We start from the raw sequence: 54,444 nt of genomic DNA, 5'->3' as shown, positions 1-54,444 counted from the left end.
TATTTATTTTGTATAATCGTAAAATCCTTTGCCGCTTTTCCTGCCAAGATAACCGGCCCTGACCATTTTCCTTAGCAAGGGAGCAGGGCGGTATTTATCCTCCCCCAGCTCTTTGTGGAATCCCTCCATGACAAAAAGAATGGTGTCCAGGCCCACCATGTCTGCCAATGCAAGGGGACCTATGGGATGGTTGGCCCCAAGGGTCATCCCGTCATCGATATCTTTGGCATCAGCAATGCCTTCGGAAAGAACAAAAATAGCCTCGTTGAGCATGGGGCAGAGAATACGGTTTACTGCAAACCCAGGGGCTTCTTTTACTTCAATGGAGCTTTTTTTTATTTTTTCAACAAATGCTTTGGCAATGCCCATGGTTTCCTCTGTGGTGGAAAATCCCTTAATCAATTCAACCAGCTTCATGACAGGAACCGGGTTGAAAAAATGCATACCGATAACTTGTCCGGGCCTTTGTGTAACACTTGCAATTTCCGTGATGGAAAGACCCGAAGTGTTGGATGCAAAGATCGTTTCTTTTTTGCAGATGGTATCAAGATCTTTATATACCTGCTTTTTGATTTCCATGACTTCAATAATGGCTTCAATTAGCATATCTGCATCCTGGGCGGCTTCTTTTAAGTCAATGGTACCTTTAATACGGCCCATGATTTTATCTGCTTCATTTTTTTCCATTTTTCCTTTCGAAACCGCACGGGCCAGATTGCTTTTGACGGAAGCCATTCCATTTTCCACAAGATGAGCTTCCATGTCCCGAATACTAACATTAAAGCCAGCCACAGCTGCTGTTTGAGCAATCCCGGCACCCATAATTCCTGCGCCTAAAACACATATCTTTTTAATTTCCATTGATATTTTCTCCTCAATAGGTTTTTATCTTTTCTGTTAGATAGAGAGCACAAATCATACCATTGCGGAAATTCCTTTAAAAACAGGTATTTATACGGCGATTAAAATATTTCTGTCCTATAGCAAAGAAAACCCTGTCCTATTTTCCTGTTTTATAATAAACTGGAAGATAGGGTAGAAAATGATTTTTGACCCATATTAAAATATTATTTAGGGAAATTATGTCATTTGATGAAAAAGATTTTTTCAGGGAAGCCACACTGAAAATCTGCGGGAGCCTTGATATTGAAAGAGCGCTACAACAGTGCCTTTTATATGTTTGCGAATTTATTCCGGTCGGTCATATGGGATTTCATGTATATCACCGTGATACCGGTGTGGTTGAAACCGTTGCCCTTGCGACTCCTGAACATAGTGAGGCCACTTCAATGAAAACCCAATTATCTGCGAAAGGGCGCAAACAAGTTCAAGAGCAACGGTCGCGCCGGGTTCGGATAGTTGATCGACTCGGGGATGATCCGGTGACCAGCTCTTTTGCTCAAAAACTTAATGCATCTGATTTGTCTGCTGTTGTTATGGACTTGGTTCTAGAAAAAAAAATGCTGGGTGTTTTCAGTATTTTTAATAATGGGGAACAAAATTTTACGTCTGATCATGTCCGTCTTTTAAGCCTTTTGACTAAACCTTGTGCCATCGCTCTGACCAACAGCGTCAGATACCGGGAACTCAAGAATCTAAAGGATTTGCTTACCGACGACAACAGGTATTTTCAGGATGAACTATGCAGAATTACAGGAGAAGACGTGATTGGTGCTGATCTGGGATTAAAGAGTGTGATGGAAATGGTCCGCCAGGTCGCTCCCTTGGAGAGTCCTGTACTGCTTCTTGGTGAAACAGGCACCGGCAAAGAGGTGATCGCCAATGCCATTCATAATTTATCCCTGCGCAGAGACGGTCCTTTTATCCGGGTGAACTGCGGGGCAATCCCTACCACACTTCTGGACAGTGAATTGTTTGGATATGAAAAAGGTGCGTTTACAGGGGCTGTTTCACAAAAACGGGGGCGCATCGAACGTGCCCATGGGGGAACCCTTTTTCTGGATGAAATAGGAGAACTTACACCTGAAGCCCAGATAAGACTTTTGCGCGTTCTTCAAGAAAAAGAGATTGACCGGGTCGGTGGAACCCAGACCATCCGGGTCAATATCAGGGTCATTGCAGCCACACACAGAAACCTTGAAAAAATGATGGAAACAAATAGATTCCGGGCTGACCTCTTTTTCAGACTCAGAGTTTTTCCTGTTACCATCCCGCCTTTACGTGAACATACAGTGGATATCCCTGCTCTCGTACACCATTTTATTAAAAAAAAATCAAAAGAAATGAAACGCCTAATTGTTCCTGCCCCTACCCCGTCTGCCATTGATCGGCTTATGGCGTATCATTGGCCGGGTAATATACGGGAACTTGAGAATGCAGTGGAACGTTCCCTTATCCTTGATCAGGGCGATCTTCTTGAATTCAAGGAAATTGGAATGCATCAACCTGTAGAAACAAAAACTGATAATATCTCGGCTGATGAACTCCCAGTTGAATCACTTGAACTCAATGCGGCGATGTCCCGCCATATAAGATGTGTTCTCGATCTCTGCAATGGCCGTGTAGAAGGTGAAAAAGGAGCAGCAAAAGTACTCAATATTCATCCTTCCACCCTCCGAAAACGAATGAAAAAGCTTAAAATTCCTTTTGGGAAGACCGCTTAGGAGGCTTCATCCTTCGAAGGCTTTAACCGATTGCCAAAAGACCCACTCTCATCTTTAATATACAAATTTACATCAGGCAAAAAGCTCGCTTATAATATTGCCGGTATCTATTTCAAAAAGGGAAAAAAATACTTATTCCAGCAGCTACAAATGATAATTGGATTGATTGTGACAATGCTGGACAAGAAATTAAGAAGTTGATAAATTTATTTACAAGTGAGAACTATTAAAACGCTCTTCTATTAAAACCCGCTTTTTATCAAATCCGAGATTAGCCCTTTGTTACTCCTTTTCTTTATTTTGTAATCCATTGACCCTTGCAACGAATCAGCAAAGTGGGTCCATTCACTATTTTTTTCTTCATTTTTCGATTTCAACTCGTGCTGTCACGCCTTGCTGATAATAATGTTTAATTTTCTTCATTTCTGTAACCAGATCTGCTTTTTCAGTCGCTTCCCGCCCAGTGATGATCAACTCAACATTCTGGGGTTGATTTAGAGCTTAACACATTGTTCGTTTTTTGGGGACCACCGTACACAGGTTCTTTAGCACGAAAACCTGTAACTCATTTATTTATTTAAGATGCGCTCAATGAGTTCTGTAAAATCCAAGCTTCCATCTTTTCTTCTGGCCTTTCGGACACAACGACCCTTTCCAGTTCCGTTGTGAACGGATCATGGTCAGGGTTCATTCATCAGAAAACAAATCGAATTATTCAACGATCAGAAGAACATCGTCCTCTTCAACGTCGTCACCCTCGTTTACATTAATCCTGACAACGCTACCATCACAGGGGATATAGATAGGTGTTTTCATTTTCATGGCTTCAATGACCATAGCCTCGTCATCTTCCTTCACACTGCCACCAACCTTTACGTTAACCTGAACAATTTTTCCGGCCATGGGGGCCAACAACTCTTCACTCATGGAATTCTCCTTTAATTAATAACTCAAATATGGGATGGTGGCATCCATGTCAGCATCCACCCGGTTTGTCTAATGATAATCAAGGCACTCTCTCCAGTCCATTCTACATCTTTTTTCTTAGTATGGTTTTGCTTCCTCTACCTTGCTTCTCACCAGAAATCTATAAATTTTTTCCGGTACTGGTCGAGCGACATCTACTGCAACAGTGTTAAAAAGATACCGGCAGCAATGACAGTACCAATGACACCTGCCACATTGGGGCCCATGGCATACATGAGAAGGTAATTCTTTTTGTCGGCTTCCTGTCCCACCTTGTGAACCACACGAGCAGCCATGGGAACCGCAGAAACGCCGGCAGCGCCAAGCAGAGGGTTAATCTTGTTTTTTCTGAACAGGTTCATCACCTTAGCAATGCACACCCCCACAGCTGTGCTTAGAATAAAGGCACACAGCCCCAGCACAAAGACAAAAATCACCTTCCATTGAAGGAAATTCTCCGCATTCATGGTGGCACCGACAGGCAGCCCCAGGAAAATAGTGGCAATATTAAGCAGTTCCTCCTGGGATGTTTTTGTCAACCGCTCCACCACATTAGACTCCCGGAACAGGTTACCGACCATGAACATGGAAATCAGTGGTGCAGAGGCTGGAACAATGAGGACTATAACAAAGGTGGCAATAATGGGGAAAAGTAATTTTTCCAATCTTTTGACTTTGCGCCCTTTTTTCATGCGGATTCTTCTTTCTTTTTCACTGGTGAGTGCCTTCATCACCGGAGGCTGAATAATGGGAACCAGAGCCATGTAGGAGTAAGCGGCCACTGCACAGATACCCAGCATATGGGGAGCAAGTTTGGATGCCAGAAAAATGGTAGTGGGTCCGTCAGCCCCGCCAATAATACCAATGGTGGCCGATTCCATTAAATCAAACCCAAGGAGGCTGTTGGCAATAAAAAAGGTCAGGTACACTCCGCCTTGGGCGGCAGCACCAAGAAAAATCAGGGATGGCATGGCGAGCAGGGGCCCAAAATCGGTGAGAGCCCCCAGCCCTAGAAAAATCAGAGGAGGTATCACCTCCCACTGAATGCCGTATTCATAAAATTTCCATAAAAGCCCCTCTCCGGGTTCCATGAGCCCTGCCAGGGGAAGATTGGCAAGGATAATACCAAAACCGATGGGCAGCAGAAGCAGGGGTTCATACTGTTTGGAAATGGCCAGGTAGATCAGCACCAGACCAACGGCCCACATAAATACCATCCCGGGAGTCAGATTCCAGAAACCGGTGGTCGCAGAAAGAGACTGTATTGCGTCAAACATGTCAATAATCCTTTAACATAAATAATGTATAGTTATACATTTGGTTTAATATTTCATCTAAAATCTGCATTGCGCTTAATATCCATCGTTTTGCCCTTCAGGCGATATGACATTTTCAGTTTTCAGGTTCTATTTTTTATCGGAACCCGATGCTTCCAGTTTGTCTACAATCAGAGAGGTGATCTTCAAGGATAAATAGAGCAGGGTCATTCCGGCCATAACTCCTGCGATACCTGAAATAAAAATCGTCGATGCATTTGTCATAAATTGCTCTCCATCTTTTTTGACAGCTGAAAATCCATTGTCTGCTCCTGTTTAATTTTATCAATTTATTATTAAAGTGCGTTGAAAAATAATCGCTGTTTTATGACCAAATAAATTCAAACCTGTATTAGCGGAACAACCATTTCTTCTACAATGGAATAAGGGTCAATTTCCTGAGCCAATATCTTTTTGAGGGCATTATCTAATTTCCCATTTTTTACCCAATTTCGGTGCAGTACCCGGGAAACTTCCCTTTCCATAAGTCCCAGAATTTCTTCTCTGATACGCTCTTTCTGCCTTATCGGATCAGCTTTTTGGAATTTAATGGATTTCAAAAGAGTTTCTATTAACGCTTGTACCCCTTCACCCGTAACCGCAGTTGTCTTCATTACTGGAATTGTCGGAGAATCATTAAACGAACTGAGAGCCAGCATCCCCTGAATATCACCCACTGCTCTGTCAACTCCTTCCTTATCTGCTTTGTTGACAACAAAGATATCCGCAATCTCCATAATTCCGGCTTTAATTGCCTGAATGCCATCCCCCATACCAGGTACGCAGACTACCATTACCAAATCAGCCGCTCTAACAATCTCCACCTCAGCCTGCCCGACTCCCACTGTTTCCACCAGAATAATGTCTTTGCCAGAGGCATCCATAATTTTGATTACATCTCGGGCAGCAAGACTCAACCCACCAAGAGCACCTCTGGTTGCCATTGACCGGACAAAAACCCCTTCAAGAAGACTGGTTTTTTTCATTCGGAGCCGGTCTCCAAGCAATGCTCCACCTGAAAAAGGACTGGAAGGATCCACTGCAATAACTCCAACACTTAACCCTTTATCAACCAGATCAGCGATCATACGGTCAGTCAAGGTACTCTTGCCAGCCCCTGGAGAACCGGTAATCCCCACCACCCGGGCTTTACCCGTCAGCGGATAAATCTTTCTCATTACATCCATCCACCCATCTCTCCGATTTTCAACCAGAGAGATCAGCCTTGCCAAGGCACGAACAGACCCACTTTCCATTTCTCCAATCAATTTTGTCAACTCTTTGGTCATAGGATTTTTCCCTGTCATAGATTAAATTGTTGAGGGTTCGGCCTCTCCTAAAACATCCCTGAAAACATCACAGATCTCTTGAAGAGTAGCATAAGTTTTTACGCATTTAATTACAACAGGCATAAGATTATCTTCTGATTTTTTTGCTGCTGCCGTCAATTCTTTAAGGGCTTCAGAGACAGCTTTGTTGTCCCGTTCATTTTTTAACTTTGATAGACTTTCTTTCTGGCGATTTTCAGCGGTGTTCATCAATTCCGAAGAATAGACATCAGGAACGCTTCGTTCGGTCATCACATTAATCTCGTTGGCACCATTAAAGCAATTTACGCCAACGACAAATTGTTCCTGAGTTTCAATTTTTTTCTGCCTGGCATAAGCACTTTTGGCTATTTCCCGTTGTATATAGCCGTTTTCAATTGCGGCAACCGCACCACCCATTTTTTCAATTTTTTCAAATTCCTCCATAGCGGAGGCCTCAATTCTGTCCGTAAGAGACTCCATAAAATAAGATCCCGCCCAGGGATCGGTGACCTCTCCAAGCCTGGCTTCGTAAATTAAAATACGTGTTGCATCATGGCCCAACTGCTGAGCCTCCAGGCTGTGTCCTAAACCCAGTGGTTCATCATACGGAGGCATAGCAGCAAAGGGGACACCACCGGACATTCCTCCTGCGACACCTCCGACAATTGTTCTGCACAAATTATTCAAAGGGCGTTGAAGCGTTGTGCTGGAACATCCAATATGAGCTGTCATAATTTGACGGATCATCATACTCTTTGAATTTTTTGCTCCAAAGCGTTCTTTTAACATTGTGGCCCACATCCTCCTGGCAGCTCGCTGGAATGCGATCTCCTCATACATTTCCATACTTCCGCCAAAAGCATTAAAGGTAAATTTCGGGGCAAACTCGTCAATATCCAATCCGGCATCAATACCAGACTGCAGATAAGCTGCTCCAATTGCCATGCTAAAAGCGAGATCCTGCTCCCTGCTGGCGCCTGCCTCACGCATATGATAACCGCCGATACTGGTAACATTCATTTTAGGAATATGTTTTGTGCAAAAAGCCAGCGTATCCCGAAACAGTCTGAGAGAAGGACGAGGAGGGAAAATATATGTCCCCCTGCTTACATACTCCTTAAGAATATCATTCTGGGGGGTGCCCCGCAGTTTATCCAAGGAAACACCTCTTTTTTCAGCAAGAGCTGCAAACATGGCAATAATTACAATCGCCGGAGCATTAATGGTAAAATTTGAAGCAACCTTATCCATCTCCAGCTCCCCGGTATAGGCTTCATACACGGTTTCAAAATCCTGAAAGCTGTCTATGGCAACCCCGACCCTGCCAACTTCACCTATAGCTCTGGGGTTATCAGAATCATAACCACATTGTGTGGGCAGATCAAAGGCGAAATTAGGACCTCCCCTGCGTCCCAGTTCATGCATTCTGAGAAGGTAGTCCCGGTAATCCTCAGACGTTCCAAACCCCGCATATTTTCCGGCACCGCTTGAAGATGCTCCACCCCATTCAAAATTAAAACTGGCCTTTGCCTCGGATTCGGCCAGAGCCTGCCATCTTGGAACAGGATCATTCCCTGCTGTATAGGGGTATTGCCCGGGAAACCCGATTTTTTCCAAAAAATCGAATTCTTTTACATCCAATGGAGTATAAAATTTTGTTGGGCACTTATTTAAGTTATATTTCTTAAGCCGTGCTTCGACAGTTTCTTTCTGCCATTCATCTTTTGCCCTACCAATTTTGTTCAAATCTTTCTTCATATTTAAATTACCCTTTACCTTTCCCGTAATACATTTTTTTTGTTCTATAGAAATTTTTATGGCCTGGTCCTAATTTCAGGCATTCAGACGAACGCCATATTTTTTTTTCAAATCCGCCTTTTTGACTTTTCCACTTGCTGTCATGGGGAGCTGATCGACAAATTCCAGATAGCGCGGGTATTTGTACTTGGCCACCTTTCCCTTTAAAAATTCAGTGGCCTCCTCCCTTGTGAGTGTTTCACCTGCTCTGAGTACAATAAAGGCCTTGCCTGTTTCGCCCCACCTCTCATCAGGAACCCCAATGATAGCAATATTGAGGATCTTGGGGTAATTGAGAAGCACTTTTTCAACCTCGGCGGGATAAATATTTTCTCCGCCGCTCCTGTACATATCCTTTGCCCTGTCTACAATGTAAAAAAAACCGTCCTCATCCATATAGCCAAGGTCGCCCGTGTGGAGTACTCCGTCCACAATTGTTTTGGCCGTCATATCTGGCATATTCCAATAACCACTCATCACAGGGAGACCTCTTGCTACTATTTCACCTATTTCACCCGGTGCGGCCTTTTTGCCATCCTTGTGTGCTATCCATACGTCGGTAAAAAAACCCGGTTTTCCAATAGAACCTTTCTTCTTTTCAACATATTCTTTGGGCATAATCATCATTACAGAATTTTCAGTCTGGCCGTAGCCCATCTGCATATGAAGCCCTCTCGAGCTCAGCTCATCGAAAAGACTCAGAGGAGTCTTCTCTCCGCCTCCGACAACAACCCTTACACCCGTCGTATCCACGCTGTCCAGCCGTTTGGTTTCCAATATCATTTTCCACATGGCAGTCATGCAAAAGATTATCGTGGGTTTATATTTTCCAATGTCAATAGTAAATTGTTCAGGTTCAAAACTTTGCCTTACGATCATTGTTGCCCCGCAACAGAGAACCGGTGTTGCCAAGAAAAAAAGCCCTGCCGAATGAAACAGCGGCGATTGTGCAAGAAATCTGTCATCAACACTCATGTCAGTGTAAAGGATGATTTGAAAATTTTTGAAATAAGTTTGTTGATGGGAGAGAACAGCACCCTTGGGCGCTCCAGTTACCCCGGATGTATACATGATACACAGGGGATCATCAAAATATATCGGTTCCCGGGGTATCGGTTCTGCCATGGAGCAGCTTTCCACAATTTTTTTGTAATCAGTCGCCCATTCAGGACACCCGGCACAGTTAGGAAGGCCACTTTTCAGGTATAAAAACTTATCCTCATCCACCTTGGTATTTGAGCGCACAGATTCAATATTTTCAATAAGTGTATCATGAAACACCAACAGGCGCGATTCACAATTGTTGAGCTGGTATTCCAATTCCGGCCCGATCAAACGAAAATTAAGAGGAACGAAAATAATACCTAATTTAGCTGCGGCAAAATAAACCTCAAGGAATTCCGGGCAGTTAAAAAGCAAAACCGAAATCCGGTCACCCTTTTTTAAACCCTTTTCCTGGAGATAATGGGCAACGCGGTTTGCTCCATCGTTGAGCGCTTTGTAAGTTATTGTTCTACCTTCATAGATAATTGCCGTCTTATCCGGTGAAAGCATTGCTCTTTTTTTTGTTATGCTACCAATATTCCATTGTCGAGCAGACATCTATTTTCCCCTATATTTAACATTGTAAGCCATTTAAAGATGTTGATTTTATGAGCAAAAGACTATTCATCAAACCTCAAACGTATTGCAGGATCTTCTGTTATCCCATCATTCTGGGTAGCCACAGGGCAAGGTCTTTAAAAATTATAAATAGTGCCAGGCAAAGCATCTCAACAATGACAAAAGGCAAAGATCCTCGAATAATATCTTTCATTGCTATATCATTGGCAATGCTCTTGATTGCATAAAGGTTTAACCCCACAGGAGGCGTGATTACGGCCATCTCAAGATTCAATATCAGGATTACTCCCCACCACAACGGATCATAACCTGCTGAGATTATTGTTGGCAGTACAATAGGGGTGGTGACTATAACTGCTGTTCCACCGTCCACAAACATACCAAGAATCAGAAGCATACAACACAACATAATAATAATCCCCCATCCAGGCAATCCGCTTGCAATGGCAAATTCAGACAGCTTGTCCGGGAGTCTCAGCATGGTTAGGAGCACGCTGAATAAGACCCCGCAAGAAAAGATAAGCATTATCGACGCTGTTGTTCGAGTCGTAAAATTAAAAATAAGCCGAAATTTTTCCCACGTGAGACTACGATAAATAAAAACGGATATAAAAATGGCGCCCATCGAACCAATGGCTCCGGCCTCTGTAGGAGTGCAAACACCAAGATAAATGGTTCCCAGCACTAAAAATATGAGAATCAATGCAGGCCATAACCTCTTTAGGGAAGAAAACTTATCTTTCCAGGTTACGTTTTCTTTTATCATAGGGGCCATGAGCGGATTCCTTTTTACTGCTATCCATTCATAACCGCACATCATTAAAGCCAGAATAATGCCGGGCACTATACCACCGATAAACAGTTTGCCGACCGATACATCAGCTATGGCACCGTATAGGATAAACAACAGACTCGGCGGAATGAGCATGGCTAAGGCACCCGCAGCGGCGACTGTGCCTGCAGCGAATCCGGGATCGTAATTCATTTTTTTCATTTCCGGGATAGCGAATGATCCGATAGCCGCGGCAGCAGCCAGGCTTACACCACACATGGCACCAAAAACAGCGCAAGAAATCGTGCTTGCCATTGCCAGCCCCCCCCTGACTCCCGAAAACCATTTGTTTCCGGATTTATATAGATCCGCACCTATCCCTGAAAAAAAGAGAACTTGACCCATCAGCAGGAAAAGCGGCACAGAAAGCAGAATAAAGTTGTCAAGATGTGAGAAAATTATTGAAGGCAAACGGTAGACTGCACTCAGCCCCCCTAACAGGAAAATGCCAAGAATGCTTGCTGTTCCCAGAGCTACAAAGATAGGGCTACCTGCGAGCAATAGACCAAACAAAATCACTATGCATATTATGAGAACTAAGTTAGGCTCCATGATTCATATTCTCCTTTTGTTTATTCTTCTGGCCTGACAGAAAAGAGAAATATCCCGCAATTTTGACCAGGAACTGCAGGCTGATTATAATTCCCCCCACAGGTATGGTCATATAGGGTATCCACAACGGCATGGATAACAATGTGGAAGACTCAAGGTTGAATTGATATTGAAAAAATGTATACCTGGTAGCATACCAGGCAAGAACAACACAAAACAAAAGACCTACAAAAGAGGTCACGATTTTAAGCCAGATCTGCGTATTCGGAGAAATATATTCAAATACCAAATCAAAAGTAATATGGCGATCTTCTTTCAGTACACCACCCACTGAAATCCAGATTATGAAGATAAAAAGGTAACAGCCTATTTCCTCTGTCCATATGGGTGGATTATTAAAAAAATATCTCATGACCACAGTATAGGAAACCATAAGTAACAATATCAATACGGCGATTTCTCCCAGCAGATGCCCGAATTGGCAAACCTGGTTAATTGCCTTGCCCATGTTTCGTCCGATACTTACAACAGCCTTCATTGATACCTCCTTACAAGCCAACGGCATTACCTTAATGTTATTATGCAAAGCGAATAAGGCCTTTTTTGCATATCCTTTTTTTGATGGACTGTAGACGTCTCCATTAAATTTCCCGATCCCGTGATAGCGGGATCGGGAAATTTGTGAAAACCGCTTACTCAGGAAGGATTAAATCGAGCTTTCCCCAGCTCGGTATTCCCACGTCTTGACTGTCACGCACAGCCCTTAAGGCCTTTTGGGCCGTCTCCTTGCCAACTTTTTTGGTCCACCATTCTACTACCGGTTCCATTGCTTTTTTAAATCGTTTGTACTCATTCTCTGAGTAATATATCTGATTAATGCCATTCTTTTTTTCAAGGCTGGATCTCAACCCCATAAAACCTCCAAGGACTTCAGACGTACTCATGTCATGTCCACATATTTCGGCCGCATTCATTACAACTTTTTGCTGGTCCTTGGATAGACTGTCAAACTTCTTTTTGTTCATGAAAATTGTCCATTCCATATCAAAACAGCTAAAATTTATCTGGTGCTTGGTAACTTCATAGAGCTTACGAGCTTTAAAGGTTATATCAAGTCCCTGGGCAGCATCCACAACGCCTCTTTGAAGTGAAGTATAAACCTCACCCGAGGGCATGGAAATAGGGACTGCACCGATTGTCTGCATGGCTTTAGAATACACCGCCCCGGATACCCTGACCTTCAGGCCTTTCCAGTCTTCCAGTTTTAATAGGGGCTTAGAGCTGATAAATTCCTGAGGCCCCACAGGAGACTGGGAAAGAAGCACAAGTCCACGTTGAGCATATTCATCAGCCAGGAAATTAAAATATGGACTTCCTCTTCTGGTGCCATCTCTATGGACGTAAAAACTCTCCCAGGCAAAGGGCAAAGACGAAACACCGAGGGCAGGTATGCTGCCTTCGACATAGGGTGCTACCAAGCCTCCGATATCGAGCGAACCCGTCATACAACTGGGCAAAAGTTCCTTGGCTTTATAGACAGTACCGGAATGAAAAAATTCAGCGCTTAGGTTACACTTTTTACCATGAAGATTGATATAATCTACCATCCTTTTATTCGCATAGAATCCATCTTTATAAGATGGAGTTAAATAGGTTGACATCTTTAAGATTACCGGCTTGTTCTCGGATGCGGCTGCCACATCCGTTAACTTCAAACCGATAAATGCAAAGGTCACAATCGTTATTAGCAAGCACAAAAACATTGTTTTTTTGTTAATGAAATTCTCCATTTTGTTTCTCTCCTTTTTTTAGTAAAAAATTCTATCCTATATGGTCAAGTTTTAGAGTACTACCCCTACTGGCAACCAAAAGCAATCTTTGTGCCGGTTCTCCCGATTATATTTAATTGCATATAACCATTTGTATTTACAGTGTTTAATAGAAGATCAATAATACAAAAAAAGATAAAATTTAAAAAACATGATACATCATTATTATGTGTATCTCGTAAAGGGTTTATATCATTGAGAACTTAAATGTACATTAATTTTACATGTAATATTAATGTACATTTAAAATTTGGCTTTAAAGGTCTTCAATAAAGGGCTTTAAATTATCAATTTTCTCTAAAGTGAACACCTTCTCCAATATTTCTTCAGTTTTTTTATCTCCAAGAACAGGCTTGCTCAAATCAATGAATTTATCTTTTATTTTCGATCTCTTTACCCCAAGGTCAGGTATATCTTTTATAATATCCGTAATCATGGAATAAATTTCCCCCAAATCTGTCTCGATTTCGACCCTGGCCCCCAGAGCAGCCATGTCTTTGTCTAACTTAATTGATATTTTTTCCATGAATGTCCGGACTGCCGGATCCATCACCACTTCATCTGTAAATGCCTGCATACCTGTATTTTCTTTTAAAAGAGCGTTGGCTACACAATAAATAACACTGAATTTTCCTTCCAGGCCGGTTTTGGGTTCTGCATTGCCCACTATGCCCAGAGACAGCTCTGAGGTGTGGATTCTAATGGATTTTATTTTATCAATTGATATTCTCTCCCGCCGGACAAGGCTTCTTGCTGCTTCAATGGCGGAATGAGTGGCATGACACGATGCATGATATTTTTGAGCCAGATTTTTAATATTCCATGTTTCCCCCAAGTTTTTAACAATATCTTCTTTTACCTCTCCATTAAGAACATGGAAAAACCCCTTGGGGCCTTCCAGAATGTTATGGGCAGAAGTAAAACCGTCAGCAGCCAGCAGGGCTGCCATAAGCCCGGCCTGGGATGCCCGGCCGGCATGGAAGGGTTTGCACATGGTGCCAAAGGATATTTTAAGGCCGCATGCCTGGGTTCCGGCGATGCCAAAAGCGTAAAACGTCTGATCTCCAGTTAACCCCAGCAACCGGGAGCAGACAGCAGCAGAAGCGAAATGTCCTATGGTGGATGTGGCGTGCCATCCATGCATGTAATGATCCATGCCGGCACAAGTACCAATGACAGAAGCTGCTTCCATACCGATAATATATGCTGTCAGAAAATCAATACCGCTTTTTTCTTTCCATTCTGATAGAGCCAGCAATGACGGAATCATGGTGACCGTTGGATGACCGACATAAGTCATCAATGTGTCGTCGTAATCCAGAGCATGGGATGCAGCCCCGTTTATCAAAGCCGCCTGACTGAGGCTTTTTTTTATTCTCCGACCAATAAGAGTCCCATGCTTATTTCCTCCCATTAAATCGGCATATCTGATCAGTTTTTCTACCAGAGGATCGTCCTTGCCTGCAAGCGTGACCCCCAGCCAGTCTAGAAAAGCGATTTTAGCATGTTCATAAATTTCAGGGGGAATATCTTTAGTGTTTGTTTCTGTAATAAATCGTATTATTCTACGGCTGAAATCCATTTGTTCTTGTTTCATAATTTTAATCTCCTGTAACATTGTTGACTGCTTCATTAATTGGCAACAAAAAGCAGAGAATTAAAGAAAAAATACAAAAAAACGCCATTGCTCTCCAGGCATAAAAATATCCAAAGTGATCTATTATACTTCCAAAGGCAATAGGCCCGGACGCAAGACCAAACCATGCAATAGTAGAGGCCAGGCCCACTGAAGTGCCTGTTCTTGATTCTGTACTGATCTCGGTTACCAGCACCAACGCAACGCTGTTCCATCCGGCGGTTGAAAGCCCTAACCCCATGAGCACGGGTATCAACAGCCATTTGGGCCATGTAACGTCCCACACGGCCAATGCGGTTATAGTAAGGACAGCCAGTGTGGATATAATAATTAGAACCGGTTTGCGACGGGCGCCATACAGGCGGTCACTAATAAAACCCCATAGTATCCGACCCACAGCACCGCTGATCATTACAAGGGTCAAAAGGGAGCCGGCTTCCAAAAGTGAATATCCCAATTTTTCAGTAGCATAAAGGATGAGAAAACTGATAACCACACCCTGAGCCAGGCCAAGCAATGCCATGATAAGAGACAGATAGAAAAAGGGCTTATTGGCAAAAAGCTCACCAAATTCGGAAAGAAATTTTCCCCTTTTAAGAGCAGTTGTATTATTGGAAATATTTTCAGGGTGAATTGGATCATGATAATAAATTAATGATAAAATGGTCATTACGGAAATAGCCAGACCAATGATGCCAAGAGCATTAAAGGGACCCACTTTATCGGCAAGATAAACCAGAAGTATGCCGGAGACCGCTGCGCCAACTGTCACGGCAGATTGCTTTATTCCAAATACAAGCCCCCTTATATTCTGGTCAAACCATAAGAACAATCCCTTGGAACAGACAGGGTTGCCAATGCCATAGCCCAATCCACTTATTGCCGCCAATATAATAAAAATTGGGAAAATGGGTTTAAAAATACTAAGAAGCAGTAGGGGAACACTTGTAATCCCCAGCCACCCGATAAGGCCTTTTTTTACTCCGTAAAGATCAACCAACATACCTGAAGGTAACGCTGACAAAGCTGCAGCAAAATAAAAAATGGAGCCGATGCTGCCTATCTGGGTACTATTCAATGACATAAGTTTTTTTAAAAAAGGAGCAAGGGCTCCCCAGCCATATCCTGCGATGGAAAGAACGAGCTGAGATGAAACAAATATCAGAAGAACAATCCAGCGATAGTGAATTTTATTTTTCAATTTTATTTTTATTCCTTGAATGGCCTCTGAGTTCAAGAAGTCACAGAATGAATGAACTCAGCGATTGACTGGATGGAACTTCCCGAAGTGAAAACCTCAGAGACACCCATCTCTTTCAATTTTGGAATATCATCATCTGAAACAACTCCGCCAACCATAACAATAATATCTTCTCCACCCTGAGCCTTGAGATTCTCGATGACAGCTCTGCTTAAACTAAGATGGGCACCGGAAAGGATGGAGAGCCCTACCACATTGACATCCTCCTGTATAGCTGCAGTTGCAACCTCCATAGGTGTCTGCCGTAATCCGGTGTAGACAACCTCAAAACCGGCATCTCTCAGCCCATAAGCAACAACCCATGCACCACGTTCATGCCCGTCAAGCCCGGGTTTGGCAACCAGTACTCTGATTTTTCCTTCTTCGTTCATTAAAATTCTCCATGTATTTAAATAAATTTTTTTCCATAGCTAACACCCTTGTAGTCGCCTCTCTATCCATTATCTGACTGAAAATTCCTTATTCACGGGGTTATAATTTGTCCTCCCATCTGAAACACAAACCATCACAGGGGAATGTTTCCATGGTGTTTAGTGTGCCTGACCGGCCTTTTTTTGGAAGAAAGAAAATTTAATCCTTTAATTAAAATCTTTCTGGTTTCTTTAGGTTCGATAACATCATCAATCCCCCAGTTTGCTGACACTTCACGCATGGGATTTGAATATTTCTCGGTGAATTCAGATAGCTTTTTTGTTCTAACCGCTTCAGGATTATTTGATTCTCGGATTTCCTTGCCAAAGTAAAGCTCTACCGAGGCGTTCGGTCCCAATACACCCACTTCAACAGTTGGCCAGTAATAAACAAGATCTGTCCCCATACCGGAGACGACTCCCATACCCAGATTCCCGCCACCATAAGATTTTCTCAGAACAACGGCTATCCGCGGAACGTTTGCTTCACAAAGAGCATACAGAACTTTGGCGCCGTGTCTGATGATTCCAAAGCGTTCCTGAGGTGCACCAGGCATATATGCAGGTGTATCAACAAGCAGAATTATAGGGATATTGAAACAATCACAAAATCTCATAAATCTTGCCTGTTTATCCGAGCTGTTGCTTGTCAGGCTCCCGGCAAGCACCATGGGCTGGTTGGCAACAATTCCAATTGTTTCATTATTAAGACGGGCAAATCCAACAATTATTTCTGTAGCAAATTCAGGTTTTATTTCAAAAAAGCTGCCTCCATCAATAATTTTGTTAATAATCTTGTGCATGTCATAGGGCCTGTTGGATTGTGGGGGAATGGTATCCAGTATATCATCCATTAATCTTTCAGAATCATCCGTCATGGCTTTTTGGGGCGGTTTTTCATTCATATTAGGAGGAAGATAGCTCAAAAGTTCTTTTATGCCGTCCAGACATTCTTTTTCATTTTTAAATCTTTTATCTGCTACGCCGCTGATTTTGCAATGAATTTTCGCACCACCTAATTCTTCATGGCTGATATCACCGCCCATGACAGATTTAACCATGGCGGGACCTGTAATATACATATGGCTGGTTTTATCCACCATAAATATAAAATCAGTCAATGCAGGTGAATAAACAGAAATTCCTGCACAACTGCCAAGGATAGCCGATATCTGAGGGATAGCACCAGAAGCCTGCGTATTGGGATAAAAAATCGAACCTCCACTTTTCTCCATCATATCTCCAAGGGCGGTTTTACTCTCTTTTATCTTGGGAAGCCTTGCCCCTGGCGAATCATGAAGGCCGACAAGAGGAATGCCCATCTGTAGCGCCTGTTCTACTGTCTTGTACATTTTATAACCGTGAAGCGCGCCTATAGAGCCTCCTTTGACTGTTGGGTCCTGGGAATACACGCATACTTTTTTTCCATTTATAGTGCCGACACCGCTGACAAGACCATCGCCCGGTGCGCCGTCCATATGACACAACAACATATTAAACTCGGTAAAACTTTTGTCGTCCAGCAAATAGTCCAACCTTTCCCGCGCTGTCATTCTTCCTTTCTTATGCTGGATCTCAATTTTTCTTTCACCACCACCTTTTAATGCGGCAGCCTTTACTTCACGTAGTTGTCTGATTCTATCTTCGGTCTTTTTATCCATGAAGATGTCTCTCCTCAAAAATTTAAATTATTTTCCTTCAAATAATGGCGCTCTTTTTTCTCGAAAGGCAGTAATTCCTTCAATATGATCTTTTGACGCAAGTGTAATTGATTCACAGACAGCAGCGTCATCCAGAGCAGCATTTAAATCACTTCCCATTCCCCTGTATACTTGTGACTTCATCAATCTTATTGCGACAGGCGGACCATTGACAATTTTTGTAGCCATTTCAAGAGTAATTTCTTCAAGTTTTTCCGGTGATGCCAATTTGTTAATCATTCCGATTTCTTTTGCTTCCTGTGCTTTCAACATATCTCCTGTAAAAAGCATCTCAAATGCTTTTGTCACTCCCATGCATCTCGGATAAAGCCAGGCTGCTCCAAAACCCGGGAAAAGGCCAAGCTTTACGAATCCGCACATAAATTTTGCCTTTTCACTTGCTGTTTTCAGGTCACACGATAGGGCCAGATCAAATCCAGCGCCCACACATACACCATTTATCATGGCAATGGTCGGTTTTTCCATCTGTTGAATCCCGAGAATAATTTTTTTTGATGCTTTAAAGAGAAATGAGCGTCTTAATGTCTCAACCCCAAGTTCCGCAAGATCTTTTACATCTCCACCACCCGGCATTATATCAAGATCAGCTCCGCCACAGAAAGCCTTACCTGCTCCTGTAAGCAGCAAAGCCCTCATTTCGTCATCTCCGGCCACATCCTCAATCGCTTCTCCAAGTTCTTCCATCATCTTCCTGTTGATCGCATTACTTTTTTCCGGTCTGTTCAAGGTCAATGTCGCTATATGTTTTTTTTTAACCAGCATAATCGTTTCAAAGTCCATATTTTTGTCCCCAAATGTTTAATTTTTTTAAGAATTACTAGCTTCGTGTACAAATTGTCCTGTAGCATTTTTTTATATCATCAATTGCAAGTTGTCGTTAATCTCCAGGTTTTTTTATTAATCGCTTGATCACAAATTCACAATATTCATCATTATCTGAAAGGGTTTTAATTATCTTCATTTCTAAATCATTTTCCGTAGCTGTCTCAAAAAGGCCGCGATCTATCCCCATACATGCCCAGCAGAGCTTCTTTCCCTTTCCATTAAGACCGATCGCACAGTGGTATCCTCTCAGATGAAACTTATTTTCGGTTAACTCAAGCACGTCTACCTTAGCTCCTCGTTTGTGACCACCGTCAACAAAACTATTTGCAACTGTTATTAAATTGGTATCAGGCAATTTCTTTTTCATCTTTTTTCCAACAGCACATCCGAGTTTGTACCAGACGTCTTCAATTTCCAAGAGTGCTTCTTTACCATATTTGTTGAACATTTTCTGACTTAAAAGGGAGAGTGCTTCCCTGGGTGTTTTAACTTGAAAATTATCATTATCAACTGGCATAATTACCTCCCTGAAAAAACCGGTTTGCGCTTTTCAATTTTAGCATTTATCCCTTCCCTAGCATCTTCGCTCTGATTTATTTCATCTGCAAACCGCTTAAGTTCGTCTTCCAACGACGGATCAAGTGGCGTTTCCTCAAAAAGTTTTTTTATTGTGAGTTTGGTAACTTTCACTGCCAGGGGGGCGGTATCTTCCGCCAATTCATTTGCAAGGAAACCTACCGCGGATTCAAGGTCATCCTCATGGACTAACTGATTAACCAGCCCGATTTCCAATGCACGCCTGGCATCTATCAGCCTCCCTGTCAACAAAATCTCCTTTGCTCCGGCCAGCCCGATCAGGCGTGTGAGCCGCCTGATAGCCGTGTAGTAATATGTTCTTCCCAGTTTGACCAAAGGAGCGCCAAAACTGGCGCCGTTGGCAGCAATCCTAAAATCCGATATTACCGAAATGTCCAGCCCTGCTCCTATGGCAGGACCGTAAATCATGCTGATCATCGGCTGAGAAAAATTAATCAGGCTGTTAAGACAATATTCCAGACCTTCAATCATCCGTTTGAAATTATTTTTTCCGCAGGAAAGGTCCACGCCGGCAGAAAAATTTTTATCCTCTGCTCCCCTTAAGACAAGTACCCTTATCTTATTTTCTCTTTCTATCTGATTTACGATATCACCCAGTTGGAAAAGAGCATCTGCATTTAAAGCATTTCTTTTTTCCGGGCGATTGAAGAAAATTGTACTTATCCTGCCATCATCTTTCCGGATAATTTCTTTCAACAAAGTTACCATTATTTGCCTTTAAAAACCGGTTCTCTTTTTTCCAGAAAGGCGTTAAACCCTTCCATAAAATCCTCACTTTTCAAGGTCATGCCTAATACATATGCCTCGTAATCAACAGCCTGGCTAAGATCCATCTTGTAAAAATTTTGAAGACCCCGTTTAATAAAGGCAATAGGAATTGGTGCATTTTTTACAATCCTTTCAGCCATTTTATATGTCTCTTCCATTAATTTATCATGGGGGATAACTTTATTTACCATTCCTATTTTAAAGGCCTCCCGGGCATCAATTATTTCTCCTGAAAAAAGTAATTCCGCAGCTTTGGCATATCCAACAAGGCGGGGTAAAAAATAAATGCCGCCCCAATCGGGGAATGCACCTCTGCGAGTAAAAACCTGTCCAAACTTTGCCTTTTCACTGGCAATTCTGATGTCGCAGGAGAGGGCGAGATTACAACCGCCACCGGCTGCAACACCATTTACTGCGGCAATTACCGGTTTTTCTCCCGCATTTATAGCAAGAACAGCCTTACACATGGTGAGTCTATCGGAAGTAGCAATATCAGCATCAGAAAGCGCCTTGCTGTTTCCGCTGACAAACTCGTTCACATCTCCACCCGCACAAAAGGCTTTCCCATTACCGGTAATAACAATTGCGCGAATATCGGGATCAGAACACGTTTCCTGTACCGCTTCCAGAATTTCTTCTCTCATTCCTCCTGCAAAAGCATTGTATCTTTCTGGCCTGTTAAGGGTAATGGTTCCAATTCCATCTTTTTTATCAAGTAAAACATATTCCATTTTCATCATGCCCCCTTGTAAATGTTCTAAATAACAATCATCGGTCGTGGATTATTTCACAACCATCCTATCTGCCCGAATCGTTTTTGTCTTGAAATACATCCCGCAATTGGGAAGACAATATCTGTGCTTTTTCCATCATTTCCGGCAGCAATTCTTTCACGCTTTTTATCTCCCTTATCAAGCCGGAAATCTGACCGCATGGCATTATTGCATTGTCGGCATCCACGCCTTCTTCAGCAACATATTTTTTGTCTCCCTGTGAGTCCAATTTCCTGTCTTCTTTTGATTTATCCGGCCCGCCAATACTTTCTGCAGCCTTATTCCTCAAAACACGCATGGGCATCGCTTTTTTACCAAGAAGTATAGTAGAATCGCTTCCTGCATCTAGGATAAGCTGTTTAAAAAAATCAGGTACCTGACATTCACGGGTGGATAAAATGACGGTTCCAATCTCAACACCCTCAGCACCCAGGGCAAAAGCTGCCAGCAGACCCCTTGCATCCGCCACACCACCAGCAGAGACTATCGGTATTTTCAAGGCATCCGACAATTGGGGAATAAGACAAAAATTGGTTACCCACTCTCTTCCTACATGGCCCCCAGCCTCAAATCCTGTAGCAATTATTCCATCTACGCCTGCAGCTTCAGCCTTTTTAGCCATTTTTACGGTAGCTGCTTTATGAAAAACTTTAAGACCTGCTTCTTTAATACGTCCGATCAACTTGGCCGGATCACCTGCACAGGTGGTAACAGCTTTAAGCCCTGTCTCAACAGCAATTTCAAGTGCATCATAAGCATTGGGTCGATATATAGGAATATTAACTCCAAAAGGTTTAGTTGTAAGCTCCTTGGCTTTTTTAAGTTCTGATCGCAACCTGTCGGTTGAAAGCCCTGAGGCAGCAATCTGGCCAAAGCCTCCGCTGTTGGAGAAGGCAGCAGCCACCTCTCCTAAAGTGATCAAACGCATCGGGCCCAGAATTAAAGGCAGGTCTATACCCAGTATCTCGGTTACACGATTTTTCATAATCTTTAGCCCTCACAATTTATTAAAAAATTTCAAAAGCATATTGCAGCTTATTTTTCATCCGGCATTGGCACCAGCAAAACAGGCTTTTTGCTTCGCCTGAGTACCCGCCTGGTATGATCGCCAACTATCGTATCGGCCAGCATGTTTCTTGAACGGTAAGCCATTATTATCATGTCACAGTCATTGGCCTGGTTAATAATTTCTTCGGCTACATCCCCTTTAGTAACGATAATTTCATCGGTTACAACCCCTTCATCACGGCCGACCACGGTATCCTGACTGAGAGCATCCAAAGCTTGTCTGATCATCATGCTTTCACTTTTTTTCCCAATGAGGGCAGAGCGTGCGTTCTGTTCATTTGCTTTGGCAAGCTCGTTCATTTTGTCTTCACCAAGAAACCCGGAAATAAGGGCTTCGGCGCCCTGTGGTATATTTTCCATTACGTGAAGGATCACAATGCTTGCTCCATAATGACCTGCGATACTTGCCGCATAATTAAAGGCGTATCGTGAATTACTGGAAAGGTCTGTTGTAAAGAGTATCTTATTGATGTTTGTTTTCACTTTGGCATCCTTCGATTTATTTTAGTGATTATTTTATTATCCATAGCATCATTTCGCTATTATTTTTATTGCTGACGTCTGTTCAGTTAAATATAAATAATTATAGACCTCCCAATCCCATAGTGCCCGGAAACCAAAGAACAAGCTGCGGAAAAAACCACAAGAGAAGAAGACCGACCAGAAGCAATGCCATGAAAGGGAGTACTCCTAAAATCACCTCGGACATTCGGGCATTTGCGATCCCCTGAATTACATAAACATTTAAACCAACAGGGGGAGTAATTAATGCCATTTCCATCAGCAGAACAATAAATACTCCAAACCATACTCCATTAAAACCCATATGTATAATTAAAGGGTGAACAATCGGCATGGTAATCAAAAGAATAGATACTACTTCGAGAAACATGCCCAGGATCACGAAAATTAAACACAGCAGCCCCATGATTACCCAGACAGGAAAATCAAGAGCTCCCACAAGGGCAACCGCGCGTTGCGGCACCTGCAAGAAAGTAGTAATCATACCTAACTGAAGGGCTCCAACAACAATCATCAGAATCATTGTAGAAGTACGAGTACTTTTAGCCATCATTCTCTTAAGCTCTTTAGGTTTGATTTTGCCGCGAAAAAGAGATACAGCCAGAGCATAAACAACTGCCAGGGCAGCAGCTTCTGTGGGTGTACAAACACCGGTATAAATTGTAACGATTATAATTACAGGTGTCATCAATCCCCAAAAAGAATCTTTAAAAACAACAAATCTTTCTTTCCATGAAAAAGGTTCTATTTTTTCATATCGTCCTGTATAGACACAAAAAATGACTGCAAACAATGCAAAAAGGATGGCCATAATAATCCCCGGAATTACACCTCCCATAAACAAAGCACCTGTAGATTCATCTGTTATAGAGCTATAAATAATCATAGCAGCACTGGGTGGAATAAGTATTCCCAGCGTACCTCCGGATGCTATTGTGCCATATACCAGTTTTGGATCATAGCTTCGTTTCAGCATTTCCGGAATGGCAACCATCCCTACCGTAGCGGCGGTTGCAACACTTGAACCCGAAATTGCGGCAAAAATAGCGCATGCGCCTATAGCAGCGACTGTCATGCCACCAGGTAAGTGTCCAAACCATTTAACACAAATATCAAACAATTCTTTACCAATGCCGCTTTCCATGAGGATTTGCCCGACCAATATATACAATGGAACCGCCAGCAGGATAAAGTTATCCAGGGACTTTAAGCCGATGGCAGCTGTCTGGGGAAGCCCTGATTGTGAGCCCAGAAGGATAAAAAGACCCAGAGTTCCGACAATTCCGAGGGATGTAAATACCGGCACTCCTGCAAAAAGCAGAATAATCATAATAAATACGAGTCCTATACCGGGACTGACCACGTAGCACCAAATTCCAAGAGCGGAAAGAATTAAATAACAAGGAAGAATAAGCCAGGGGTTATTGATAATGCCTGAACTATCTTTTGAATCTTCTTTAATCCGCGTTGACTGAATCCATTCTGATATTTTTACAATCAGCATTCGCAATGCCTGAAGGCTCAATAAAAATGTTCCGATCACTATACCAAGTTCAACCAAACACATTGGAGCCTGTAAAATTGTTGGAGCAGTTTCATTATGATGAAAAGCATCCATAGCCATCTGCCAGCTATATACGAACATGATGAGAGCATAAAGAGAACATAAAACATATGCTATAATCTCAAGGGGTATTTTTGTTCGGGGTCTCATTTTACCGACTAAAATATCCACATGAATATGCCCCCCCTGTTTCAGACCATAAGCAGAAGATAAAAAACCGAACCATACAAGTATGTAACCTGAAATATCATATGTCCAGATAGTAGGGGCTTTGAAAAAATGTCGCATGATTACTTCGTAAGTAATGATAACCGCAACGAAAAGCATGGCAAAGCCTGCGATAGCTCCTGCAGAGTCGGTTATCGAATCAATAGCATTCCCCACCTTTGCCCAGCCTGATTGTTTTTGTATGTTATCTGTCATAAAATTTACCCCATTTTTTTTATTTTTTTTTATTTCCATAATTTCTTTGATATTAAAGTACCGGAGTTCTAAACTAAAGATAATATCTCATTTGTAGATTTAATCCTTTCCAATCCCATTATTTTTTCAATTACCTTGTCGGCTGTTTCAGATGGCAGGCCACTTGTAGTCCTGAACTTATCTTTTAGTTCTTCAGGGCTCAGGGGCTTCTCTAAAGACCCCTTAGGGTCAGGGGTATATCGTCTATAAATTTTGCCGTCTTTCATATGAATTGCAACGTTTGAACTAAGCCCGATATCAGAAAGGCCTGTTGCCTTAATTTTTCTTCTTAAAACAACAAGTTCAGGGTCCAGAACCTTTTTCTCTGTAAAATTTTCCACTGTCACCTTTCCTTCGGTAAGGGCAAGAGCTGCAAGAAAATATATGCTGAACCGTGCTTCATGCAAAGTCTTGGGCTCTATTATGCCGGCAGCATCAAGGGGTAAATTATCAATTTCTATCTCTATTTTTTCTATATCAGATATAACAGGACTTTCATTTTTCCGGATCTCAACCATGAGATCTGTGGTTGAATGCACTCACAATGGTGCCGGATAGGTTTTAAAGCAAATCTCATTTAATAAAAAATCTTTGCCTATACCTTTAATTATAGTGTTATAATCCGGATTTTCAGTAAAAAGATCAAAAAAGCCATGTTTCCCACCAAAGATATCTGCTGAACTGTCAAGACCCTTTTGTGCAAAAAAACAGGCCATCAATCCGTCCATAGCAGCTTTTCCCACATGATAGGGCTTTGACATGGAGCCGAATACATTTCTCAGACCTCCGGCAGTTGTGCCGGCAATACCAAGGGCATTGATTATAGTGTCGGTATCAAGATGGAGAAGACGTGCAACACCTGCAACAGCCCCGAATCGACCAATTGTTGAAGTAATATGCCATCCCCTGTCATAATGAATCCGATGCACGCCCTTTCCGAGCCTTAGAGTTACATCGAGAGCAAGAACAAATGCCAAAAGTAATTCTTCACCGTTTGATTCCGCATATTCAGCCGTTGCAAGTATTGCAGGAAAAGTTGGGGCAGTAGAATGCAATATGGTTGTCATATGATAGTCATCAAAGTCAAGCGCATGGGAGAATATTCCATTTATAAGGGCAGTATTTTGCAGATCTGCTTTTTGATTTTTCCCGATTATACTTGCAATTCCGTGTTTTGAGTTAAGGGAAAGATAGCCTTGCGCTACTTCGCCGAACTCGGTTTTTGCCCCTGCAATGGTAACTCCCAGCCAGTCAAGAAAACACAGCTTAGCTGTATCCAATACATCCTGCGGTATATCGGAAATATTAGTTTTATATACATATTCAGCTATTTTTTTTGTAATGTTCATGAATATCCTCTATTATTTCCAGCCTCCCGTGAGTTCATGATCTAAGAGGCCGCCACGCCAATGGGTCGAACTTGCGTTTCAGGCTTATTCTATCAACCTTGATGTGCAAATCCGCATTCACAGGTTAGCCCTTTTTGTTCCTATACTCACGGGATGACCGGGTTTATAAAAAAAATACTGCAATCTTGTCAGATCAGAAAACTATCTCGGCAGTAAGTCAAGAATCTGCCGGGCTTTCGCTCCATAGTGTTTTATGTATTCAGCCTCAAGAGCAGGAACCGCTTTTTCACTCCAACGAGCGAGCTCTTCATCGCTTATTTGTATTTCTGTACAGCCCTTTTCCTTTAACAGGTTCCTATATCTTACGTCTGATTCCAAAGTATAATTTTTTGTCCACTCCTGAGTCTCTATGGCTGCATCTTGAAAAATCTTTTGCAAATCAGCGGGAAGTTTATTCCAGAAATCCAGATTAAAAGCACACAAGAATGGAGTGCTATAACAAACGTTAATGGATAAGAAATATTTAGAAACTTCATACCATTTACGATCAACAAAACTACTCACTCCTGACATTGCAGCATCAATCGTCTTTCTCTGCAAGGCTAAATAAACATCACCTGAACTCATGACAACCGGTGATGCCCCAACAGACTGCATAAAAATTGCAGGATACATTCCATATGCCCGTGTTCTCAAGCCCTTGAAATCTTCCAGTGTCCTGACTGGAGTTTTTGAAATAATGGTGGAACTGCCATACTCAATCATACTTAATACTTTTATATTTCCCTCTTCCTCAAAATCTTTTTTAATAAGATCCCATGCTTTGCTTTCAAAAAGTTTATAAAATTGATCCCTGCTTGAAGAGTAAAGTGGAAAGAACATAGGACCTTCAGCACGCACCTTTCCGCTCCAGAAACCAGAGTTAATTATTGCGCCTTCAACCGCCCCTTTGGGCAATACATTGACAAGGTCCTTGTCGTTGTATAACTGCTGTGCCGGGTACAGTTGAAATTTTACACGATCACCTGCTTTTTTTTCAACAATATCACGAAACATTTCAAGCGCTTTGGTTAAGTGATGATGAACCGGGAGAGTTCCCACCATTTTCACAAGAATTTGTTTCTCCGCAGCACTACTTTGTGCTGGTGCAATAAAAAATGTGAACATTAATGCAACTGCGATGATTAAGCAGGGATACAGGCATTTAAAATTTTGTTTGATTGACATTTTTCCTCCTTGTTTAAAAAACAATTTTAGTAGTTAAATGATTTTTCCTCCGGACAATTCTATTTTTTATCTTTTTATATAGCAGGCTATATATCAAGACCATTTGAATTATCAGAGCACCTATCAATTTGTCATCAATGGATTATTCATTTTAAGCATCCAATCGAACACCATATTTTTCTTTTAATTTAACCTTCATTATCTTACCCGTGGCAGTCATGGGAAGAGAATCTACAAATTTAAAATGGCGTGGGAACTTATATTTGGCCACCTTGCCTTTGAGATAATCTAACGCGTCTTCACTGGTCAGGCTTTTACCTTCTTCCGGAATAATAAAGGCCATACCCGCTTCACCCCATTTTTCATCAGGAACACCGATAATAGATACATTAAAGATTTTGGGATGATTGGCTAAAACCTTTTCAACTTCAGCAGGGTAGACATTTTCACCTCCGGTCCTGTACATATCTTTTGCTCTATCTACGATATAAAAAAATCCATCCTCATCCATGTATCCATAATCCCCCGTATGAAGCACTCCGTCTTTGATGGCTTCGGAAGTTTTGTCAGGCAGCTTCCAATACCCGCTCATTACTGTGGGACCTTTTGCAACTATTTCACCTTTTTTTCCAGGTGGAAGTTTTTTCCCATCTGAATCTTCTATCCATACCTCGGTAAAAAAGCCGGGTTTGCCTATGGATCCCTTTTTAGAAAATATATATTTCTTAGGCATAAGCATCATATAAGAGTTTTCAGTCTGCCCGAAACCGTTTTGCAGGTGAATTCCCCTTTCGGCCAGTTCATCAAAAAGGGTTAAAGGAGTCCGTTCACCTCCTCCCATAGTAACCCTGATACTACCGGTATTCGCAGAATCGAGTTTTTCTGATTGTAGAACAAATCTCCACATAGTAGTCAGTGCAAAAACTATGGTGGCCTTGTATTTTCCAATATCCAATGCAAACTGTTCAGCATTAAAACGTTGCCTCATTATAAGAGTTGCACCACGACAGAATACAGGCGTTGCAGTTATAAAAAGACCGCCGGAATGAAATAAGGGCAATTGAGTAAGAAAAATGTCTTCAGATCGCATATCAGTATACATTATGATCTGAAAATTTTTAAAATAGGTCTGGCTGTGTGATAAAACAGCGCCTTTTGGCAAACCGGTAACCCCTGAAGTATACAGAATAGCAAGGGGATCATCCATTAAAATCGGTTCATTGGGCAATGGTTCGTCCGTCGGATAACTTTCTATCACATCAGCGTAATCAATCGCCCATTCAGGACAACCAGAACAATCCGGTGTTTCGCTCTTTATAAAAAGGAATTTATCTCTTTCCACTTTAATTGAAGATAAGACAGGCTCAAGGTTCTTAAAGAGAGTATCATGAAAAACAAGCAGTCGTGAATCACAATTATTAAGCTGATATTCCAACTCAGGACCAACCAGGCGGAAATTCATCGGAACAAAAACGATTCCCAGCTTTGCTGCGGCAAAGTATATTTCAATTAATTCAGGACAATTTAACAAAAATACTGAAATATGATCACCTTTTTTTAAGCCTTTTTCCTGAAGAAAGTGGGCAAAGCGGTTAGCCCCGTCATTAAGTTCTTTATATGTAATCGGATGGTCTTCATAAATCATCGCAGTTTTATTCGGCGTTGTAGTAGCTCGTTTTGAAGCAATGCAACCTATATTCCATTCCATAGAAACACCTTTTCTTTAAAATTTATACCTGAAGTAATCTCAACTCCTGAATATCCTAATTTTATATTTCCCATTGTCTGTCTCCGATTTTAAATTTCAACTTTTTTAGTTCTTGATTTAAAGAATTCAAGAATGCTGTCGAATGATGAACCAACAGGAAAAACTTCGGTAATGCCTATTTTTTTCAGCTCTTTAATATCCTTTTTTGAAATAACGCCTCCTATAGTGACCGGTATTGTATCTACACCTTCTTCCCTGAGTTTGTTCATTATCTTACGGCTTATTTCAAGATGGACGCCTGACAATATGCTAAGGGCAATTACGTCAACATCCTCCTGGATCGCTACTGATATAATTTGGTCAACACTTTGTCTCAGACCGGTATAGATAACTTCCACACCGGCATCACGAAGCAAAGTAGCCACGATTTTGGCTCCCTTATCATGCCCGTCCAATCCAGGCTTAGCCAATAATACTCTTAAGGGGAAAGTTTGGTTCTGCAATTTTTGGTCTCCTTTAACTATATTTGTTAATAGATGATTTCTATTGTACTGTCAGTTATGCTTCACTAATAGAAAATATTCCGGTTAAAAGTTTTCCTGATACTCCCCGAATACATCTTTTAAAGCATTACAAATTTCTCCCATTGTGGCATATTCGTGTACTGCTGCAAGTATTGGCCCCATTAGATTGTTTGAAGATGCCGCGGTTCTCCGGATTTCATCCAGCAACAGATGCACCTGCTTAGTATTTCGTTTCGCTTTTATTTCTTTAAGACGTTGCACTTGATGTTTTATCACATCCGGATCTGCCTGATGTATATCAACATCATATTCATCTGCATCTGAGACAAATTTATTAACGCCAACAACAGGTGTGTCTCCGGATTGAATTTTTTTGGCCTGCTCATATGCCTGTCTTGCAATATCTTTTTGGATAGAACCCTCGGCAATACCTTTCATCATACCGCCATTAGCTTCAATACGGGCCATCTCTTTTTCAACTTCTTTTTCAATTTCATTTGTCAGGTGCTCCAGAAAGTATGATCCTCCCATTGGGTCGGCTACAGCAGTTGCATCAGTTTCATAGGCGATAATCTGTTGAGTTCGAAGCGCAATTCTGGTAGCTTCTTCGGTTGGAATTGTATAGGCTTCATCATAGGCAGTAGTGTGAATTGCCTGATTGCCTGCAAGAACTGCTACAAGGCTCATGATGGCACCCCTGGCGATGTTGTTCAGGGGTTCCCTGTCGGTAAAAGCAGTAGCTGAACATCCACTGAACATCCGCAGCATCATTGACTTGGAATTTTTTGCGTGATATCTGGTTTTTATCATCTTGGCCCACAGTCGCCGGGTCGCCCGAAACTTGGCCACTTCTTCAAAAATATTCATTCCACAACACAAGAGAAAACTCAAACGTGGAGCAAACTCATCAATATGGATTCCTCTTTTGAGCATTTCCTCTATATAAATGATAGCGTTTGAAAGACAATAGGCAACCTCCTGAACAAGACTGCATCCCGCTTCGCGCATATGATAACCGCAGATGCTGATGGTATTCATTTTGGGAACATCACTATTGCAATATTCAATAATATCGCCTATGAGCCGAAGAGATGGATCGGGGGGGAACATCTGAGTCCCTCTGGCCAGATATTCTTTTAATAAATCATTTTGAAGTGTTCCTCCAATCTTATCGAGTGCAATTCCTCTTTTCTGGGCTATTGCCACATACATCGCCAGAATAATCCCTGCAGTTGGATTAACGGTAAAAGAGCTGGTGATTTTATCCAGAGGAATGCCATCAAAAATAATTTCCATATCTTTCAGGGTGTCGACAGCGACGCCAACTCGTCCGACCTCTTCCTCTACACGTGGATCATCCGAGTCATAGCCGATCTGTGTGGGTAGATCAAATGCAACGCTAAGGCCTGATTGGCCCTGGTCTAACAGAGATCGAAAACGAGCATTTGTTGCCTCTGGATTACCAAAGCCGGCATATTGCCGCATTGTCCACAATCTTCCCCGATACATACTTGGATAGACCCCCCGTGTGAATGGAAACTCTCCCGGAAAACCGATTTCCGTTATATAGTCTCCATCAGACATCTCCTCAGGCGTATAAACAACATTTAAGTCCAGCCCCCAGGATGTGGTTCTATCCTTTATCTTTGAACTGTCGATTTGTCGAGAAAACCATTTTTCTTTTTCTTTGATAATCTTTTTTGTATCATCCATTACATCTGTTCTCCTGAAAGACCTTAGTTAACCTGGTAGTATTAAAAAAAAATTATTACAATTAATACATCCGTTGCAGATAGCCGGTTGTGACATCTGTCGAACATCATTGTGAATAAGCCGATATTCTTAGAGTATCTTAAGTGCATATTATTTTGTCAAAGATACTGCTACTGACAACTATAGCAATCTTTGTGCCAGGCCATCAATTATATTTAATTGCGTATAAGTATTTGTATTTACAGCACTTAATAAAAAATCGATGGTACAAAAAAAGATGAAATTAAGACATATTTTTTTGTCGTATTTTGTAAGGGGTTTAAATCATTGAAAATTTAAATGTATATTAATTTTACATGTAACATTGGTTGACATTTTTGTCTGTTTTTTGTAAACTATGATTATTTTGTGAGAAAAATTTAATTTTTTAGAGAAAGGCTTATATAGCCCTTGAGAAATATGGGGTTTTTCCAGCTCAAAACAGTCAGTGGTGCCAAAATGCTCTTTAAAATTTAATACCATCCGGTAATAAGCCCCATATAAAGAACCGCATTTCTCATAATAAAGCTTTACTTTTTGCTCCGGCGATACTGCTGGATCATTCATCACCTTTCCTAAAAATCCATCAGGCTGCATTCCTTCCACCCAAAAATTAAAGGGCAGATCTTTAAGCAAACCCGGCAAGAGCCCCGCTTAATGCGCCGCAAACAGTTACTCCAAAGGCTTTCCCACCCTCATAAATAGCTGTTGCAACACCGTGAAAAGGATCCAGTACCATACAAATTCTTTGGCATTCCTCTTCAGACAGGTCTTTTGCGAAAAGATCACTGATTGTGTGAAAAACCGCTGCCCTGCTGCCCCAGCCATTTCTTAAATATTTTGCCGCAAGTGATTTTGCATCTACTTGAATTGATAATTTAATTATCTAAAAAGTTTATTTGTTTCAGGCAGACGTACTCAATTCTATTTTTCCTTCCTTGACAAAACAGATCAGCACTACTCCGATGATTCCAATGATAGCAAGGAATAACCACGCTATAGTATAAGAATTGGTCCTGTCAACAATATAGCCAAATACAGGGGTCGCTATAACCATGCCAATCGCTGATATTGCTGCTCCAAAGCCAACACCTGTGGCAGCCATCTTTTCGCCGGCAAGTTCAGCAAGAAAGGTAACATGCAGACCATGAATGCCCGTAGAAAAGCCAAAAATGGCAAATATCGGATATATCAGCCAAAGTGGGCTGGTGGAAGAAATTAACATAGTAATCAAGGCCATAATGGTAATAAAAATACCCATAATTATCATGACGATTTTACGTTTACCGGCAAAAAAGCGATCGCTTATGACTCCCCAAAGAATACGTCCGGCAATAGTGCCGAATTGGGCTACCATCAGGCAGGTTCCAGCCACAACAAGTGAAATTGAAAGAGTCTCTTTGAGATAAAGTACAAGGTAAGTGGCAATCACAACACTTGGAACGCAATACATGGCGCCCGCGACACCTTGCAAAACAAGATTGCGTTGTGTGATGGTGTGTAAAAGTCCTTTCATGGTAATAAGCTCACTCTTGGAAGCTTTTACCCCGGAAGATGGTTCACGATAGTAAATCCAGCTCAGGATAACTACTGCCAATATGGCGATTCCAATGGCAATCACTGTGCCTCGCCAGCCCCAGGCAAGGGCCATGACGGGGATAACGACCGCGCCGACTGCGCCTCCAAAAGAGATGCCGGATTGTTTGATGCCTATTGCAGTAGCTCGCATATTGGGAGGAAACCATTGAGATAAAGTTTTGACAGTGGTGGGGTTGATAAACTGATAACCGACTCCTGCTATGAAAACAATTAACAAAGCTGGAATAAAAGAGTGGGTAAGAGATAAACTTAAAAAAACCAGGCCCATGGATCCTGGTCCCGCCAGCAGGAAGAGGCGGATACCAAGCTTGTCGGTAAGCCAGCCCGCGTGTGTACTAAAAAGAACCATTCCAAAATAAATTGTGGATGTGAACATACCGACCTGGGCCCTTGTGATACCCAGATCGTCTATAAGGAAAGGCGCAAGGGGGCCAAATGAAAAAACAGCCAATGAAGCCCCTGCCTGTAGGAAAAAAGTCAGAGCCAGAATTATCCATCTATAACCGGAAAATTTTTCAATACCTTTGGAATTTGGTAAGCTCATAATTCAGTAAACCTCCATTTTTTTAAAATTGCTTTAATTATAAATTCACATATTTGTGTCAACAGTTTTGCTTATTGGTAAGACAAAGATTAAAATAAGGTTGCAGATGCAAAAGAAAGCCAGGGTAATCCAGGCTATGGTGGATGCAAGGCCCACAAATGTGGCGGTTTTATCCTTATCACTAATTTCTGTAACCAGTAAAAGGCAAAGACTGTTCCAGCCAAGGGCATATTGAGTCTGTTTGATATTTAAGCCCATCAGACGGCAGCAAAATGTCCGATTGTGGATGTCGCATGCCAGCCGTGCATATAATGATCCATGCCCGCGCATTCACCAATAACCACACCGGCTTTAAAGCCGATAATATAGGCAGTTAAAAAATCGATTCCGTTTTTTTTATTATACTCGGCAAGGGCCAGCAAGGCAATTTTAGCGTGTTCATAAACACTTTGGGGGATATCGGCCTGTTTAGTTTCAATAATAAAATCAGCAATAATTCGGGTTAATTCCATTTAATCACCTCAATAATTGATTTTTTACCTAGTTCCCACGCTGGCGCGTGGGAACGAGAAAATGATCCAACATGGGACGAGAACTAAAAACACCCTTAGAAAACCACAATATATACTGACCATTTTTCGATAAACAACTATATATTGTGGCCAAGCTTGTTGAGTCTTGCATTCTGTAACAGCCTGTCGAACATCATTATGAATAAGCCGATATTCTTAGAGTATCTTAAGTGCATATTATTTTGTCAAAGATACTGCTACTGACAACTACAGCAATCTTTGTGCCAGTCCATCAATTATATTTAATTGCGTATAAGTACTTGTATTTACAGCACTTAATAAAAAATCGATGGTACAAAAAAAATGAAATTAAGACATGTTCTTTTGTCATATTTTGTAAAGGGTTTAAATCATTGAAGATTTGAATGCATATTAATTTTACATGTAACATTAGTTGACATTTTTGTCTGTTTTTTGTAAACTATGATTATTTTGTGAGAAAAATTCAATTTTTTAGAGAAAGGCTTATAGTATGGACAATGATGAAAAAATTCAATTATTTGATGCTTTGGTAAACAATCCATACATTGGAATATGCATTATCGATAAAAATGGCACCGCTGTATTCAGAGCTAAAATAAATGAAGAACTGACAGGAATAAAGAATTCTGAAATTATAGGAAAGCATTATTCGATAATGCCTCATCATAAAGAATTAATGGAGGTTTTGACAAAAGGTATTCCAAAATTCAACTGGCCTTTCAAAACAATAAAAGGGAGCCATGCAATTGTTCATCGTATCCCCCTCAAGATAGGCAATGAAACTATAGGGGCACTATCCATTATAAGCATGAAAGATGTAAAGGAAATACAAACCCTTTTGGATAAATACGATTTATTGAAAAATAGATTACAATATTATGATAAGGAACTTCGCCACTTGCGAACAGCAAAATATACCTTTGAAAATATTATCGGTGTAAGTGACAAAGTTGTCACAAACAGGAAACTGGCCAAAAATTATTCCAAGGGTAATTCCCCTGTGCTAATCACTGGAGAAACAGGTACTGGGAAAGAACTTTATGCACATGCTATCCATCTGACAAGCAACAGAAAAGATGGTCCGTTCATCCGTATTAACTGTGCAGCAATCCCTGCTGATCTTTTGGAAAGTGAACTTTTTGGCTATGAAGAAGGTGCCTTCACAGGTGCAAAAAAAGGCGTAAGAATTGGTAAATTTGAACTTGCAACCCATGGAACAATTTTTTTAGATGAAATTTCATCACTAAACATATCCATGCAACCAAAACTATTGACAGTTCTACAAAATCACGAAATAGAAAGAATAGGGGGGAGCAGAGTCATCAAGCTTGATTTCCGTGTAATTTCAGCTACAAACAAGGACCTGGAACAAATGATTAAAGAAGGATCATTTAGAAGTGATTTATATTATCGTTTGAGTGTTCTTAACCTTAGCCTTGGAGAACTAAGGAATAAAAAGGAGGATATTGCGCCGCTTGCCCAACATTTTCTTGAATCTTTCAACGAGGAATATGGTTTTAATATTAACGAAATAGACCCAGCCGTTATGAATATTTTTTCCAACTGGGATTGGCCGGGAAATATTCGAGAGTTGGGAAATGTTATGGAAAGAGCTGTTCAAATGAGCAATAAAAAGTGCATCCTGGTCGATGATTTACCGGATTACCTCGTGGCTTTCTGGAAATTAAAACCTTTACAATCTTCAACTGAAAATCAAATAAATGTCTTAAAAACGTCAAGAGATGGAATTGAAAGAAAATTGATTGAGTCGGCGCTTATATCAAATAACTGGAATAAATCCAGAGCTGCAAAAAATTTGGGGGTTTCAAGAGCAAACCTCTATAGTTTAATTAAAAAGCATAGTCTGCAAAAATAGACTTATGTTGCTATGCGTTACGTCGCTTTGTTAAAATTTATGTCCTTTTGTCTCTATAATTCTTTATTATGATACACTTCAATGATAACAAAAAACATTGAGGTAAAAATGGAAATCTATCAGATATAGACGGATTCACAGTCCAGCACCTTCCTATTGTCACTGCATATGCACAAAGAATTGGTGTTTGATTTATATAATTTTGCATTATATTTTAATAGCTCTCAAAGTTAATCAAAAGTATAGATTTTTTTTAACTTTTTTAGGAACGTATTTATGAGAATCGCTATAATATAAAACATTCTGAATCTTTCTTTGATCCATAAGTTGATTTTTTCAATTTCTGTTTCTTTCGTTGCAATGGCCTCGTTGAGAGCAGTGTGAAATTCAGATACTTTTTTTAAAATTAATTCTTTGTAAACCTCCTCTTTGTTTTTAAAAAATTTATACATTGTCCCTACAGAAAATTCAGATTCCTTGGCTATATCAACCATTGTCACGGCATGAAGGCCCATCCTCAGAATCGATTTTTGCTTCCGCTGGCATCAGTGATAAAATTGGAATCACAAATCATTAAAAACTTAAATTAACAAAAAATTAACTTTGCCCTTAACATGGAAACAGCTTCTATGGTAAAATCGAACAGTTTTATTTGTCACTAACATAAAAAGGTGTAATATAACAATTGATCTTCTCCGGATATCGTTGATCACACCGCCTTATTTTATAGTATGAGGGTCGGAAGAATGCCCTCAAAAAAGAGGTGCCAACAGTTTCTTATTGAGGAGGAATAAAGATGGGAAATAATATCTGCAAGTTTCAGGAAAACCGCCTCGCTGATCTTCTTTGTTCCCTGAAGATCAAGGGTGAAGTGATCGAGAAAAAAATGACGGAACCTCTCGGTGGTCAACCCGAAAAGAAAATTGTCATTGTCAAGTTCAAGGATAGGATAATCGAAGCAGGTCTTAATAATTCTCAATTTGAGCGGGCTGAGATCGGGAAGCAGATTTGGTTCTCTCCTCCAGTCCCGGAGCGAGATTCGTGCAATTGCCATCTATTCGCCTGGCTGATTGCCGGAGTTTTAGCAGGTCTGTTGGCAGTATGGGCTATTACAAGCCATTTTCAAGAAAGAACTGCCGTCTTCCTTTCCTTTGCTGCTGTAGGCTGGATCAGTGTTATTGCGTGGGCCAGGATATGTTCGCATGAACAAAGCAAATGCCTTCGAGATCTTGAGATGGAAATCGATTTTTTTGAAGGTGCCAATACCAGTTGCCGGGAAGATCTGCAATGAGATTACAAGAAATGCCGTTCGCAAAGAAACGGAGGTCCACTTTTTAATATAAACCAACTTTGTCCAAAGATCATATTTTTTCCAGCTATATCAGTTTACAGCCTCCCGCGCCTCATAATTGATATAAGAAGCCAGAAACCCATCATGCCGGCAAGCAGAAAGCCTGCAAGACCGATAACCGGCATTCCATGCCACTTAGGGGGAATATCGGAAAGAACGATAAGTGCTGATCCAATGACCAGGGAAGCCAATACAATTGCAAAGGAAAGCCGGTTGCTCATACGGTCATTGGCGGAATACATGGGTTCCAGTCCCTTGTGCTCAAATTCTATTTTTACTTTTCCCTTTCTTACCATTCCCAGAATTTCTCGAACTTCTCCCGGGATCTCTTTTAAGAGTTGAAAAAGGTCGGTACCGGAATCTGCCATACCACTTGCAATCCGACGCGGGTTAAAGCGATTTAACTGAATCTGTCGTACAAAGGGACCTGCCTGTTCAATGACATCAAAATCCGAATCCAGTGCCCGGCCAATACCTTCCACCGTGCTGAGAGCCTTGATCATCAGAAAAAGATCCGGAGGTATGCTAAGGCGGTGCCTTGCCGTTATTTCGAGAAGCTGGTTCAGCAATTTCCCCAGCTCAACTTCCTTGAGCGGACGATAACAGTGCTGATCCATAAAGTCGGCCACATCCCCGGCCAGGGAGTGGTAGTCAGGTGCATCCTCCGAGACCAGCAGTTTAAGGAGAGCATCAGTGGTTTTTACTTCATTTCGCTGGGAAATATTCATTATCAGATCTGCAAAATCTTCCCTGGTCTTTAAATCAATGCGGCCCATCATGCCAAAATCAATATAGCAGAGGATATTATCGGGAAGCACAAAAATGTTGCCGGGATGCGGGTCTGCATGGAAGAAACCATGTTCAAATATTTGCTTCATGATCAGATCAAATCCCCGGCGGGCAATCTTTGAGCGATCAAGACTTTTTTGCTCCAGTTGTTCGATGTCAGAAATTTTTACACCGGTAATACATTCCATAGTCAATACCCGGGTGGTTGAAGCTTCATGGAAAATGCTTGGAACGTGAACTGTTGGTTCTTTTTCAAACTGCCTGGCAAAACGCTCCATATAAGCCGCTTCCAGACTGTAATCAAGTTCTTTTTCCAGGGTTTGTGCAAATTCCTCCACAATCTTACTAGGCTGCTGAATGTCCCAGCCCTCCAGATGCTTTTCCATCAAACCGGCAAGATGGAGCATGATTTCCAGATCCACCTGAATAGTGCTCTGAATACCAGGCCGCTGAACCTTCACTACCACATCCTGTCCGTCAAATGTTCTGGCTTTGTGAACCTGACCTATGGAAGCTGCAGCCAGGGGCTGTTCTTCAAAATGCGAGAATATCTGCTCAACGGGCTTATGCAACTCCTTTACTATAATATCTTTTATTTCGGAAAGGGAAAACGGGTGCACTTCATCCTGAAGTTTGGGCAGTTCCCGGATAAATTCTGCGGGCAGAAGGTCGGGTCGTGTGGAAAGAATCTGACCCATCTTGATAAATGTAGGCCCCAGATCCTCCAAAGCCATCCGCACCCTTACCGCCCGGGAAAGCGACTCAATCTTTTCCCGGCGTTTGCGTGAGACCATTTGCCACCCGATTTCCAGGTATTGTTCAATTTTTAATTTATCGATTACATCTCCGAAACCATATTTGAAAAGTATGGTTATAATATGCCGATATCGCTGTATATGGCGATATGTACGCCCGATACCACCAATTTTAAATAATGCCAAACCATCCTCCTTTTGTTAAAAATTTTTTATTTTATCCCGGCTCACTTTATATCCTTCGTCAATCGCTTCTTTGGCCCGGTTGAATTCAAGAAACTTAAGGTGTCCCAGATTGGGTTGAATAAGAATGTCCGGTGGATCGGTTTTTAGCTTTATGGCAGTAATCTGTTCTTCCATGATATTTATCGAAGAAGTTAGCACTTCAAAAATACTCGGCATAGGTTCTTTGTTCATCCACTCTTTTACATGGGTTAAGGCAGGGAAATCAACTGCTTTAATCCTTTTATTCAAAGCGTCTACGACTTTATTTTCCCCCTGACCCAGTCGATTTTTTTTCTTCAAAAACTTTTTATTCGAATCTATATCAGTGATCTTGCCTGATCCTGTATTTTCAATACTATTATGGTTAAGGTCAACCGCTATTACAAAATCAGCACCCATCTCCCTCACCACACTTACAGGGACCGGGTTGACCAGCCCGCCGTCAACAATAAATGTACCATTTTTTTTAACCGGTGTAAATATTCCGGGTATTGAAATACTGGCCCTGACCGCTTCGATAATATTCCCGTCTTTTATCGCTACCTCGTTGCCAGTGGTCAGATCTGTAGACACCGCACAAAAAGGTAGGGAAAGGTCTTCGATGTTTATTCCCTTCACATGGTTTTGAATAAAACCGGAAACTTTTTTTCCATCAATAAGACCCGATTTCGGAAAGACAACATCAAACAAATAAGCGATTTTCTTCCAGTCAAGCTGCAGGACCACCTCTTCTAAAGCATCAATTTTACCGGATGCATAGACAGCTCCCACCAGTGCGCCGATACTGGTGCCGGCAACGTAGTCCACCCTAACACCGGCTTCGGTCAGGGCTCGAATCACTCCAATGTGAGACCAACCACGGGCAGACCCGCTACCCAGGGCCAAACCCACTTTTTTGGAAGGAATCTTCTTTTTTTTATGGAAAATATTTATCATGGTTATTATTTACAACCTTCCGATATTAAAGAATATCCATTGTCTTATGTTAATATTGAATATTATTTTCTTTATTTCAAACACTTTGTTTACTATTAATTTTTTTTATCTTTGCTTTAGATCGAGGTTTATGAACTATATAATAAACGATCGGGATAAGAACCAGTGTTACAAGGCCACTGACCAGCAGCCCCCCGATCACTGTAATTCCCAGGGCATTCCAGATTTCCGCTCCCTCTCCCCGGGAAAGTGCCAGGGGAAGCATGCCGAAAATGGTGGTAAGACTGGTCATAAGCACAGGACGAAGACGTGTTTTGCCTCCGGTAACAATAGCATCATGAAGACTCATTCCCCGGGCCTTCAACTGTCTGGTGTAATCCACAAATACTATAGCATTCTTTACCACGATTCCCATGAGCATGATGATACCTATAAAGGTTATCACATTAAGTGCGGTTCCAGTAAGCACAAAAGCCCAGATCACCCCTACAAAGGCAAAGGGAACAGAAAACATGATGATAAAGGGATCTTTAAAATCCTCAAACTGCCCGGCCATAATCATATAAACAAGAGCTACACCAAGTACTAAAAGGAGCATCAGATCATTGAAGGCCTTTCTCTGCTCTTCCACCTCCCCTCCCCATTCGATGGAAATACCGGGGGGCAGCTCAAGAGTTGACATTTTTTCTCGAATATCACGCACAACATCTCCCAAAACTCTACCTTGAACACCTGCCCGGACGTGGGTGATCCTGATACGATTCTTTCTATCAATCTCCACGGGTCCAAATGCTTCTTCGATGGCTGCTACATTGCGAAGCTTGACAATCTGTCCTTTCATGGTCGTTATGGGGGTCTCTCCGATCTGAAGAATGCTCTGCCGCTCGTCCTTCTTCAAACGCAGTTCGATATCAAAATCATCTCCCGACGCTCTTAATTTTGTGCTGTCAAATCCATAGTAGTTGGTTCTGAGAGCATCAGCAACAATAGCAACATTCAACCCTAATGAGGCCGCCTTATCCCGGTCAAGCCGGACACGAATTTCCGGGCGTAATAATTTTCTGCTCACTGAAATATCCACCGTTCCAGGCACACTTTCCGTTATCAGGCGAATTTGTTCAGCTATTGTGTTGGTCTCTTCAATGTTGTGGCCTAGTACTTCTATGCTGATGGCCTGCCCGCCGCCCAGAAAAGCCTTTTGAATTGAGCTGACGGCACTGGCTGAAAATTTTGAAACACCCGGCAGTTCCATGACCCGTCTACGAAGTGTATCAGCTATCGTTTTTGCGTCGCGGTTGCGCTCTTCCTTGTCAGTAAGACGTCCGCCGATACGTCCGATATTTGTTCCTTCATCAAAACCAAGTGCTGTTAAAAAGCCTTTTTTTGTCTGTCCTGCAACAGCATAAGAAGCTTCCATCTCAGGAATTGCATTGACTGCATTGAGCATCTGCTCCGTTGTCTCAGCTGTGACTTCACCACGGGTTCCTTCAGCCATTTCAAGTACCACTTCCACTTCACCTGAATCAACTTCCGGGAAAAATTCGGTCCCCACAACAGGAATCAAAGTCAGGCTTCCAAAAAATACAAGGCATATCAGGCCAAGTGATATCAAACGGTGCTTCAACACACGTTCGATAAGCCGGGAGTATCCTGCTTCAATATTAGTAAATATCCGTTCACTCCATTCAAACACCTTGTTTGTTTTTCTTTCGCTTAAAGGACGAATCAATCGGGAACAGGCCATTGGCGTCAAGGTTATAGATACTAAATAGGAGGTTAACATGGCGATAATCATGATAAAGGCTAGCTGAGTAAAGAGTATCCCCGCGATCCCCTTGACAAAAAGGAGCGGAATAAAAACAGCCACAATGCTCAAGGCCGATGCTGCCACTGCCAAGCCTACCTCGGAGGCCCCTGTAATGGCAGCTGTTTTTGGATCTTCTCCCCCGTCAATATGCCGGATTATATTTTCAAGCACCACAATGGCATCATCCACTACCATACCCATGGCGATGGCAAGGCTCAAAAGAGAAATGACATTAAAAGTATATCCCATGAAATAGAGCCCGAGAAAGGAAGCGATAATGGATAAAGGGATCGACATGGTCACTATCAGGCTGGATCGAAACCTGCGAAGAAAAAGGAAACAAATGATGACAACAAGTATGCCCCCGACAATGGCGGCTTCAGCCAGGTTTTGAATCATATTCTTAATGTGGTAAGAGTTGTCTATGATGGTATGAACCTGGATATCTGCGGGAAGGCTGTCTTCCAATGTTTTTAATTTGTCTTTAATGTGGTTGATGACTTTTACTGTATTGGCACCGGACTGTTTTTGAATAATCACTGCAATCCCGGGAAGATTGCCTGACCATGCCCATTCCTGGGACTCTTCAAAAGCATCACTGACATCGGCCACATCCCTGAGACGTACAAGCGTATCGTTGTGGCTGCCGATGACAATGTCTGCAATTTCCATGGCATCTTTGAAACGGCCCGCCACCCTGATCTGAAGTTCTTTTTGCCCCACCTTAACAGTGCCGGCGGGAAGGTTAAGATTTTCAGTGGCAAGCACCTTTCGGATTTGCTGGACGGAAATGTGGTAGGCCTCAAGGCTCTCACGATCAAAATGGACGTTTATCTGTCTCTCCTGTCCGCCAATAAAGAGAATCGCTCCCACACCTGAGATACGCTTTATAGGATCGGCAACCATTTTGTCCACGATCCGGTAAAGATCCGGGCTGCTCTCCTTGGCTGTAACAGTCAGAACCATCACCGGAACCATGGAGCTGCTGAACTTGAAAATAAAGGGTTCTTTGGCACCGTCTGCAATATCCGACTTTGCCAGATCAATCTTTTCCCGGATATCGTTGACCGCCACATCCAGGTCTGTGCCCCAATCGAATATACAAGTGACAATGGATATATTATCCTTGGATTTTGATTCCAGCCGGTCCAGATCGGGTGTTGTGGAAAGCTGGTCTTCAAGATACTTGGTGACTTCAGACTCTACGTCTACAGCAGAAGCCCCGGGATATGGGGTAATAACACTCACTGCAGGGGGTTCGATATCAGGCAGCAGATCCAGGTTAAGCTTGAAAAATGCAACCGTTCCAATCATGACAAGCGCGGCAAAAATCATTATTATTGTAACCGGTCGTTTTACTGCCATTTCAGAAAGATTCACTGTTATTTCTCCTTCTGTGTATTTTTTATTTCACCGGCTGTTTCAGCGGGAACAGTTACTCTTATCCCCGAACGTAGTCGTCCGGCGCCGCTTGCGACGATTTTTTCACCTTTGACCAGACCTTCCAGCACCTCTGCATATTTATCACCCATTTTTTTTATCTTTATGGATTGTTTTTTTATCTTGTCCCCTTGTACAATAAACACATAAAAGGTACCGCTCCCCGGCAGCCGGTGAAGACTATCACGGGAAACAGCCAAAGCTGTGCGTCGCCCGGTCAAAAGTTTCACCCTGGCGAACATTCCATCCACCAGCCTGCCGGAAGGGTTGGATATTTCAATCCTGACCCGAAAGGTTCGCACCCTTGGGTCAACCATTGGATTGATCATCGTTACTTTTCCGGGAAAATCCTGTCCCTGGTAAGCATCCACCGATACCACTGCCTGATCATCAATATTAATACGCCCAAAGTCTTTTTCCGGGAGTTCAACATCCACTTTTATTGCAGTTTGATCAATGATTTTAAGAACCTGAACACCCGGGGCCACTGATTGACCCACTTCTACATTTCTATCCACAACGATTCCGGTAATGGAAGATCGAATCTGAGCGTTTTTTAAATGCTCCCGGGCTGTTTCAAGAACAGCCAAAGATTGATTGTAGTTTCCCTTTGTCACAGCCATCGCCTCCATGGCTGTGTTATATGCTGCTTCCGTGGCATCGAAGCGGCTCTGGGGGATGACTTTTCCAGCCAAAAGCCTGGTGGCGCGATGGTATTCTTTTTGGGCCTGGTCAAATTGTGACCTTGCCTGTGCTATAGCCGCCTTTGCGGACTGACATGCTGCCTTTGCCTGATTAACACCCAATTGAAAGCTGGTGCGGTCCAGCACAATAACGACCTGTCCTGCCTTGACCCTGTCGCCAATATCCACCAAAACGTCATCTACGTTCCCGGCAACCTTTGGACTCAGAGGATTGACCTCTCTCGCTCTGAGCGTACCCACAGCATTGGAGGTATCTTGAAATTCATGAAGGGCTGCGTACTCAACCTTCACCGGTATAACAGTTTCACTCACTTTTATATTGTTTTCACTCTTGTATGTAAGTTGAAGGATAAAAAATACCGCACCCGCCACAATTGCAGCAACAAAAATATACAAAATGATTCGTTTCATTTAGTCTGCTCCTTTTGCTTTAAATCATTTTTTTTTATATTAACTCCAGTTGCCCTATCAAGCGCTGCCAAGGCCACATTGTACTCAAAAAGAGCCTGGGCATTATTTGCCTCGGCACGGCTGAGAGCTGTCTGGGCATTCAGAACATTCGTATTGGTTCCTTCCCCGGCCTGGTAACGAGCCTTTTCCATGCGGTAAGCTTCACCGGATGTTTTCAGGGCAGCTTCTGATGCGGTAATATTTTTTTCCGCATTTTCAAGGTTCAGAAAAGCCTTACGCACCTCAAGACAAATTTGTTCTTCAATCTTTTTATACTTAATTTTTATCTGATTAACACCGGATCGGGCTTTAATAATATCCGCTCTGGTTTTTCCCCAGTTCCAGAGAGGAACTTCAGCCCCTATACCAAAGGTCCAGTGGTAATCTCCATCCATCTCACGAATGTCACCTTTAATGTAGTCATAGCGGCCTTCCAGAGCAATCGTTGGGAGATATTTCCCCTTGGCAGCTATTAATCCCTGTTCAGCCACGCTGATCTGATATTTTAAAGACGAAAGTTCCGATCGTTCTTTAATTGCCCGACTGGTAAACTTAGAAAGATCGCCTGCTGGTTTGGGAGGGTGACCAAGCCTCTGAGTTAAAAAAATAGGCTCTTCCAAATCGATAACCATAAGATTTTTCAACCCGGACAATGCAATATCAAAAGCATTGGCAGAAGCATTGAGATTTTTTTTCGCATTGGCAAGATCAGTTTTTGTCCGAAGCAGATCTACCTCCGGATTAACACCCTCACGAACCAGAATGAAAACATCATGCTCATGTTGCTCAAGGAGATTAACCGCCTCAACAGCAACATTATGAAATGCTTCGGCCACCTGTGCGGTTCGATAAACTCTGGTGACCTGAAAGACAATTTCTTCTTCAATACTTTTTTTATCCTCAATGCGGGCATCCCTGGCGTACCTGGCCGCCTTGCGGCCTGCATTAAGCCTGCCGCCTGTAAAAACAGGCTGCCGGAGTACAATACCGGCCTTATAAATATCCCTGTCCATGAATGTCATGGAGACAGGACCCAGCCCAAAGGCCAATTCTTCGTCAAGCTTTGTATAATTTGCCTCAGCACCCATAAAAGGGAGCATGGCTGACCAAGCTCGGGTGATATCGGCATCAGCCTGGGCCAGGCTTTCCTCAATAAGATGAATATCCAGATTTCTTTCCAATGCAATATCAATGCAATCTATTAAGGCCAGGCGAAGTTTTCCGTTTTGCCTGAAGGGTAAAAGCATCTCAATGCCTTCATGGGATATTCTGCTGCCAAGACCGAAAACGGTGTTTGACCGGCTCGCAAAATCAAAAGCACCGCCATTACGGTTTTGAGCAAAAACAGGTTTTGCACCCGGATTCATTGCAATCCCTAAACACAGCATCAGTATTATGACAGATACCTGTTTAAAATTTTTCATTTAACTAATACTCCTTGTGTTGGTTGAAAAGTTTACATTGTTGCTATCCAACAACTTTATTTCATTAATAACCCATTCTAAGATTCGGCTCAGTAAGTAAAGGCTAATGTGATGGAACCAAAGGTCTGGTTATCTTCCTGTCCTTTGAATTCTTTTGTTTGTAAAACGTGAGTGTAGCAAAGCTTAAAACGATCAATTATCAGTCCGACTCCCAGTCCGACATCACCCACAAAATATTTTTTATCGACATTGTGGCTGTCTGTAAAAGTGTTTCCATCTAAAAAAATGTTGCGTAGTACGGCACGCCCGTCTACCATGGTAAAAACATAGAGACTGAAATCTTGACTACCGGACAGACGCGGGTCCCGGGTATTCAAAGGAGCGTTGGAATCACCTGCCGGCCGAATAAGAGATGTTCCGAAATCCCTGGGTATATTCCATCCAATACGGGCTTCAATTCCTGCGTTGGCATAGGTGTAAACATTACCCAATGCACCACCCAGACGGGGGATGAGATCCAAACCCAAACCACCACCCCTGCTGTAAAAAGATCGCCATTTCCGCTCATATACGACAGCAAGACCGGGCTCGTTCTTGATTTGATTGTCCCAGCCGTTGGGGGTTTGACAACCTCTTAATTTATGGACCAGTTTTTGTGTGTGTTCGGCAAAGGAATAAGGGCCTACTATACCGAGCTGGATCTCCATCGAATCTAACCGACGCTCATTTTTGCTGTGCAAGCCGATGCCGAAATAGGTCCACCCCGCGTATGGGCGGTCATCTTCAATCAGATCATCGATAGAAATATCCCCTGGTGTATACATGTTTTGTCCGATGGAAAGGCCAACATTTCGCTGCAACCCCTGCTCATTTATAAAAGGCAGCCTGCGTATAACCGGCAAGCTCCAGTCAGGCAGGCTGTCGCTTCTCGCATAACCGGTCAAATCGGGTGAAATCCAGGACAATTTGACACCGTTGGTATAGCCATAGTCAGTGTCCGCAAACAAGTCATTTTCAAAATAAAAACTAAATGTTCCCTCATCTTCTACAGCTTCACATGACCCTGGACCCAAGGCAAGTGTAATGCTCATTGGCAACAGCAGTAATACCAGAGATTTGAATACAATTTGTTTCAACCACATATCATTGAAAATCTATTTTCCCCTCAATTCTTATATAATGGTAAACCCTTATTTTAAGCATTTACTGATCCTTTTTTTCTTTCGTTAAAGCATCCTTTGCTCCTTTCCACATTCCGGAAACCGCCCCCTTTGCAACATATACAGATTTTTTCCCAAGTTCTTTGGCTTCACCAGCCACGGCATGTGCCGCTTTTGCGGTTGCTTTAACCGCATCTTTACCGGCCTCTTTCAACTTACCAGCCACTTTGTCAGCGGTTTTTTCAGCAGCATTGTGAGCTTTTTGTCTTAAGGCAGAGGTCGTTTTCTGTGCCTGGTCGGTAAGATCGGTTAATACATCTTTTGCCACCTCTCCGGAACGTATTGCAATTTTTCGGGTTGTTTCCAGAAAAAGCTCTTCAATCACTTCAAGCTCTTCCTTTGTCCGGGCAAGATCCTTATGGGCAAATTCCTTTGTCCTGTCTTCAACAGATTCTATTGCTGAAATAATTCCCTTTTGAGTTCCCTCAAAAGCGCCATGAACAACTTTTTTAGTCTCTTTACCGGCCTCCTCGGCAGCCTCCACAGCCCCGGACAATACTTTCTCAGCGATTATCTCCACCCTGTCCGCTGTGAATCGGCCTTCTTCCAGAGCTTTTTCGGTGGCATCGCTGGCAATCTGGGTCACGGTTTCTTTCACATCTTGGCCAGACTCAATAGCCTCTTTAACCGCTTCTTTAACAGTCTGTTTTGTTAATCCTAGAAGCTGAGTGCTTTTCAGTTTTACATCAACCACAGCAGAGCCTACCCATTTTTTAACATCTTCGGATAAGGTCTCACCGGCATCTTTGGCGCCTTCCAGGCCTTCTCTCAAATCTTTAGCCAGCTGAGCCCTTTCTTCTGCAAGTCGTGTTTCCAGTTGCCAGACTTCCTGCCAAGTGGCCTCAACAGTCTGTTCTCCATGGCTTCGAGCACCGGCAATAGCTCCTTCTACAGCTCCTTCCACGAATTCTTTTGTACCTGCTCCGGTCTCCTTAAGACCTGTCATGGCAGCATCCACAGCATCTTTGACGACTAAGCGTAGCTGGGCAACACCTTCTTTGCTTTCGCCCATAACATCGGACACGGCCTCCTCTAAAATTTCATGCACCATCTTAGTGGTAATTTGCCCTGCCTCTTTAGCCTTCCTTAACTCCTCTACAATACGATTTTTTATCTGATTTTTTGACATGATTTGTGTCTCCTATAACTAAAAATTAATGGTAACATTGCTATTACCTGTGAATAAAACTGCCCGCTTTTTTTCTCAGTTCCAGTCCAGACACCCAGGATTTCCATTTTTCAACTTCCAGCGGTATATAATTTGTCAAACTATTTAAATCACCGGGCAGGAAATGGGGGATTGCGAACTGTCCGGCCGGTTCCGGCTGGGGCATCGTCTTTGTCCCATGAGCCATCTCTTCTTTGGCTCCGTCAACCATAAAATGCAGTCTGTTTAAAACATTAACCTCACTGACCCCGGCATCCATATCAAGGGAAAGCAAATGCAAATAAGGGAACATGACCTTCAATTTTTTTTCAACACCCCTGCCGGTGATATGGTTGGCAATACAGCCAAATGGCTGAAGACAGACTATGTTGCCGATCCTTTCATTAAGCATGGCGATCATTTCGGCTGTTAACAGCCATCCTTCACCGAACTGGTTAGCCAGGCTGACCACTTCACTTGTGTTTTCAGCCAGATTTTTTAAACTATGGTGCTTTCGGTAAAAACGAAAGTCCTGCATAACCCTGTCAATACGAAACAAATGATAATTTGCATAAATTTCCAGTAGTCTGGTTTTGATATTGTCCGCAGGAGAAAATTTAAAAAATGCTTTCTGGTTGAATGATTCATTGACAAACCTCTGGGCAAAAAAACTTTGCAAAGACGGGAGAACCACTTCTACTCCCTGATCTGAAAGCCACTCAATAATATTTCCATTTGAAAAAAAGTTATATTTAACAAATATCTCACCTACGATTCCAATTTTGGGAACAGGCTTATTTTTAATCCTGACTCTATTGAAATCGTCCACGGCCCTTTTAAGAAGATTTAACAGATAATGATAATCGGCTTTTTCAATACCCGGTTCCATCCTGGATAAATATTTGGCATGCAAAGCTGCTGAGGTTCCCGGAATCTCTTCCCGGACAATAGTAGAAAGATACATCCGGGCCAGGGGATCGGCAAAAATAACGCCAAGGCCCAGTCTTTTCACAAGCTCTTTTTCATTGATGACAAATCCGGGCTGGTGATTTATCTCCCCGGCAGATATGCTAATTACCGGAACATCGGCCAGATCTGCATCAGCCAACCCTTTTTTGATAAGGGAAACATAAGAGGATGCCCTGCACTGACCTCCTGTCTGGGTCAGGATTACCCCTGTCTTGCACGGATCATATCTGCCTGATTTAAAGGCTTTAATTATGTCGCCTGCAACAAGTATGGTTGGATAGCACATATCGTTGTTTACAGCCTTAAGGCCTAATTCCACCGAGGCCCTGTCCTGGGGCGGGAGTATATCCACACGGTAACCAAGAGGCCTGAATGCAGCCGGGATCAGTGAAGAATAAAAAGGAGAAAAATAGGGTGCAATAAGGGTTCTTCCTCTGTCTTTCTGCATAAAAATTCTGTTTGCTTTTTTTCCATTTCCCTGGTCCGTGTGTGACCTGGTTATATTCTCTTTAATTGCTTCCAGCATAGAACGCAGCCTTATCTTAACTGCACCCAGATTGGCAATTTCATCCATTTTTATTAAAGTGTAAACCTTCCCGCTGCCCCTGATAATTTCCCTGACCTCATCTGCTGATACGGCATCGGGGCCGCACCCAAAAGAGGTCAGTTGAACCAGCTGGACATTTCGGTTTTTGGCAACCCATTCTGCAGCGCCATACAGTCTGTTGACATAGCCCCATTGAGTAAGAACACTGACGTCGCCAAGGGCCTGGCTAATGCCATGGGGGACTGCATTTTCGCTGATAACATCCACCCCAAGTTCTGTGAGAAAATCTCCAATGCCGTGGTTGATTAAAGGATCTATATGGTAAGGTCGGCCGGCCAGGACAATAACCATCCGCCCTTCTTTTTTTGCCTTGTTTATCAAGGTTTTTGCCCTGGCTTTAAGTTGTTTTTTGAACGCTTTTTGATCTGCAAACCCTTGTTCCACTCCCTTTGACACGGTCTTGAAATTTACGCTGAATTGTTTAAAAAAATGATAAAGCTGTTTTTTTAGGAGCTGACTGTTTTTAAAGCTGATGGGAGGATTATCAAGGGGAATATTATATTTCCCATTGGGATTAACGGCACTCTTTAAAAGATCGGGATACCCGGTGACAACCGGACAATTAAAGCTGTTTAAAGCGTCGGAATATTCTTCTTGCTCATAAACCACAGTGGGGTAAAAAATCCTGCCCACTTTTTTTTCTATGAGATCAACAATATGTCCGTGGGCAAGCTTTGCCGGAAAGCAGATGTTTTCGGACATCACGCTTGGTGCTCCTTTTTCGTACAGCTTAAAATTAGAAGGCGAGGAAAGAACAACTTTAAATCCACAAAATGTTAGAAATGTGTTCCAAAAGGGAAAATTCTCATACATATTCAGACAGCGGGGGATGCCGTATGTGAGGATCGGATCGCCTTCAGGTTTCATATTGCGGTCAAAAAGAAGCCCTGTTTGCTCTGTTATCAGATTTTCACCCCTGTGGTTTATCTTGGCATTATTGCTAAAATACTTTTCACACCGATTCCCGGTAAAAAAATGATTTCCATTGGAAAAGATAAGTTTTAATACAGCACACTGGTTTTCGCATCCATTGCAGCGGATTTCCTTTTTTGAAAATTGGGTCCCTGTATCCGGATTTTCAATACCATTAAATACTATTGATTCGTTCGGTTTCAGGCGATGATTATTAATGGCCGTCAATGCTGAGCCATATGCTCCCATCAGCTCGGAGATATCAGACCGAACGACTTTTTTGTCAAGCAGAAGTTCCAATGCCCGCAGCACAGCCTGATTGCGAAATGTCCCCCCCTGAACAACGATTTTATTCCCTAGTTCAGCAGTATTTTTCAGTTTGAGAACTTTATAAAGTGCATTTTTGATCACAGAATAAGCAAGCCCTGCTGAAATATCTGAAACACTTGCATTTTCTCGAAGTGCCTGCTTGACCCTGGAATTCATGAAAACCGTGCAACGGGTTCCAAGATCAAATGGTGCGTTTTTTTCGCATGCGATTGTGGCAAAATCAGAGGTTGTGTGCCCGAGAGAATGGGCAAAAGTCTCTATAAAGGAGCCACATCCTGATGAGCAGGCCTCATTAACCTGGATATCGGAAATTGCATGGTCACGGATAAAAATAGCTTTCATATCCTGTCCGCCGATATCCAGAATAAATGAAACATCCGGGTCAAAGCGCTTGGCTGCCTGGTAATGCGCCATTGTCTCAACAACGCCATCATTTAGCCCGAAAGCGGACTTGATAAGGCCTTCTCCATATCCTGTCGCTACAGTTCGAACGATATGAGGTAAAAATCCAAGCTTTAAAAATTTTCCTTTAAGATAAGACAGTCCTTCTTTGACAGCTTGTATAGGGTTGCCATTGTTAGCCCCGTAATGACCAATTACAAAACGTCCCTGTTCGTCAGTAACCACAATTTTTGTGGTCGTAGAACCGGAATCTATGCCTAAAAAAAGTTTTTTGTCTCTTGTCTCTTCTATATTTATTCTGGATACACAGGTTTTGTTGTGTCTTTCCTGCCATAATTCAACCTCAATTTTATTTTTAAACAGGGGGGGGAGTCTTTTTACAGTTGAAGTTGATTCTGGAACGAAGTTGATAGAATTGTTTATTTTCTGGTTCGACCCTTTTTTAGACACCTTCAAAACTTCACTGATTCTGGCCTGGTAAAGACTGCTCTCCCTGTTTATGGCGGCCCCCATGGCAGGAATAAGTTCCGGACGGTCGGGAATAATTAAATCACCCGGATTATCTATTTTAAGAACGTTTTTAAAAGCTTTACGCAGTTCAGGATAAAAAGTAAGCGGCCCGCCGCCGATTAGTATTTTCGGATCTATATCACGGCCATGGGACAAAGCTGTAATCACCTGCAGGGCAACTGAATGAAATACGGAAGCTGCAATATCTTCTTTGGAGACATGGCGGCTGAGTAAATCCTGGATATCGGTCTTGGCAAAGACCCCGCACCGGGATGCAATGGGATAGATATTTTCCGCCTTTTTTGCCAAAGTATTAAGTTCCATGACATCAACATTCAAAAGGGCTGCCATCTGATCAATAAAAGCCCCTGTGCCTCCGGCACAACTCCCGTTCATCCTGATATCCGGCCTAAATTGAGTATCAAAAAATATTATTTTGGAGTCCTCACCGCCTATCTCAACAAATGTCCTGACGTTTGGATAATATTTTTTTATAAAGCAGGCAGAAGCCACTACCTCTTGAACAAAGGGCAGTCCAAAAATCTCGGCAGCACCCATCCCAGCTGATCCGGTTACTGCCAGATCAAGTTTGATATCACCTAACTCTTGCTGGGCTTCTTTAAATATCTGACGTATAGTTTCTACGGTCCTGGCATTATGGCGGCAGTAACGGGAAAAAATCATGCTGCCGTTTCCATCGTATATAACAACCTTTGCTGTTGTAGAGCCTATATCAATTCCAGTTAAGCAGAAATCTGTCATATCCTTTGTCATAACAGTTATTCTCCCAATCCTGAACTGTCCAAAGCTGTAATCGGTTTACGTGTTTTTTTGTGTCCTTTAAAATTGATATAATCCCTTGCAGAGCAAAACGTATCTATTACTGAAACGATAAGAGATTCCATGTAAACCGGAGGGACAACGGTGAGAGGCCACATGTGTTTTTTAATAATATCCTCTTCTTTTTTAGAAAGGTCTGTTAATTTGTGTGCATTTTTCAAAGCGATATTATGGTGCCTGAAGCCATGAAACCTTGGTCCTTCATGCTGCCAGTCATAATAAAAAAGGTCGTGAAGCAAAGCCCCTCGAACAATTGCATTAGAGTCCAGAGACAATTTCCTGCTCCACTGAAAACTTAGATATGCAACTTCCTTTACATGTTCCAGTCTTGTCTTACCCCTATGATGGTTACATTGAGAAAGGGCTTTTAGTTGCGGATTTTCAAGCAGCGGCCTTGATAGGTTAATAAACTCAAGTTCAATTATTTCTTTCTCTTCCAGTGATTTGGAAGATATAATATTCGTAAGAAGCGCCCCAATAAAATCAATGGTTATTATTGAAATTAACACAGCTGTGGATAGGTTTTTGAACACCGGTGAAATAGAATTAAAAATGTTTTGATAGGATGCTAAGAAGAAATATTCAAAGCCAAACGCCAGAAAAACCCAGTAAATGGAAAATTTCAGGCAGACATGCCCCTTGTAATGGAGGAACTGATCTGAATAGTCCCACAGCCTGATGTTAAACAAACCAGTGCCTGTTAACCCGCAAATCAGTTCCAGACCTGTTATAGCGATAAAATAGGTGAAAATTTTAATAATAAAATTAACATCATAAAGATTAAAAAGAAAGATACAACCCATAAGCATCAGAGAACCCGTTCCATACAAAACAAGGAATGGCCCCTTCAAAAAACCGGGATTGACAAACCGCCCTGCACACAGAGACCTGTAAGAAACTTCCAGAATCCATCCCATTATAGAAAAGAGGCAAAAAGAAAAGAATATATACAAAATACTTATTTCCATTTTACGAACCTATATTGATAGTTAAAAAATTCACAAAAACAAATCCGCTTGCTGCTGCTTTAATGTTTTTCTTTGCACACCATACCGAAAAAAATAATATTCATTAATTCATCCAGATAATACTCAATCTTTTCCTGGCTTTCCTGCACCAGCCAGTTAAGCTCAAACCCCCTCAAGGCATAAGCAATACCCCTTGCTGCCAAAAAAGTATCATTAATGCGAAACATACCCTTTTCCATACCTTCCTTTAAAATTGAATGGATTAAATTCACTTCACGCTCAATAAAATCACTGCGGATGCTTTCAGCACTGGGTAAGAGGTTCTCTATCCCTTCCCGGTCAAGATTAAGAATATTTATTGCCTGCCGCATATATTTAAACTTGGCACGCGCAAATGCGGAAAGCTTATCCTTTGGTGAAACTTCCTGAGCCACCGAAGATGAAACCTTATTCATGATATCATTAGTTTCCCGGCGAAGGACTTCGAGGTAAACCTGGTCTTTGCTGCCAAAGTAGTTGTATATCGTACCCTTGGCTACACGCGCCATCCGAGCAACCTCGTCTATACTTGTCTTTCTGAGACCATAGCGTCCAAACATTTTTTTTGCAGTATCCAGAATAGATATAACTTTTTCAGGTTTCATAATTTTATCCCCTTATTAAGTTTTTGAACTAAAATCGTTTTATAGTCTAAATTAGTATAATTACCTAAAACTTTCTGTCAAGGAAATAATTGAATTTTGAAAATAATAAATTAGAGCATACTAGGGTTTTTAGACCATTTCCAGAATTAGTTTAAATTGTTTGCTAAAAATATTTCGAAAACAAGGGGAATTGAGAACAGCCCAAGAGTAGCCACTTTGTTTATGAACTGAACCGCTTCGCGGAAGTGTGCGTCCCAACTGCTAAAATTCAATCAACATTTTCTTTTTTTCAAAATAAATCTACAATACTTCCTGCGGCTTAATCATCGGCCGGTTTTATTAATTTTTATCAAGGAGGTATTACAATGGGCCATGATCTTAGAACCCAATTTGTCAATCACATGATTCTTCATCGGCTTTCACCC

Annotated in this window: 45 protein-coding genes and 1 pseudogene; 3 read left to right on the top strand and 43 right to left on the bottom strand. The window is 42.0% G+C overall.

The window, feature by feature from the left end; genetic code table 11:
• Positions 1-3: 3 nt before the first annotated feature.
• The gene (locus QAI40_RS04115) at positions 4-861 is read right to left on the bottom strand and encodes a 3-hydroxybutyryl-CoA dehydrogenase (protein ID WP_299979902.1); all 858 of its coding nucleotides are present in this window, start codon (positions 859-861) and stop codon (positions 4-6) included.
• A 221-nt stretch (positions 862-1,082) separates the two neighbouring features.
• Here QAI40_RS04115 and QAI40_RS04110 point away from each other — a divergent pair, with 221 nt between their 5' ends.
• Positions 1,083-2,624: a sigma-54-dependent Fis family transcriptional regulator gene (locus QAI40_RS04110; protein WP_299979905.1), complete on the top strand. Its 1,542-nt coding sequence runs from the start codon at positions 1,083-1,085 to the stop codon at positions 2,622-2,624.
• A gap of 360 nt (positions 2,625-2,984) precedes the next feature.
• Here QAI40_RS04110 and QAI40_RS04105 read toward each other — a convergent pair.
• The 31 genes and pseudogenes from QAI40_RS04105 to QAI40_RS03955 all read right to left on the bottom strand — a co-directional run.
• Positions 2,985-3,107 (bottom strand): annotated as a pseudogene (locus QAI40_RS04105) (cob(I)yrinic acid a,c-diamide adenosyltransferase); the annotation flags it as partial.
• A 228-nt stretch (positions 3,108-3,335) separates the two neighbouring features.
• Positions 3,336-3,551 (bottom strand): biotin/lipoyl-containing protein, encoded by a 216-nt coding sequence (locus tag QAI40_RS04100; RefSeq protein ID WP_299979908.1) that lies wholly within the window; start codon positions 3,549-3,551, stop codon positions 3,336-3,338.
• 194 nt (positions 3,552-3,745) lie between these two features.
• Entirely contained in the window at positions 3,746-4,867 is a 1,122-nt protein-coding gene (locus QAI40_RS04095) for a sodium ion-translocating decarboxylase subunit beta (RefSeq protein ID WP_299979910.1), read from the bottom strand.
• Between the two features lie 129 nt (positions 4,868-4,996).
• Complete coding sequence (locus QAI40_RS04090; protein WP_299979912.1) at positions 4,997-5,131, bottom strand: hypothetical protein; 135 nt, start codon at positions 5,129-5,131, stop codon at positions 4,997-4,999.
• A 116-nt stretch (positions 5,132-5,247) separates the two neighbouring features.
• Entirely contained in the window at positions 5,248-6,195 is a 948-nt protein-coding gene (meaB, locus tag QAI40_RS04085; protein WP_299979914.1) for a methylmalonyl Co-A mutase-associated GTPase MeaB, read from the bottom strand.
• 21 nt (positions 6,196-6,216) lie between these two features.
• On the bottom strand, positions 6,217-7,974 hold the full coding sequence (locus QAI40_RS04080; RefSeq protein WP_299979916.1) for a methylmalonyl-CoA mutase family protein: 1,758 nt from the start codon (positions 7,972-7,974) through the stop codon (positions 6,217-6,219).
• A 75-nt stretch (positions 7,975-8,049) separates the two neighbouring features.
• The gene (locus QAI40_RS04075; RefSeq protein ID WP_299979919.1) at positions 8,050-9,615 is read right to left on the bottom strand and encodes an AMP-binding protein; all 1,566 of its coding nucleotides are present in this window, start codon (positions 9,613-9,615) and stop codon (positions 8,050-8,052) included.
• 100 nt (positions 9,616-9,715) lie between these two features.
• Positions 9,716-11,020 carry a TRAP transporter large permease gene (locus QAI40_RS04070; RefSeq protein WP_299979922.1) on the bottom strand — a complete coding sequence of 435 codons (1,305 nt, stop codon included), beginning with the start codon at positions 11,018-11,020 and terminating at the stop codon, positions 9,716-9,718.
• Entirely contained in the window at positions 11,010-11,558 is a 549-nt protein-coding gene (locus QAI40_RS04065; protein ID WP_299979925.1) for a TRAP transporter small permease, read from the bottom strand. The genes QAI40_RS04070 and QAI40_RS04065 overlap by 11 nt, the downstream gene beginning before the upstream one ends.
• 154 nt (positions 11,559-11,712) lie before the next feature.
• Entirely contained in the window at positions 11,713-12,810 is a 1,098-nt protein-coding gene (locus QAI40_RS04060; protein ID WP_299979928.1) for a TRAP transporter substrate-binding protein, read from the bottom strand.
• Between the two features lie 295 nt (positions 12,811-13,105).
• A complete protein-coding gene (locus QAI40_RS04055; protein WP_299979931.1) occupies positions 13,106-14,446 on the bottom strand; it encodes an MmgE/PrpD family protein in 1,341 nt (446 codons plus the stop codon).
• Between the two features lie 4 nt (positions 14,447-14,450).
• The gene (locus QAI40_RS04050) at positions 14,451-15,686 is read right to left on the bottom strand and encodes an MFS transporter (protein ID WP_299979934.1); all 1,236 of its coding nucleotides are present in this window, start codon (positions 15,684-15,686) and stop codon (positions 14,451-14,453) included.
• 32 nt (positions 15,687-15,718) lie between these two features.
• Positions 15,719-16,117: a cobalamin B12-binding domain-containing protein gene (locus QAI40_RS04045; protein WP_299979936.1), complete on the bottom strand. Its 399-nt coding sequence runs from the start codon at positions 16,115-16,117 to the stop codon at positions 15,719-15,721.
• 134 nt (positions 16,118-16,251) lie between these two features.
• Positions 16,252-17,817 (bottom strand): acyl-CoA carboxylase subunit beta, encoded by a 1,566-nt coding sequence (locus QAI40_RS04040; RefSeq protein ID WP_299979939.1) that lies wholly within the window; start codon positions 17,815-17,817, stop codon positions 16,252-16,254.
• 27 nt (positions 17,818-17,844) lie between these two features.
• Positions 17,845-18,657 carry an enoyl-CoA hydratase/isomerase family protein gene (locus QAI40_RS04035; RefSeq protein ID WP_299979943.1) on the bottom strand — a complete coding sequence of 271 codons (813 nt, stop codon included), beginning with the start codon at positions 18,655-18,657 and terminating at the stop codon, positions 17,845-17,847.
• A 97-nt stretch (positions 18,658-18,754) separates the two neighbouring features.
• Positions 18,755-19,219, bottom strand: a complete 465-nt coding sequence (locus tag QAI40_RS04030) for a hypothetical protein (protein ID WP_299979946.1) — start codon at positions 19,217-19,219, stop codon at positions 18,755-18,757.
• Positions 19,220-19,221: 2 nt separating this feature from the next.
• A complete protein-coding gene (locus tag QAI40_RS04025; protein WP_299979949.1) occupies positions 19,222-20,007 on the bottom strand; it encodes an enoyl-CoA hydratase/isomerase family protein in 786 nt (261 codons plus the stop codon).
• Positions 20,007-20,798 (bottom strand): enoyl-CoA hydratase/isomerase family protein, encoded by a 792-nt coding sequence (locus tag QAI40_RS04020; RefSeq protein ID WP_299979952.1) that lies wholly within the window; start codon positions 20,796-20,798, stop codon positions 20,007-20,009. The genes QAI40_RS04025 and QAI40_RS04020 overlap by 1 nt, the downstream gene beginning before the upstream one ends.
• Before the next feature lie 67 nt (positions 20,799-20,865).
• Positions 20,866-21,825 (bottom strand): NAD(P)H-dependent flavin oxidoreductase, encoded by a 960-nt coding sequence (locus QAI40_RS04015; RefSeq protein WP_299979955.1) that lies wholly within the window; start codon positions 21,823-21,825, stop codon positions 20,866-20,868.
• A 50-nt stretch (positions 21,826-21,875) separates the two neighbouring features.
• A complete protein-coding gene (locus QAI40_RS04010; protein WP_299979957.1) occupies positions 21,876-22,391 on the bottom strand; it encodes a universal stress protein in 516 nt (171 codons plus the stop codon).
• Positions 22,392-22,491: 100 nt separating this feature from the next.
• On the bottom strand, positions 22,492-24,417 hold the full coding sequence (locus QAI40_RS04005) for a TRAP transporter large permease subunit (protein ID WP_299979959.1): 1,926 nt from the start codon (positions 24,415-24,417) through the stop codon (positions 22,492-22,494).
• 68 nt (positions 24,418-24,485) lie between these two features.
• A complete protein-coding gene (locus tag QAI40_RS04000; RefSeq protein WP_299979962.1) occupies positions 24,486-24,995 on the bottom strand; it encodes a hypothetical protein in 510 nt (169 codons plus the stop codon).
• Positions 24,996-25,805, bottom strand: coding sequence for an MmgE/PrpD family protein (locus QAI40_RS03995; RefSeq protein WP_299979965.1), 810 nt, complete (start codon positions 25,803-25,805; stop codon positions 24,996-24,998).
• A gap of 201 nt (positions 25,806-26,006) precedes the next feature.
• Complete coding sequence (locus QAI40_RS03990; protein ID WP_299979968.1) at positions 26,007-27,056, bottom strand: TRAP transporter substrate-binding protein; 1,050 nt, start codon at positions 27,054-27,056, stop codon at positions 26,007-26,009.
• Positions 27,057-27,183: 127 nt separating this feature from the next.
• Positions 27,184-28,740: a class I adenylate-forming enzyme family protein gene (locus tag QAI40_RS03985; RefSeq protein WP_299979971.1), complete on the bottom strand. Its 1,557-nt coding sequence runs from the start codon at positions 28,738-28,740 to the stop codon at positions 27,184-27,186.
• Positions 28,741-28,829: 89 nt separating this feature from the next.
• Positions 28,830-29,243 (bottom strand): cobalamin B12-binding domain-containing protein, encoded by a 414-nt coding sequence (locus QAI40_RS03980; protein ID WP_299979974.1) that lies wholly within the window; start codon positions 29,241-29,243, stop codon positions 28,830-28,832.
• Positions 29,244-29,327: 84 nt separating this feature from the next.
• Positions 29,328-30,977 (bottom strand): acyl-CoA mutase large subunit family protein, encoded by a 1,650-nt coding sequence (locus QAI40_RS03975; protein WP_299979976.1) that lies wholly within the window; start codon positions 30,975-30,977, stop codon positions 29,328-29,330.
• A 324-nt stretch (positions 30,978-31,301) separates the two neighbouring features.
• Positions 31,302-31,613 carry a hypothetical protein gene (locus QAI40_RS03970; RefSeq protein WP_299979979.1) on the bottom strand — a complete coding sequence of 104 codons (312 nt, stop codon included), beginning with the start codon at positions 31,611-31,613 and terminating at the stop codon, positions 31,302-31,304.
• Between the two features lie 307 nt (positions 31,614-31,920).
• Entirely contained in the window at positions 31,921-33,159 is a 1,239-nt protein-coding gene (locus tag QAI40_RS03965; protein ID WP_299979982.1) for an MFS transporter, read from the bottom strand.
• A gap of 45 nt (positions 33,160-33,204) precedes the next feature.
• On the bottom strand, positions 33,205-33,417 hold the full coding sequence (locus QAI40_RS03960; protein WP_299979985.1) for a hypothetical protein: 213 nt from the start codon (positions 33,415-33,417) through the stop codon (positions 33,205-33,207).
• Positions 33,417-33,671, bottom strand: a complete 255-nt coding sequence (locus tag QAI40_RS03955) for an MmgE/PrpD family protein (RefSeq protein ID WP_299979988.1) — start codon at positions 33,669-33,671, stop codon at positions 33,417-33,419. The genes QAI40_RS03960 and QAI40_RS03955 overlap by 1 nt, the downstream gene beginning before the upstream one ends.
• Positions 33,672-34,203: 532 nt before the next feature.
• Here QAI40_RS03955 and QAI40_RS03950 point away from each other — a divergent pair.
• Positions 34,204-35,589 carry a sigma-54 interaction domain-containing protein gene (locus tag QAI40_RS03950; protein ID WP_299979991.1) on the top strand — a complete coding sequence of 462 codons (1,386 nt, stop codon included), beginning with the start codon at positions 34,204-34,206 and terminating at the stop codon, positions 35,587-35,589.
• A 230-nt stretch (positions 35,590-35,819) separates the two neighbouring features.
• Here the strand turns inward: QAI40_RS03950 and QAI40_RS03945 are convergent, their stop codons facing one another.
• Positions 35,820-36,089, bottom strand: coding sequence for a TetR/AcrR family transcriptional regulator (locus tag QAI40_RS03945; RefSeq protein ID WP_299979993.1), 270 nt, complete (start codon positions 36,087-36,089; stop codon positions 35,820-35,822).
• 296 nt (positions 36,090-36,385) lie between these two features.
• On the opposite strand from QAI40_RS03945, the gene QAI40_RS03940 reads away from it, so the two are divergent.
• Positions 36,386-36,880 (top strand): hypothetical protein, encoded by a 495-nt coding sequence (locus QAI40_RS03940; protein WP_299979996.1) that lies wholly within the window; start codon positions 36,386-36,388, stop codon positions 36,878-36,880.
• A 95-nt stretch (positions 36,881-36,975) separates the two neighbouring features.
• Here QAI40_RS03940 and QAI40_RS03935 read toward each other — a convergent pair whose 3' ends face one another.
• From QAI40_RS03935 to QAI40_RS03890, 10 genes are all read right to left on the bottom strand, one after another.
• Positions 36,976-38,670, bottom strand: a complete 1,695-nt coding sequence (locus tag QAI40_RS03935; RefSeq protein ID WP_299979998.1) for an ABC1 kinase family protein — start codon at positions 38,668-38,670, stop codon at positions 36,976-36,978.
• A gap of 15 nt (positions 38,671-38,685) precedes the next feature.
• A complete protein-coding gene (locus tag QAI40_RS03930; protein ID WP_299980000.1) occupies positions 38,686-39,645 on the bottom strand; it encodes a patatin-like phospholipase family protein in 960 nt (319 codons plus the stop codon).
• Positions 39,646-39,721: 76 nt separating this feature from the next.
• On the bottom strand, positions 39,722-42,832 hold the full coding sequence (locus QAI40_RS03925; protein WP_304511456.1) for an efflux RND transporter permease subunit: 3,111 nt from the start codon (positions 42,830-42,832) through the stop codon (positions 39,722-39,724).
• Positions 42,833-42,834: 2 nt separating this feature from the next.
• Positions 42,835-44,007 (bottom strand): efflux RND transporter periplasmic adaptor subunit, encoded by a 1,173-nt coding sequence (locus tag QAI40_RS03920; protein ID WP_299983384.1) that lies wholly within the window; start codon positions 44,005-44,007, stop codon positions 42,835-42,837.
• Positions 44,004-45,470 carry a TolC family protein gene (locus QAI40_RS03915; protein ID WP_299983382.1) on the bottom strand — a complete coding sequence of 489 codons (1,467 nt, stop codon included), beginning with the start codon at positions 45,468-45,470 and terminating at the stop codon, positions 44,004-44,006. The genes QAI40_RS03920 and QAI40_RS03915 overlap by 4 nt, the downstream gene beginning before the upstream one ends.
• Positions 45,471-45,559: 89 nt before the next feature.
• Complete coding sequence (locus QAI40_RS03910; protein WP_299983380.1) at positions 45,560-46,606, bottom strand: lipid A deacylase LpxR family protein; 1,047 nt, start codon at positions 46,604-46,606, stop codon at positions 45,560-45,562.
• 67 nt (positions 46,607-46,673) lie between these two features.
• Complete coding sequence (locus QAI40_RS03905) at positions 46,674-47,819, bottom strand: DUF6781 family protein (protein WP_299983378.1); 1,146 nt, start codon at positions 47,817-47,819, stop codon at positions 46,674-46,676.
• A 43-nt stretch (positions 47,820-47,862) separates the two neighbouring features.
• Entirely contained in the window at positions 47,863-52,341 is a 4,479-nt protein-coding gene (locus QAI40_RS03900) for an acyl-CoA dehydratase activase-related protein (RefSeq protein WP_299983376.1), read from the bottom strand.
• Between the two features lie 5 nt (positions 52,342-52,346).
• Positions 52,347-53,375 carry a putative ABC transporter permease gene (locus QAI40_RS03895; RefSeq protein ID WP_299983374.1) on the bottom strand — a complete coding sequence of 343 codons (1,029 nt, stop codon included), beginning with the start codon at positions 53,373-53,375 and terminating at the stop codon, positions 52,347-52,349.
• 59 nt (positions 53,376-53,434) lie between these two features.
• Positions 53,435-54,019, bottom strand: a complete 585-nt coding sequence (locus QAI40_RS03890; protein WP_299983372.1) for a TetR/AcrR family transcriptional regulator — start codon at positions 54,017-54,019, stop codon at positions 53,435-53,437.
• Positions 54,020-54,444 lie beyond the last annotated feature (425 nt).

It is taken from the genome of Desulfobacula sp., from assembly GCF_030611305.1.
Lineage (GTDB): Bacteria > Desulfobacterota > Desulfobacteria > Desulfobacterales > Desulfobacteraceae > Desulfobacula.
Note: the sequence above shows the minus strand (reverse complement) of the source record. Positions and strands in the feature narration are given on the sequence as shown.

Excerpts from the sequence above, each read along its gene's own strand:
- QAI40_RS04115 (WP_299979902.1), bottom strand. The coding sequence starts at position 861 with ATGGAAATTAAAAAGATATGTGTTTTAGGCGCAGGAATTATGGGTGCC.
- QAI40_RS04110 (WP_299979905.1), top strand. The coding sequence starts at position 1,083 with ATGTCATTTGATGAAAAAGATTTTTTCAGGGAAGCCACACTGAAAATC.
- QAI40_RS04100 (WP_299979908.1), bottom strand. The coding sequence starts at position 3,551 with ATGAGTGAAGAGTTGTTGGCCCCCATGGCCGGAAAAATTGTTCAGGTT.
- QAI40_RS04095 (WP_299979910.1), bottom strand. The coding sequence starts at position 4,867 with ATGTTTGACGCAATACAGTCTCTTTCTGCGACCACCGGTTTCTGGAAT.
- QAI40_RS04090 (WP_299979912.1), bottom strand. The coding sequence starts at position 5,131 with ATGACAAATGCATCGACGATTTTTATTTCAGGTATCGCAGGAGTTATG.
- meaB (WP_299979914.1), bottom strand. The coding sequence starts at position 6,195 with ATGACCAAAGAGTTGACAAAATTGATTGGAGAAATGGAAAGTGGGTCT.
- QAI40_RS04080 (WP_299979916.1), bottom strand. The coding sequence starts at position 7,974 with ATGAAGAAAGATTTGAACAAAATTGGTAGGGCAAAAGATGAATGGCAG.
- QAI40_RS04075 (WP_299979919.1), bottom strand. The coding sequence starts at position 9,615 with ATGTCTGCTCGACAATGGAATATTGGTAGCATAACAAAAAAAAGAGCA.
- QAI40_RS04070 (WP_299979922.1), bottom strand. The coding sequence starts at position 11,020 with ATGGAGCCTAACTTAGTTCTCATAATATGCATAGTGATTTTGTTTGGT.
- QAI40_RS04065 (WP_299979925.1), bottom strand. The coding sequence starts at position 11,558 with ATGAAGGCTGTTGTAAGTATCGGACGAAACATGGGCAAGGCAATTAAC.
- QAI40_RS04060 (WP_299979928.1), bottom strand. The coding sequence starts at position 12,810 with ATGGAGAATTTCATTAACAAAAAAACAATGTTTTTGTGCTTGCTAATA.
- QAI40_RS04055 (WP_299979931.1), bottom strand. The coding sequence starts at position 14,446 with ATGAAACAAGAACAAATGGATTTCAGCCGTAGAATAATACGATTTATT.
- QAI40_RS04045 (WP_299979936.1), bottom strand. The coding sequence starts at position 16,117 with ATGAACGAAGAAGGAAAAATCAGAGTACTGGTTGCCAAACCCGGGCTT.
- QAI40_RS04040 (WP_299979939.1), bottom strand. The coding sequence starts at position 17,817 with ATGGATAAAAAGACCGAAGATAGAATCAGACAACTACGTGAAGTAAAG.
- QAI40_RS04035 (WP_299979943.1), bottom strand. The coding sequence starts at position 18,657 with ATGGACTTTGAAACGATTATGCTGGTTAAAAAAAAACATATAGCGACA.
- QAI40_RS04030 (WP_299979946.1), bottom strand. The coding sequence starts at position 19,219 with ATGCCAGTTGATAATGATAATTTTCAAGTTAAAACACCCAGGGAAGCA.
- QAI40_RS04025 (WP_299979949.1), bottom strand. The coding sequence starts at position 20,007 with ATGGTAACTTTGTTGAAAGAAATTATCCGGAAAGATGATGGCAGGATA.
- QAI40_RS04020 (WP_299979952.1), bottom strand. The coding sequence starts at position 20,798 with ATGGAATATGTTTTACTTGATAAAAAAGATGGAATTGGAACCATTACC.
- QAI40_RS04015 (WP_299979955.1), bottom strand. The coding sequence starts at position 21,825 with ATGAAAAATCGTGTAACCGAGATACTGGGTATAGACCTGCCTTTAATT.
- QAI40_RS04005 (WP_299979959.1), bottom strand. The coding sequence starts at position 24,417 with ATGACAGATAACATACAAAAACAATCAGGCTGGGCAAAGGTGGGGAAT.
- QAI40_RS03995 (WP_299979965.1), bottom strand. The coding sequence starts at position 25,805 with ATGAACATTACAAAAAAAATAGCTGAATATGTATATAAAACTAATATT.
- QAI40_RS03985 (WP_299979971.1), bottom strand. The coding sequence starts at position 28,740 with ATGGAATGGAATATAGGTTGCATTGCTTCAAAACGAGCTACTACAACG.
- QAI40_RS03975 (WP_299979976.1), bottom strand. The coding sequence starts at position 30,977 with ATGGATGATACAAAAAAGATTATCAAAGAAAAAGAAAAATGGTTTTCT.
- QAI40_RS03970 (WP_299979979.1), bottom strand. The coding sequence starts at position 31,613 with ATGCAGCCTGATGGATTTTTAGGAAAGGTGATGAATGATCCAGCAGTA.
- QAI40_RS03965 (WP_299979982.1), bottom strand. The coding sequence starts at position 33,159 with ATGAGCTTACCAAATTCCAAAGGTATTGAAAAATTTTCCGGTTATAGA.
- QAI40_RS03960 (WP_299979985.1), bottom strand. The coding sequence starts at position 33,417 with ATGGGCTTAAATATCAAACAGACTCAATATGCCCTTGGCTGGAACAGT.
- QAI40_RS03955 (WP_299979988.1), bottom strand. The coding sequence starts at position 33,671 with ATGGAATTAACCCGAATTATTGCTGATTTTATTATTGAAACTAAACAG.
- QAI40_RS03950 (WP_299979991.1), top strand. The coding sequence starts at position 34,204 with ATGGACAATGATGAAAAAATTCAATTATTTGATGCTTTGGTAAACAAT.
- QAI40_RS03940 (WP_299979996.1), top strand. The coding sequence starts at position 36,386 with ATGGGAAATAATATCTGCAAGTTTCAGGAAAACCGCCTCGCTGATCTT.
- QAI40_RS03930 (WP_299980000.1), bottom strand. The coding sequence starts at position 39,645 with ATGATAAATATTTTCCATAAAAAAAAGAAGATTCCTTCCAAAAAAGTG.
- QAI40_RS03920 (WP_299983384.1), bottom strand. The coding sequence starts at position 44,007 with ATGAAACGAATCATTTTGTATATTTTTGTTGCTGCAATTGTGGCGGGT.
- QAI40_RS03915 (WP_299983382.1), bottom strand. The coding sequence starts at position 45,470 with ATGAAAAATTTTAAACAGGTATCTGTCATAATACTGATGCTGTGTTTA.
- QAI40_RS03905 (WP_299983378.1), bottom strand. The coding sequence starts at position 47,819 with ATGTCAAAAAATCAGATAAAAAATCGTATTGTAGAGGAGTTAAGGAAG.
- QAI40_RS03900 (WP_299983376.1), bottom strand. The coding sequence starts at position 52,341 with ATGACAAAGGATATGACAGATTTCTGCTTAACTGGAATTGATATAGGC.
- QAI40_RS03895 (WP_299983374.1), bottom strand. The coding sequence starts at position 53,375 with ATGGAAATAAGTATTTTGTATATATTCTTTTCTTTTTGCCTCTTTTCT.
- QAI40_RS03890 (WP_299983372.1), bottom strand. The coding sequence starts at position 54,019 with ATGAAACCTGAAAAAGTTATATCTATTCTGGATACTGCAAAAAAAATG.